Below are 55921 nucleotides of genomic sequence, written 5' to 3'. Positions count from 1 at the left end.
GCAGCGTTTGCAGATCAGCAACAAGCTGATCATCCGCCTGCAACCGGACGAAGGGATTTCCTTGCGGGTGATGACCAAGGAGCAGGGCCTGGACAAGGGCATGCAATTGCGCAGCGGTCCGCTGCAACTCAACTTCTCCGACACTTATCGCAGCGCACGGATTCCCGATGCCTACGAGCGGTTGTTGCTGGAAGTCATGAACGGCAATCAGAACCTGTTTGTCCGTAAAGATGAAATCGAAGCCGCGTGGACGTGGTGTGACCAGTTGATTGCCGGGTGGAAAAAATCCGGCGATGCGCCCAAGCCGTATGCGGCGGGGTCCTGGGGGCCGATGAGCTCCATTGCACTGATCACGCGGGATGGGAGGTCATGGTATGGCGATATCTGAAGTGAAACTGCCGCAGGGCGTCAGCGCCCATGAATTCAAGAACCCGGTGCTGCTGGCCGAAGGCCTGGCGCTGAACGTGGCCGAGCAGTTGCGCAATGCGATCGATGCGCGCGGCACGGCGACCCTGGTGGTGTCCGGTGGCCGCAGCCCGGTGGCGTTTTTCCAGCACTTGGCCAAGCAGGCGCTGGACTGGTCCAAGGTGGTGGTCAGCCTCGCCGATGAGCGCTGGGTGCCGGTTGAACACGCCGACAGCAACGCTGGCTTGCTCAAGCGCTACCTGTTGCAAGGTGCGGCGGCCAAGGCCCAGTTCCTGAGCCTCTACAGCGCCAGCGCTCACCTGGAAGCGGCTGCCGAGCAGGCCGATCGTTTGCTGGCCGAGCTGCCGCCCATCGACGTGCTGGTATTGGGCATGGGCGATGACGGGCATACCGCTTCGCTGTTCCCCGGTAGCCCGAACCTGGCCCAAGCCCTGGACGCCAATGGCGCACGCCGCTGCTGGCCGATGCTGGCACCGACCGTGCCGCACCAGCGCTTGACCATGAGCCGCGCCTTGCTGGCTTCGGCGCAACACAAAGTGCTGTCGATTTCCGGTCAGTCGAAATTGACCACCCTGAACGCTGCGGTGGCAGGTGACGATGTCGCCGAAATGCCGATCCGTGCGTTTTTGCAACCTACGTTAGAGATTTACTGGTGCCCATGAACCAAGGATCAGCCGCTATGACAAACCCATCCCCGACCGTTTCCATGGCGGACAAAGTTGCCCTGATCGACAGCCTCTGCGCCAAGGCGCGGATCCTGCCGGTGATCACCATCGCCCGTGAACAGGACATCCTGCCGCTGGCCGATGCCCTGGCCGCCGGTGGCCTGACGGCGCTGGAAGTGACGTTGCGTTCCCAACACGGTCTCAAGGCTATCCAGGTGCTGCGCGAGCAGCGTCCGGAACTGGTGACCGGCGCCGGCACGGTGCTCGATCGCCATATGCTGGACGCCGCCGAGGCGGCCGGCTCGCAGTTCATCGTTACTCCGGGCATCACCCGTGACCTGCTCGAAGCCAGCGTCTACAGCTCTATCCCCTTGTTGCCGGGCATCAGCAATGCCTCGGGCATCATGGAAGGCTACAGCCTGGGCTATCGCCGCTTCAAACTGTTCCCGGCCGAAGTCAGCGGTGGCGTCGCGGCCATCAAGGCCTTGGGCGGCCCGTTCGGCGAAGTGAAATTCTGCCCGACCGGCGGCGTGAGCCCAGCCAACATCAAGAGCTACATGGCGTTGAAAAACGTGATGTGCGTGGGCGGAAGCTGGATGCTTGATCCGGAGTGGATCAAGAACGGCGACTGGGCCCGCATTCAGGAATGCACCGCCGAAGCCTTGGCGCTGCTGGACTGATTGTTTTACCGAACCTCGTTGGGTGTTCTACGGTTTTACGGTGCGCTTGGTCGGCGCGCCGTTTTTTTTTGCCTGGGTTTTTATGCTGGCACAGATTTCCTGTGGCCAGGGATCTAGGTGCGGCTCAGCTGGATCAGCGCCTCGGTCAACCGCTCGATATCACTCGCCAAGGTAATCAACCCTGGGGTAATGCGGATGCATGGCCCGACGCTGGTATGGCGTACCACGGTGAAAATTCCATGCTCATCGAGCAGTCGAGCGGCCATCGCCTGTTGATCGGCCTGGTTGGTGAAGCGCATCGCCGTGATACCGCAATAGAGCCGCCGGTCATCCGGGGTCATCACCTCGATGCCCGGCACATCGCGCACGGCATTCACCCACAGGTCGCGCAGGTAGCAGAGGCGCGGGCCTTTGGCCAAGGCGCCGCCCAGGCTCCGGTGTTCTTCGAAGACCAGGGGCAGGGTGAGCAAGGCCGGGATATTGGGCGTGCTGTGGGGTGTGCGCGAGCGGATGTCGGTGGCGGGGTAGTTGTCTTCGTCCATGTCCGGGTCGATGTCGGCCAACCGCTGCGGGGCGATGTACAGGAAACCCTGGGAGAGGGGGCCGCCGATCCACTTCTGCAGGTTGAACCCGGCAAATTCGATCCCGAGCTTCTTCAGGTCGAAATCGATCTGGCCCAGGGCGTGGGCACCGTCGAGGATGATATCGACGGCAAACTCCCGAGCGTTCTCGGCAATGGCCTGGACCGGCATCACCAGCCCGGTCAGGTGGTTGACGTAGGTCAGCGCCATCAGCTTGAGGCGAGGGTAGCGAATGAACGCTTCGCGGTAAGTGCTCACCAGGCTGTCGAAACTGGCGGGGTGCTGGTGGACGATTTCGATCACCTCCACGCCACGTTGGCGGGCCAGCCAGCGCATGGCGCTTTTGACCGAGGCATATTCCACGTCACAGATCAGCACTTGATCGCCCGGCTTGAGGCCGTTGTAGTTGCGAATCAAGGTTTGCAGGGCATCCACCGCGCTGTTGGCCAGCGTCACGCTCTGGGGAGAGGCGTGGATCAGCCGGGCCACCTGTCGCCGAATGGCTTCGCCGTGTTCCCGGTCGAACTGCTGGCGCACATACACCGAGTTGCCGCGGTTGATGAATTCGATGTTGCGCTGGTATTCCTCCACCACGGTGCGGGACATGCGTCCGAAGTAGCCGTTTTCCAGGTTGAGTGGCCCGGTGGGATCGATGTCGTAGCGGTCGACAAAGGTTCGCCAAAAGCCTTCATCGTGGGCGCGCAGCGTGTTCTCGGGCATGGCAGGTCTCAGTCAGTCAATGGCGAGGTTTGGGCAGGCCATGTTTGGCGCGCAGCGGATCCAGCAGGTCGGACAAACCGTTATGATCGATTTCCTGCATCAATGCCAGCAAACCGCCGAGTTCACCGTGGGGGAAACCCTCGCGCGCGAACCAGTTCAGGTATTGACCCGGCAGGTCGGCAAGGATTCGGCCCTTGTACTTACCAAAGGGCATTTGACGCGTAACGAGCAACTCGAGCTTTTCCGGATTCATGGCATTCGTCTTGATTCAAACCTGCCTTGAAAATACAGGCATTCTGCATGCAGGCCAAATGACAGATCATGCAAATAGCGCGGATACAGTTTTTAGGGAGTTAATTAACTAATTGATTTTTAAAGTATTTTATTTGAATTGATGGCTGGCATGGCTGATGCAATATCCCTTGCAGGTTTTTTATTCACCAGCAAAGGAACTGAAAAATGACTGACATCAACAAAGAATCCATCTCCGTCTTGAACGACCTGATCGAGACCAGCAAGGATGGCCAGGAAGGGTTCAAGACCTGCGCTGAAGACATCAAGCATCCAGAACTCAAGACGTTGTTCGTCCAGCGTTCCGCCGATTGCGCCACCGCGGCAGCGGAGTTGCAAGCCGCCGTTCGTTCGCTGGGCGGTGATCCGGAAACGTCCACCAGCGTCGCCGGTGACCTGCACCGTCGGTGGGTAGACGTGAAATCCATGTTCACCGGCAAGGACGAAGAAGCGGTGCTCAACGAAGCCGAGCGCGGTGAAGATCACGCCCTCAAGGCCTACAAAGAGGCCATCGAGAAAATCAACAAGCACAACCTGGTGGGCATTCGTGACCTGGTCGAGCGTCAGTACCATGGCGTGCAACGCAACCACGACCAGGTCAAGGCTCTGCGTAACCAGGCGCGTGCCCAGAGTTAAACACGCAGCCAACACAAAAAAACGCCAGCCTGCCTGGCGTTTTTTTTGGGCGAAAATTTACCCGTGGCGAGGGAGCTTGCTCCCGCCGGGCTGCGCAGCAGCCCCAAAACGCGGGTCGCTGCGCAACCCAGCGGGAGCAAGCTCCCTCGCCACAAGGCGTTTTTGTTTTATTTCCTGCCAAACAGCTCTGGACTCGAATAGTTAGCTAGCTAATAATTGCGCCGCCCCTCACCCTCTATTGCATCTATCGTTATTGCGTCCCCAGAAGAGTTTTTTCGCGTGCCCATTACCTTCCAGGCCTTGTTCGCCCCCGACCGCCTCGCTGTGCAGTTCGCCATCAAGACCGTGCTTGGCGCCGGGCTGGCGTTATGGCTGGCGTTGCGCTGGGGGTTGGAGCAGCCATCGTGGGCGCTGATGACGGCGATCATCGTCGCCCAGCCACTGTCCGGGATGGTGGTGCAGAAAGGGTTGGCGCGATTGGTCGGCACGTTGGTGGGCACCGTCATGTCGGTGGTGTTCATGGGCCTGTTTGCCCAGGCGCCCTGGTTGTTCCTGCTGGCCTTGGCGCTCTGGCTGGGCCTGTGCACAGCCTGTTCGACGCTGCTGCGCAGTGCCTGGTCGTATTCATTCGTGTTGGCCGGCTACACGGTGGCGATCATTGCCCTGCCGGCCATTTCCCATCCGTTGGGGGTGTTCGACCAAGCGGTGGCGCGCTGCACCGAGATCAGCCTGGGCATCGTCTGTGCCACGGCGGCCAGTGCCTTGCTCTGGCCGTTGCGGGTCGAGCGGCAACTGGCCGGTCAGGCCCTGGCTGCCTGGCAGAGTGGCATGCAGGCAGCCCGTGCGACCCTGGCGGGCGATGCCCAGGCCCGTAAAGGGTTGCTGGAAATTCTGGGCAGGATCGTCGCGGTGGATGCCCAGCGCGAACATGCCTGGTTCGAAGGCAGTCGTGGTCGGCAGCGAGCCCGGGCCATCAGCGGCTTGAGCCAGAAACTGCTGATGCTGCTGCGCATCTCGCGCTCGGTGCGCCGGCAGTGGAAGCAGCTTGACCCTGAGGAAGCTGTGGCGCTCCAGCCGTGGATGAACGAGGTGCAGCAAGCCCTCGATGCCGACAGTGCGACCCTGCAAGCCTTGCGCCCTCGGGTATGGGATGCGTCCCACGACCCGCAGATCAGCGCGGCGCAGAGTTACTGCCTGGCGCGGTTCGCCTTGTTGCTCGATACCGCCCTGGCCGCCTGCGCCGCCTTGACGGCGGTGCAGGAGGGCAGGGAGGCGGCGGATCCACCCCGCACCTTGACGCCCCATCGCGACTTGTCCCTGGCCATGGTCTTCGGCGCGCGTAGCGCCCTGGCATTCCTGGCGGTGGCCTGTTTCTGGCTGGCGACCGCCTGGCCCGCCGCATCGGGTGCGCTGGTCCTGACGTGTGTGGTGTGCAGCCTGTTCGCCAGTCGCGAAAACGGCGCGCAGATCGGCATGAGTTTTCTGCGGGGCATCTTTTTGGCCGTGCCGACGGCGTTTGTGATCGGCGAACTCGTTCTACCGCAATGGAGCAGTTTCGCGATGCTGTGCCTGGCCATGGGCGTGCCGTTGTTTTTCGGGGCATTGGGCATGGCCAAGCCGCAGATCTTCGCCACGGCGACGTCGTTCTGCCTGCATTTCGTGGTGTTGATTTCACCGCTCAATGCCATGAAATATGACGTCGCGGCGTTCTTCAACAACGCCCAGGCCATGATGATCGGCGTGGGCGCGGCGGTGCTGGCCTTCAATCTGCTGATTTTGCGCAACCCGGCCTGGCACAGCCGCCGTCTGCTGGCCGCGACCCTTCACGATCTGGTGCGCCTGACCCATCGCCGCCTGCCGGGGGCCGAGAGTTGGTTCGGCGGGCGCATGGCCGACCGGCTGTTGCAGCTCGCCAGGCATTACCCGGAACTGCCGGCGCAGTCGCGCAGCCGTTGGGATGATGGTTTGCTTGGCCTGGACATCGGCGATGAGCTGTTGCATTTGCGCCTGAGCCTGGCCGTCGCCCAAGTGCCCGATACCCGGGCGCAGCGCCGTTATTTCGAAGCGCTGGAGCAGGTGCTCGAGCGTGGTCCGGCCGGTGACCAGGCCGATGGGCTGGCCCCGGCGAGCGCCGCATTCCTGAACGTGTTGTCGACCCAGCCGCCCAGCGATGCACTGAAGCTGGCCCAGGGTGCGGTGGTGCAATTGCAAAACAGCTGGCGCGCCTGGTGCAGCCAGCACGAACCTGAACGACGGGAGCACAGCCATGGGCTTGCGTGAGTGGTCGATTGGCGGGGTGTTGCTCAGCCCGTTCCTGATTTATGTGGTGCTGGCGTTGCTGGTGACCGGCGCGCTGCGCCTGTTGCTCAGTCTGCTGCCGGCCGGGCGCTGGATCTGGCATGAAGCCTTGTTCGACTGCGCCCTGTATGTCTGTGTCCTGACTGTCATTACCGTGGTCCTCGGGCCGCTATAGGAGTTGAACATGCGTACTTCCGTACGTGTCGCCGTCACGCTGTGCATGGTGGCCGTGGCGATCTTCGCCGGCTTTCACCTGTGGCAGTACTACATGCTCACGCCCTGGACTCGCGATGCGCGGATCCGCGCCGACGTGGTGGTGATCGCACCCGACGTGTCGGGCTGGGTGCGCGAACTCAAGGCTGTGGATAACCAGCAGGTCAAGGCCGGTGATCTATTGTTGAGCATCGACCGCGAGCGTTTCGAGGCAGCGGTGGAGAAGGCCCGGGCTGTGGTCCAGACACGCCAGCAGCAACTGAGCCTGCGCGAACACGAAGCCAGTCGTCGCGCCGCCCTGGGGCCCCAGGCCATCAGTGCCGAACTGCGGGAAAACGCCCAGATCAACGCCGGCATCGCCCGCGGCGAACTGCGCGAAGCCCAGGCCGAGGCCAAGGTCGCCGAGCTCAACCTGGCCCGCAGTCAGGTCCTGGCCCCCCGTAGCGGCCACATCACCAACCTGCGTCTGGCCGAAGGCAACTACGTGAATGCCGGGCAGCCGGTCATGGCGCTGATCGACGACTCGACGTTCTATGTGCAGGCCTATTTCGAAGAAACCAAATTGCCCAGGATTCGTGTGGGCGATCCGGTCAAGATCTGGCTGATGAGTGCCGGCCATGCGCTGGAGGGGCATGTCGAAAGCATCAGCCGCGGCATTACCGACCGCAACACCAACCCCGATGCGCAGTTGCTGGCGGAGGTGGAGCCAACCTTCAACTGGGTGCGCCTGGCCCAGCGGATCCCGGTGCGGATCAAGTTGGACAAGGTGCCGGAGGGCGTGAACCTGAGCGCCGGGATGACGGCGAGCGTGCAGGTGCGCGAAGACCAGCCATAGTCCGTCGCGCCACGAACCTTGTGGCGAGGGAGCTTGCTCCCGCTGGGGTGCGAAGCACCCCTAAAAAAAAGCGCCCGCGTTGGATCTGATCAAACGCGGGCGCTTTTTTACGACGGCTTCGCCGCCGAACGGGAGCAAGCTCCCTCGCCACAGAGGATGCGTTGCTTCATCCAATTCGCTGGGGCCGATCGCTTCAGTGAATTAACCGACAGTGATCGCCGGCAACGTCGGCAAGGTCACGGTCTGCTGCTTGCGTGGGGCGAGGATTTCGGCTTCGCCGTCCACCACCAGCTCGTCACGCTGGTTGAACACGCGGGTGGCGATGCGTACGCGAAACTTCGGCATCTTTTCCAGGATCTCCAGGCGCACGGTCAGGGTGTCGCCGATTTTCACCGGTTTCTGGAAGCTCATCTGCTGGCCGATATAGATCGTGCCCGGCCCAGGCAGCTCGCACGCCACTGCCGCGCTGATCAGCGCACCGCTGAACATGCCGTGGGCGATGCGCTCCTTGAACATGCTCGCCGCGGCGAATTCGGCGTCCAGGTGCACGGGGTTGTGATCGCCCGACATCGCTGCGAACAACTGGATATCGCGTTCCTCGACGGTCTTGCTGTAGCTGGCGGTCTGGCCTATTTCGAGGGCTTCGTAAGGGGTGTTGGTAACCTGGGTCATCTGTTTCAGATCCTGTGGAATAAAGGAAAACGCTGCAAGCCTACTCGCTGCGTGGCGGCCGCTTGTGGTCCAAGGCCTGGGCAATCCAGGCCAGCACGTCGGCGGTCACTTCATCGCGGTTGGTTTCATTGAACAATTCGTGTCGGGCCTGCGGGTAAATAGTCAGTTGCAGGTGCTGGCTGCCGGCGTCGCGCAGGGCGTCGGCCAGATCCTTCAGACGCTTGCCTTCGCTCACCGGATCACATTCGCCACCGATCACCAGCAAGGGCAGGCCCGGATCGATCTGGGCGAGATTGGACGCTTTGCTGATTTGCTGCAAGCCGCCGAGCAGGTCGACCCACAGTTGATTGCTGCAGCGAAAGCCGCACAGCGGGTCGTGGACGTACTTGTCGACTTCGGCCGGATCGCGACTGAGCCAGTCGAAGGGGGTACGGGTCGGTTTGAATTTCTTGTTGAAACTGCCGAACGACAGCCACTCGATCAATGCACTGCGTCCCGTCGCACCCTGGCGCCGGCGTTCGAAGCGGGCGATCAGGCGAGCGCTGCGGTAGAGCGCCACCGGCTGGAAATTCGAACCACTGAGAATCGCCCCGTGCAGGCTGGCGCTGTGATGCAGCAGGTAACCCTGGGCGATGTAGCTGCCCATGCTGTGGCCCAGCAGCAGGATGGGCGTATCCGGGTGCTGCTGGCCGATGTGATGGTTGAGGCTGGCCAAATCACCCACGACCTTGGCCCAGCCATCTTCGTCGGCAAAGTGGCCGAGGGTCGCTCCCTCGCCGGTCTTGCCATGGCCGCGCAGGTCCATCCCATAGACACCGTAGCCTTCGTCGCACAGCGCCTGGGCCAGGCGGGCGTAGCGGCCGCTGTGTTCGGCCATGCCGTGGGCCAGCATGATCACCGCCAACGGGGCGGTTTCGGGCAGCCACTGGTTGACGAACAGGCGGCTATGGTCGGTCGCGGTCAGCCAGAACGTTTGGTGGATCATGGCGATTCCTTTGCACAAAGTCAGACGCAGCGTCGCTGCATTGTATAGCGCATCCGTTGCGTCTCGCCTGATCAGGCCACACCATGGCAAGAAGATTCACACAATCTATGACGCAGGTTGCCATATTTGCCTGATTGGCCATAGCTGCTAGTGTCCCAAGAGCTCCGCCTCTGCAAGCGATACAGACGCGGCCCGGACATGCTCAGGTAAAGAGGACAAAAACAATGCAGCCTGATTTCTGGAATGACAAACGCCCGGCCGGCGTGCCCCTGGACGTCGACCTGGGGACCTACAAGTCGGTGATCGAGGTGTTCGAGCGTTCCTGCAAGAAATTTGCCGACCGTCCGGCGTTCAGCAACATGGGAGTGACCCTCACCTATGCCGAGCTCGAGCGCTACAGCGCGGCCTTTGCCGGCTACCTGCAAACCCATACCGACCTGGCGCCTGGCGATCGTATCGCGGTGCAGATGCCTAACATCCTGCAGTACCCGATCGCCGTGTTCGGTGCCTTGCGCGCCGGGCTGATCGTGGTCAACACCAACCCGCTGTATACCGCGCGGGAAATGCGTCATCAGTTCAAGGACTCCGGGGCCCGGGCGCTGGTGTACCTGAACATGTTCGGGCAGAAAGTCCAGGAGGTGTTGCCCGATACGGACCTGCAGTACCTGATCGAAGCGAAGATGGGCGACCTGATGCCCACCGCCAAGGGCTGGCTGGTCAACACGATGGTGAGCAAGGTCAAGAAAATGGTCCCGGCCTATTCGCTGCCCCAGGCCATTTCCTTCAAGAGCGCCTTGCGCCTGGGACGCGGCCAGGGCATCAAGCCGCTGAACGTCAGCCTCGACGATATTGCGGTATTGCAATACACCGGTGGCACCACCGGGTTGGCGAAGGGCGCGATGCTGACCCACGGCAACCTGGTGGCCAACATGCAACAGGCCCGGGCCTGCCTGGGACAGCTCGGCGATGACGGCCAGCCGCTGCTGCGCGAAGGCCAGGAGGTCATGATCGCGCCACTGCCGCTGTACCATATCTATGCGTTCACGGCGAACTGCATGTGCATGATGGTGACCGGCAACCACAACGTGCTGATCACCAATCCACGGGACATCGGCGGCTTCATCAAGGAACTGAAGAACTGGCGTTTCTCGTTGTTGCTGGGGCTCAACACGCTGTTCGTGGCGTTGATGGACCATCCGGATTTCAAGACCCTGGATTTTTCCCACCTCAAGGTCACCAACTCCGGCGGCACCGCGTTGATCAAGGCCACCGCCGAGCGCTGGCAGCAGCTCACCGGTTGCGGCATTACCGAGGGCTATGGCCTGACCGAAACCTCACCGGTGGCGAGTGCCAATCCTTATGGTGGCAAGTCTCGACTGGGCACGGTGGGGATGCCGGTGCCGGGTACGCTGATGAAAGTGATCAACGACGATGGCGTTGAGCAGCCCCTGGGCGAGCGCGGCGAGCTGTGCATCAAGGGGCCGCAGATCATGAAGGGTTATTGGAACAAGCCCGAGGCCACGGCCGAAGTGCTGGACAGCGAGGGCTGGTTCAAGTCTGGCGATATCGCGGTGATCGACCCGGACGGTTTCGTGCGCATTGTCGACCGCAAGAAGGACATGATCATCGTCTCGGGTTTCAATGTGTACCCCAACGAGATCGAAGACGTGGTGATGGCCCATCCCAAGGTGGCCAACTGCGCGGTGATCGGCGTGCCGGACGAGCGTTCGGGGGAGGCGGTGAAGTTGTTCGTGGTGGCGCGTGAGGCCGGGGTCAGCCTCGAAGAACTCAAGGCCTACTGCAAGGAAAACTTCACCGGCTACAAGATTCCCAAGCACATCGTGTTGCGGGATTCATTGCCGATGACGCCAGTGGGCAAGATCCTGCGGCGGGAGTTGCGGGATATCGCCTGAGGCGCCTGCCTCATGGAAACCCTGTGGGAGCGAGCTTGCTCGCGATAGCGGTAGGTCAGTGACAGAAATGTTGGCTGATACACCGTCATCGCGAGCAAGCTCGCTCCCACCGTTTTTTATGTATTCGGGGTAATTATCCGGAGCTTAGAATTTTTACTCTAAAAATGACCATAAAATATTCATGAGTCATGTTTATGACTGTGGGGGTTGTTTTTGGCTCTAGGCGACCCTTGGCAAAGCTGCTACTCTCGGCGCGCTTTTGTGACTTCTCGGCCTTGATTCAAGCCAGATTCACCAATAAACACACACCAATAATAATCGCATCAAATGCGGTGAGAATTCGCGTTGCTGAGGAGTGGGCTTCCATGATCGAAGACTTTTGGAAGGATAAGTACCCAGCTGGGATTGCTGCCGACATCAATCCAGACGAGTATCCGAATATTCAGGCGGTGTTGAAGCAGTCCTGCCAACGCTTTGCCAACAAGCCGGCATTCAGCAACCTCGGCAAGACGATCACCTACGGTGAGCTCTACGAGTTGTCCGGGGCGTTTGCCGCGTACCTGCAACAGCATACCGATTTACAGCCGGGCGATCGAATCGCCGTGCAGCTGCCCAACGTTCTCCAGTACCCGGTGGCCGTGTTCGGTGCGATCCGTGCCGGGCTGATCGTGGTCAACACCAACCCGTTGTACACCGCGCGGGAAATGGAACACCAGTTCAACGACTCCGGTGCCAAGGCCCTGGTGTGCCTGGCGAACATGGCGCACCTGGCGGAAACCGTGGTACCGAAGACGGGCGTCAAGCACGTCATCGTCACCGAAGTCGCCGACCTGCTGCCGCCGCTCAAGCGCCTGTTGATCAACAGCGTGATCAAGTACGTCAAGAAGATGGTTCCGGCTTATCACTTGCCCAAGGCCGTCAAGTTCAACGACGTGCTGAGCAAAGGCCACGGCCAGCCGGTGAACGAAGCCAACCCCACCAGCGACGACGTGGCTGTGCTGCAATACACCGGCGGCACCACCGGCGTGGCCAAGGGCGCGATGCTCAGCCACCGCAACCTGGTGGCGAACATGCTGCAGTGCAAGGCGCTGATGGGCTCCAACCTCAATGAGGGTTGCGAGGTGCTGATCACGCCACTGCCGCTGTACCACATCTATGCCTTCACCTTTCATTGCATGGCGATGATGCTGATCGGCAACCACAATATCCTGATCAGCAACCCGCGCGACCTTTCGGCGATGGTCAAGGAACTGTCGAAGTGGAAGTTCAGCGGTTTCGTCGGTCTCAATACGCTGTTCGTGGCCCTGTGCAACAACGAAGCCTTCCGCAAGCTGGACTTCTCGGCACTGAAAGTCACCCTGTCCGGTGGCATGGCCCTGCAACTGGCCGCGGCCGAGCGCTGGAAAGCGGTGACCGGTTGCCCGATCTGCGAAGGTTATGGCATGACCGAAACCAGCCCGGTGGCCACCGTCAACCCGATCCAGAACATCCAGATCGGTACCATCGGCATTCCCGTGCCGTCGACGCTGTGCAAGGTGATCAATGACGCGGGCGTCGAGCAGCCATTGGGCGAAATCGGCGAGTTGTGCGTGAAAGGTCCGCAGGTGATGAAGGGCTACTGGCAGCGTCAGGAAGCCACCGACGAGATCCTCGATAGCGAAGGCTGGCTCAAGACCGGTGACATTGCGCTGATCCAGCCGGACGGCTACATGCGCATCGTCGATCGCAAGAAGGACATGATCCTGATCTCCGGTTTCAACGTGTACCCCAACGAACTGGAAGATGTGCTGGCAACCCTGCCGGGCGTGCTGCAATGCGCGGCCATCGGCGTACCGGACGAAAAATCCGGCGAGGCGATCAAGATCTTCATCGTCGTACGGCCCGGTGTCACGTTGACCAAGGAACAGGTGATGGAACACATGCGTGCCAACGTCACCGGCTACAAGGTGCCCAAGGCCGTGGAGTTCCGCGATGCCTTGCCGACCACCAACGTGGGCAAGATCCTGCGCCGCGAGTTGCGGGATGAAGAACTCAGGAAGCTGGGGTTGAAGAAGTAAGACCGTTGCCAACAAAAAGCCCCGCTGATGCGGGGCTTTTTGTTGGGCGATGACCTGAAGCGAGAGCGCTTGTGTGGCGAGGGAGCTTGCTCCCGCTGGGCTGCGCAGCAGCCCCCTGCGATTCTACTGACACACCGCAAGGGCCGCTGCGCGTCCAGCGGGAGCAAGCTCCCTCGCCACAGGGAACCGGTGCTTCTCGGGTCCGGTTACAACCGGAACTGCGCAAAATCCAGGTTGGTGCCACCCGGCCGCATGTCCTGCAGGTAGGCGTCCTTGTCGGCGCTCAGCTCCAGGCTCAGGGCGGCCTTGCGTTTGCCCTGGTTGCGCACTTCCAGGCCTTCCATTTTTTCCCGCAGGAACACGGTCGGCACCTTCAAGTGCAGCAGCTCATCGGTGGCCGGCGTGTGCAGCAGCAGGTGGATCCATTCGTACTGACCGATGGCCAGGCGCGCCACCGGGATATCGAACCAGAAGATGTTGCGGTTGCGGTTCAATTCGCTGAAATGGCAGTTGTTGACGCCCAGTACGGCGCCGCCCAGTTCCTGGTTCCTGCGGGCGATGGCCTGCTTTTTATCGAGTTTCATAACGTTCCTACGGGGTTGGAGCTTCAAGCCACAGCCTGAATACGTGGGGCATTCTCGGGGGTTGATCGACAAACATAAAGTGCAACCTGCATTCGGCAATGAAATGTGCCGCTGAAAAAAATGAAACTCCCGGCAAACGGCCCCGGTCAACCCTTATGTAATGACTTTTCGTACCGTTGTTCACAGGAGAGACATCATGGGTAGCACGAGCGATAAAGTGAAGGGCGTTGCCAACGAAGCCGTTGGCAACATCAAGCAAGGCGTCGGCAAGGCCACCGACAATGACCGCATGCGCGCCGAGGGCGTGGTCCAGGAGAAAAAAGGCGAGGCCCAACAAGCCGTGGGCAAGGCCAAGGATGCGCTCAAGAAAGGCATCGACAAGGCTTAACCCGCCTGTAGTAAAGCGAATGGAACGGTCATCTGCGGGTGGCCGTTTTCATGTCGGCTCGAACTTGCACCGGGGAAATTGTTCCAAAGTCGCCAAACAGGTTACTTTGTCTTGGATAACAACCCCATGAGTCGCCAGGCGACCTTCCTTTTTTGCGGCGAAAGGAGACGCACATGATGTTTCCGGCCTTGAAAGGCTTACCTTTGCATCGTGTGATGATGCGTACCGTGACCGAGTTTCTCGACGACGAGATGTCGACCTACGCCTCGGCACTGGCCTACCAGATGCTGTTTTCGCTGTTCCCCTTCATTCTCTTCCTGATCGCCCTGATCGGTTTCCTGCACCTGCCGGACTTCTTCTCCTGGCTGCGCCTGCAATCGGAGCTGGTGCTGCCGCCCCAGGCCTTGGAGCAGGTCAACCCGGTGATCGACCAGCTTCAGCAATCCAAGGGTGGCTTGTTGTCAGTGGGTATCGTCATTGCCTTGTGGACCGCTTCGGCGGGCGTGCGGCTGATGATGAGCGCGATGAACGCCGCCTACGACGTGGTGGAAGGCCGTCCGGCCTGGAAGCGCTTCCCCCTGTCGATTTTCTACACGGTCGGCATCGCCGGCATGCTGCTGGCCGCTGCGGCGCTGATGGTGCTCGGGCCGCAGGTGATGGGCTGGATCGCGGCCCAAGTCGGCCTGGAAGAGTTCATCGTCACGCTCTGGACGATCGTGCGCTGGCCGGTGATCGTGTTCTTGCTGATGGTGGCCGTGGCGCTGATCTATTACGTGATGCCCGACGTCAAGCAGGAGTTTCGCTTCATCACGCCGGGGTCGGTGCTGGCGGTGGTGGTGTGGATCATCGCTTCCCTGGGCTTCGCGTTTTACGTCAAGACCTTTGCCAACTACAACGCCATGTATGGCAGCATCGGCGCGATCATTGTGTTGTTGCTGTATTTCTATATTTCTTCGGCGGTGCTGTTGCTCGGCGCGGAAATGAATGCGGTGATCGAGCACATGTCCAGCGAGGGCAAGAACCCGGGTGAAAAGAGCGCGGGCGAGCACGAAAAACAGCATGTGTCGGGCCTGGGGCGCGACCATTCCATCCCTCAAACCCACCCTGACGAAGCCCGACCATGATCCGTGAAATCCTGAAAATGGGCGACGAACGCCTGCTGCGCATCGCCCCGCCGGTGCCCGCCGAAATGTTCGACAGCCCGGAATTGTGGCAATTGATCGACGACATGTTCCAGACCATGGAAAGTGTCGGCGGCGTCGGCCTGGCGGCGCCGCAGATCGGCATCGACCTGCAACTGGTGATCTTCGGCTTCGAGCACAGCGAGCGTTACCCCGACGCCGAGGCGGTGCCCCAGACCATCCTGATCAACCCACTTATCACCCCCCTGGGCCCGCAGATGGAAGAGGGCTTCGAAGGTTGCCTGTCGGTGCCGGGCTTGCGCGGTGCGGTCGAGCGCTACCAACACATCCGCTATGAAGGCTTCGATCCCAAGGGCGAGCCGATCGTGCGTTACGCGTCGGGCTTCCATGCGCGGGTGGTGCAGCATGAATGCGATCACCTGATCGGGCGCTTGTACCCGTCGCGCATCACTGATTTCAGCAAGTTCGGCTTTACCGAAGTGATGTTCCCGGACCTGGACCCCACCGCCGACGATTGATACCCACCCCTGAACCCTGTGGGAGCGAGCTTGCTCGCGATGGCGGTGTGTCAGCCGCCATTGATGCAGCTGACCTGACGCAATCGCGAGCAAGCTCGCTCCCACAATGGACTGCGTTGATTCAGGGTTTTGCAGGCTCCCACCCCATCGCAATCATCGGCTTGCTGCGGGCATACCGGCTCAGGCGTTCGGCCATCGCATAGGGCAGTTCAGGGTCGAAACTGAAACCACGCCGCTCATAAAAGCCGCGCAAGTCCGGGTGACAGAACAGCCACACCGGCTTGTCCACCCCGTTCACCGCTTCAGCGATCAATCGCGCGGCTATGCCCTGGACGCGGTACGCCGGGTCGACGAACAACCCCGTCAACCAATGCCCGCCCGACACTGGCCGCAAGCACAGGGCGGCGACGATCTCATCGCGCCGTGCCACCCACAGCTGCGCGTCACGCACTGCTTTCATCGAGGATTGGTGGGTGCGGTAAAACTTGTTCATCAGCGGCCAAAGCGATGCTTCGAGCGCTGCGTAATGGATTTCGGACATGGCGGGGTCGTGGCGCAGAAGGAGGAGGCGATTATAAAAGAACGCGAGTGCGGCGATAGGTGTATACCTGACTTCACATCCCGTATGACTGGAGTACGTATCATGGCCAAAGGCATGGATTCAAAAAAAGCGGCAAAGAAAAAACCGGCGAAGACTGCCGATGAAAAGCGCGCCGACAAGAAAACCAAGAAGGTGAACCTGTTCGGTCATTGAACCGGTACCGCCTTGGCGGGCCTCAGGTTGAGCTGGGGCGGTCACCCCAGCTCAAATGCTCTGCCCTGTGCCGAGGCTCAAAGCGAGGCGAGAAACATGTCCGTGGCCGCGGCTTTGTCGCCCGTGCGGCTCTCCTGGGCCTTTTCCACTTGGGCTATCGCTGACTTGTCCTGCATGCGCTGGGCAATCTCCTGGCTGACCGCCATCTGCTTCTCGGGCGGCATCGCCTCGAACTCTTCCTCGGTAATGCCCATTTCTTCGAGAATGCTGTCGCGCAGGCGCTCTTCGGGCGTCTTGCTCATGTAGTCCTTGAACTCTGCAGTGGCAGAGCCGCCGAGTGTCGTGGAAGCCACGGTCTGCAATTGCACGCGCGTCTTGGCGAACGCCTCATCCACCTTGTCGCTGATGGCGGTGGCGGCATTGACCTGTTGCGTGGCTCGCTGGGTGAAGGAATCCTGGACCTGGGCACTGCCCTGGCTGGCCTGGGCCTGGACGTTATCGCGCAACGCCTGCAACGCGGCGCTTTGCAGGCCGCTGGCGGCTTCGGCGGTGGGATCCTCGCCCGGGCGTTTGAGTGGCAAGACCATCGCTTGCTGTTTGGCACTGACCAACATGATGAACACCTGTAGGTAATGGCTGAGCGATGGGCAGGAGCAATTCCCATGCCGCCTTCGCAAGGCCCGTATTCCAAGGGGTGTGGACAAGCGCTCGGCGAGCGGGGCGGCCAACCCTTGCCGTCGGACGGCATGGATCGACCGCTTGAGCGTGGCGCCTCAGGTGCTTTCGCGAACCTTGAGCTCGAAACCCAGGTCCACCACCGGCTGCGCGATGCGGTTGCCGGCCATCAGTGTCAGCATCTGTTCGGCGGCGCGGCGACCGATGGCTTCCCGTGGGGTGCTGATGCTGCTCAGGCGCGGCACCATATGGGCCGAGGCGGGCAGGTCGTTGAAGCCCAGCACCGAGACCTGCTCGGGGATCTTGATGCCGCAGCGCAATGCTTCGAACAGGGCGCCGTGGGCCAGGTCGTCGTTGCCGAAGAAGATCGCATCGACGTCCGGGTGGCTGCCGAGCAATTGCAGGAACAATTCCCCGCCCAGGCCCACCGAGGATGGACGCGGGGTCAGCAGTTCCAGGTCCGGGTCATACAAACCGGCTTGTTGCAGGGCGCGGCGAAAGCCTTCACCGCGCAGCAGGGTGCGCTGGTCCAGTTGCGCGCCGATGTAGGCCAGGCGCTTGCGGCCCTTGGAAATCAAGTGCTCGGCCGCCGTTTCGCCAGCCTTGAGCTGGGAAAAACCGACGCAATTGAGCCCGGCGCCGGGGTCCAGTTCCATCATGTACACGCATGGGATATTGCTGGCCTCGATCATGCGGCGGGCGCTTTCGGTGCGGTCGAAACCGGTCAGCAGCAACCCCCGAGGCTGATAGGCCATGTAGTTGCGCAACAGGTCTTCTTCCTCGTCCCGGGAGTAGTGGTAGTTGCCGATCACCACTTCAAAGCCCTTGGGCCGCAGCACCCGATGGATGGCTTCCAGGGTGTCGATGAACAACAGGTTGGACAACGACGGCACCAGCACCACCACCGAATGGCTCTGGGCCGAAGCCAGGGCGCGGGCGGCGGGATTGACGACGTAGTTGAGTTCCACGGCGGCCTGGCGGACTTTTTCCACCAGTTCCGAGGCGACGGTGCTGACGCCACGCAGGGCACGGGAGGCGGTGATAGGGCTGACACCGGCCAGGCGTGCGACTTCGTTGAGCGTGGGGCGACCGGTGGTGCGAGTATTCTTATCGTTTTTAGGGACGGTCATCAGGGCGGCTTGCCAAACAAAAATCAAGGTACTAAGGTAGCGCTGTCTCGACGCCGCTGCAAATGCGTGAGCGGGGGTTGCCTGATCCCTCGTCCGTGGGTGTCGTGAACGAACATGCTGCAACCACAAAAATGACAAGAAGGCGTCGGCAACTTCTGCTTTTGCTGCGGTGTCATAACTGGCAAAGGTAGCGCTGTCTGCGCGCTGAGGTGTTACATGAACAATCCCATCTCCGCCCTGGTCATCATGGGCGTTGCCGGTTGCGGCAAAACGTGCGTCAGCCAGGCCCTGTGCCAGTTGAGCGGCGCCACCGCCATCGAAGGCGACACGTTCCACCCCGCGGCCAACATCCAGAAGATGAGTGCCGGTATCCCTTTGAACGACGACGACCGTGCCGGCTGGCTCGACAGCCTGTGCGACGAGTTGCGCCGTGTCGACGCCACGGGCGAGCGTCCGGTGCTGACCTGCTCGGCCCTCAAGCACAGTTATCGTGAGCGTCTGCGCAGCGCCTTGCCCGGCCTGGGCTTCGTATTCCTTGAATTGACCCCTGAAGTGGCCGCTGACCGCGTTTCCCATCGTCCCGGCCATTTCATGCCGTCGACCCTGATCGACAGCCAGTTCGCCACCCTTGAATCCCCTGTCGGCGAGCCCCTGACCCTGGCTCTGGACGCGTCCAGCCACAGCGTTGACGAACTGGCACAGCAGGCTTACGTCTGGTGGTTGGCCCACGGTTTGAAGCTGGCCAGCTGAGTTTCAAAAATTTGCGTCAGAAAGATAGCGCTGTCCCGACGACTCATAAATAACTGCTTCAATAACAACAACAAATCAGGAGACACCTCCCATGTTCGGCATGTCCCACGAGACGTTCCTACTGCTTGATGCAGTGGTCACGGTGATCGGACTCATCGTCCTCATCACCAAGTTCAAATTCCACCCGTTCATTGCGCTGACCATCGCCGCCGCGTTCCTCGGCCTGACGTCGGGTATGCCGACCGGCACCATCATCAAGGCGTTCCAGGACGGCTTCGGTGGCGTGCTGGGCTTTGTCGGCATCATCCTGGCGCTGGGCACGATGCTCGGCAAAATGATGGCCGAGTCGGGCGGGGCCGATCAGATCGCCCAGACCCTGATCCGCGCCTTCGGCAAGGACAAGGTGCAGTGGGCGATGATGTTCGCCGCCTTCCTGGTGGGCATCCCGCTGTTCTTCGAAATCGGCTTCGTGCTGCTGATCCCGCTGGTGTTCATCGTCGCGCGCCGCACCGGCGTGTCGATCATCAAGATCGGTATCCCACTGCTGGCCGGTCTTTCCGCGGTCCACGGCCTGGTGCCGCCGCACCCGGGGCCGTTGCTGGCGATTGGCATATTTGGCGCTGACATCGGCAAGACCATTCTCTATGGCCTGATCGTCGCGCTGCCGACCGCCATCATTGCCGGCCCGATCTTCGGTACGTTCATTGCCAAGCACATCCCCGGCCATCCGAACCAGGAGCTGGTGGACCAACTGGCCCGCGAGACGAGCGCCGCCGAGCTGCCAAGCTTCAGCATCACCCTGATCACCGTGCTGTCGCCGGTGTTCCTGATGCTGCTCAAGACCTTCGCTGACGTGGCGCTGCCGGACGGCAACCTCTTCCGTGCCTGGATGGACATGATCGGCCACCCGATCTCGGCTTTGCTGCTGGCGTTGTTGCTGTCGCTGTACACCTTCGGCTACAAGCAGGGCATCGGTTCCAGCCAGATGCTCAAATGGCTGGACGCCAGCCTTGCGCCGACCGCCGCGATCATCCTGATCATCGGTGCCGGTGGTGGCTTCAAGCAGATGCTGGTCACCAGCGGCGTGGGCGATGTGATCGGTCACATGGCGGTGAGTGCGCAGATCTCGCCGATCCTGCTGGCTTGGCTGGTGGCCGCCGTGATCCGTATCGCCACAGGTTCGGCGACGGTGGCGACCATTACCGGTGCCGGTATCGTGGTGCCGGTGGTGGGGATGATGCCGGGTGTGAACCGTGAGCTGCTGGTGCTGGCGACCGGTGCCGGTTCGTTGATCCTGTCCCACGTCAACGATGCGGGTTTCTGGCTGGTCAAGCAGTACTTCAACATGACCGTGGCCGAGACCTTCAAGACCTGGACCGCGATGGAAACCATCCTGTCGGTGGTGGGGTTGATCTTTATCCTGCTGCTGTCGCTGGTGGTCTAACCGACAACACTGTAGTCAATGTGGGAGCGGGCTTGCTCGCGAAGGCGGACTGACAGTCAACAAATAGGTTGAATGTTATATCGCCTTCGCGAGCAAGCCCGCTCCCACACTGGTTTCTGGTGATCAACAAATCCAGGGAAATACCCACATTGGGTTTTTGTCTCAGCCGTTGGTTTTGTGAACCAACCCATCCGCCCTGAACATCCCACGGATCCCACGCACCGCCTGGCGAATCCGGTCCTGGTTCTCGATCAGCGCAAAGCGCACGTGATCATCCCCATACTCCCCGAATCCCACCCCCGGCGAGACGCAGACCTTGGCTTCGGCCAGCAGCTTCTTGGCAAACTCCAACGAACCCAGGTGCGCATAGGCCTCGGGAATCTTGGCCCAGACGTACATCGACGCCTTGGGGTTTTCCACCTTCCAGCCCAGCTCATGCAGGCCCTTGACCAGCACGTTGCGGCGCTGGCGGTACTGCTCGGCGATGTCGCGCACGCATTGCTGGTCGCCTTCGAGGGCGGCGATGGCGGCCACTTGCAGCGGCGTGAAGGTGCCGTAGTCGTGGTAGCTCTTGATCCGCGCCAGGGCGTTGACCAGTTCCGGGTTGCCCACCATGAACCCGATGCGCCAGCCGGCCATGTTGTAGCTCTTGGACAGGGTGAAGAACTCCACCGCGATGTCTTTCGCCCCCGGCACTTGCATGATCGACGGGGCTTTCCAGCCGTCGTACACGATGTCGGCGTAGGCGAGGTCGTGGATCACCAGCACGTCGTACTGCTTGGCCAGGGCGATGACCCGCTCGAAGAAGTCCAGCTCCACGCACTGGGCGGTGGGGTTGGATGGGAAGCCGAGGATCATCATCTTCGGCTTGGGGATCGAGCCGCGAATGGCCCGTTCCAGTTCGTCGAAGAAATCCACCCCTGGCACCAACGGCACCGAGCGCACCTGGGCGCCGGCGATCACCGCACCGTAGATGTGGATCGGATAGCTGGGGTTGGGCACCAGCACCGTGTCGCCCTGGTCCAGGGTGGCCAGCATCAGGTGGGCCAGGCCTTCCTTGGAACCGATGGTGACAATGGCTTCGGTTTCCGGGTCGATGTCCACCTCATAGCGGTCCTTGTACCAGCGCGAAATGGCGCGGCGCAGGCGCGGGATGCCTTTGGAGGTGGAATAACCGTGGGTGTCTTCACGCTGGGCGACGGTGACCAGTTTTTCCACGATGTGTGGAGGCGTGGCGCCGTCGGGATTACCCATGCTCAAGTCGATGATGTCTTCGCCGCGCCGACGCGCAGCCATCTTCAGCTCGGCAGTGATATTGAATACATACGGGGGGAGTCGATCGATGCGCGCAAAGCGGCGCGGCGAACCTTGTTCGGCCATTGTTGCCTCGAGATACGTGAGCGCCCGGAACCGTCCGAGCGACGTTGGCCACTGCGGTGGCCTGCGGCGCAAGATAATCGGGCGGATGTCGGATTGTCCAGTAGCCGCGGCGAACTATTTTCGACGACACTGTCGCCCTGGCCGCGGCGCCATCGATGGTCGCAGCGGCTTGTTGAACCTGTCTCACCCAATCCTGATGGAACGAATGATGGAATTTTCCAGCGGCTTCCTGCTGAGCCTTTCGCTGTGCCTGGACATTGGCGTGGCCAATATCGCGATGATCACCCTGGCGATGCAGCGCGGCTATTTCCAGGGGTTCGCCCTGGGCCTGGGCACCTGCGTGGGCGATCTGATCTACGCCGTCCTGGCCTTGGCCGGCATGACCGTGCTGCTGCAATACGAAGCGGTGCGCTGGGTGCTGTGGGTCGGCGGCTCGGTGCTGTTGCTGTACTTCGCGGCCAAGATGATCCACTCGGCGATCTATCACAGCGCTGTATTGGCCGAGGCCGGTGAAGTGCAGGGCAACTCTTCGCGCCAGGAGTTCTTGCGCGGGATTTTCCTGGCCATGTCATCGCCCAGTGCCATTCTCTGGTTCGCGGCGGTGGGCGGTACGCTGATTGCCCGTTCGGGCGGCGGAACCTTGCTCAGCTCGGCGCTGTTTCTCAGTGGTTTTCTCTGCGCCGGGCTGCTGTGGTGCGCAGCCTTGTGCCTGGCGGCGACCCAGGGTGGCAAACTGTTGGGGGATAAATTGTTGCGTTATTCCTATTGGGCATCCGCCGCGATCTTCTGTTATTTCGCGGTGTACGTGATTGTTTCTGGCTACAACGAGTTTGTAGGAAGCGCCGTCACCGCGGCCCTGCCTGGCATCTGACAAGCGAAACGGCCCTGGCAATCACGGTTTGGCTTCTATACTGCCAAGCCCGACTTCACGTTTTGCTGGAGTGTTGCCGCATGGAAAAGCCCGAACGCGATTACACAGCCGTGCCACGCTTTGAACAGGGACGTTTTCAGCTTATCGCCGGCTTTGGTGCTCGGTTTACCCAGGACACCGCCCAAGACATCCCTTTGCTCTGGGAAAAGTTCCTGCCCTGGCTCGGTAAGGTGCCAGGGCAGAAAGATGAAGTGACCTACGGTGTGTGTTGCAACCCGGACGGGAAGGGTGGGTTCGAATACATCGCCGGCGTGGAAATCAGCCGGCTCGACGATTTGCCGGAGCAATATCGCTGGATCGAAATCCAGCCAGGCCATTACGCGGTCTTCGAACACAAAGGGCCATTGAAAAAACTGCCGGATACGTTCCAATACATCTGGAAAGAGTGGCTGCCCCATTCCGGTTACGAAGCGGCGGATCAGCCTGAATTCGAGCGCTACAGTGAAGACTTCAACCCCAGAACCGGCCAAGGCACCCTGGAGATCTGGATCCCGCTCAAGCCAAGCTGATCGGGCAGTCCCCTGTGGGAGCGAGCTTGCTCGCGATAGCGTCAGGTCAGCTACTTTGATGTTGACTGAAACACCGCTATCGCGAGCAAGCTCGCTCCCACATTCGGCGCCTATCGATCGTTGATTCTGTTTGTCAGAACACCAACCCCATCCGCCGCTCATAACCGATGCGGCCCTTGTAGGCTTCGCCACTGTCGACCCAGCCCAGGCGGGCGTACAGGCCAATGGCCGAAACGTTATCGGGATCGACCGAGAGCTCCAATCCGTGGATGTCCGGCCAAGCGGCTCGTGCCACGGCGGGCAGCGCCTGCAGGCAGGCCTTGCCATACCCTTTGCCCTGGGCCCGGTGGTCGACTTGCAAGGCATGCAGGGTGGCGCTGTGTTCGTTGGCCCAGGCCGGCAGTACCGGCGGGCGCTTGAGCAGCAGAAAAGCCACTGGCACGTCCCCAGCCAATAGCGCAAAGCCTTTGACCCCCGGGCCGGGCCGGGACAGCAGCATGTGCAGGGCGCCATGGATATCGCCGGCGAACTTGATCTGTTCGGGGTGGAGTTCGATGGCGCTGATCTGTTCGCGTTGCAGCGCAGTCAGGTCTTCGTAGGGGACGAGTCGAGCGGTCACAGAAACGTCCAACGTTTGCCGGCAGGATAGGACTTGGATTCTAGCGAATTTTCTCTTTGAATTATTTTTGTTGGATTGTCGATTCGCTGTTTCTCCAAACGACAAAGGGTGTCTTCAACAAAAAACTGCGGAGAATCACCATGAATACCCAAGCCACTGAAACCCAGATCCAGGCCTTGATCGACACCTACCGCCAGGCCGTCATGGCCAAGGACGTCGAAAAAGTCATGGCGCTCTATGACGAGAGCATTGTCTCGTTCGATGCCATCCAGGCCCTGCAATTCAAGGGCAAGACCGCTTACCGGGCCCATTGGCAAGCGTGTATGGAAATGTGCCCCGGTCCGCACAAGTTCGACTTTCATCAGGTCAAGATTACCCCGGCCGACAACATCGCCTTCGCCCACTGGCTGGCCTATTGCGGCGGCACCAACGAGAAAGGCGAGGAACAGGCCTGCTGGATGCGTGTGACGGCCTGTTACCAGCGTGTAGCCGGACAATGGCGGATCGTCCATGAACATTGGTCCGCTCCGTTCGACCCGATGGCCGGGACGGCGCTGTTCGACCTGCAACCCTGATCGTCGGTTTTTTCGCCGAGCGTCATTCTGCCGTCCATAGTTGATCTGTCCGAACACGGAGCCTTCCATGAAGTACCTATGCCTGGTGTATAGCAACGAACAGACGCTGCACAACTCGCCCGACAGCCCGGAGGACGCCGAATGCATGGCCTATGCCGAATCGATCCAGGGCAGTGGGCGCATGCTGGCCGCCGAAGCCCTGGAGTCGGTACAAACCGCCACCACGGTGCGCATGCGTGGCGGCAAGCTGTCGATCACCGACGGCCCGTTCGCCGAAACCAAGGAGCAACTGGCGGGCTTTTACCTGATCGACGCCAAGGACCTCAACGAAGCCATCCAGATCGCCGGCAATATCCCGGCGGCCCGGGTCGGCTGCGTTGAAGTGCGACCGGTACGCCAACTGAACCCCTGAACAACAATCACAAACAGGATTTCATTCATGAACCTCACAGCTGCCCCTTACGCGTTATCCATCAGCCGGGTAATCGATCGCCAGGCACAGGACGCCATGGGTTTCCCTGAGGGTTGGGGCCAGAGCCTGGGCCGGCTTGAGACACTGGTTACCCAAGGCATGCCCGACTGATGTCGGTCGAAACGGTCAAGGCGCGGGTCGAGCAGGTTTATCGGCAAGACTCGCGGCGGATCCTGGCGACGCTGATTCGCCTGCTGGGTGACTTCGATCTGGCGGAAGAGGCTTTGCACGAGGCCTTTTTCATTGCGGTCGAGCGCTGGCAGCGCGACGGTGTGCCGGACAACCCACGGGCCTGGCTGGTGTCTGCCGGGCGCTTCAAGGCCATCGACAGTTTGCGCCGGCGCGCGCGTTTCGCCGCGTCCCAACCGTTGTTGATCGCTCAACTCGAAGCGCTGGAGCAGGATCCGTGGAGTGACGAAGACGTGGAAGACGATCGCCTGCGGCTGATTTTTACCTGTTGCCACCCGGCCCTGGCGGCGGATGCCCAGGTGCCCCTGACGCTACGGGAAGTCTGCGACCTGACCACCGAGCAAATCGCCCGGGCGTTCCTCGCCGCCCCGGCGGCCATTGCCCAGCGCATCGTGCGGGCCAAGGCGAAAATCCGCGATGCCAGGATCCCCTATCAGGTGCCGTCCCGCTCGGAACTGCCGGAGCGGCTGGACAGCGTTCTGCGGGTGATCTACCTGGTGTTCAACGAAGGGTATTCGGCCTCGATGGGCGCCGAGCTGACTCGCGAAGACCTGACGCGCGAAGCCATCCGTCTCGGGCGTCTGCTGATGGAGTTGCTGCCCGAGGCCGAGGTCATGGGGTTGCTGGCGTTGATGCTGCTGCACGAATCCCGGCGCCCGGCGCGAACGTCGTCGACCGGTGAACTGATTCTGCTGGATGAGCAGGTGCGATCCTTATGGGATGCCGAGCTGATCGCCGAGGGCTGTGCGTGGGTGGAAGCCGCGTTGAAAACCCGACGGTTCGGGCCGTACTGCCTGCAAGCGGCGATTGCGGCGGTGCATGCCGAAGCGCCGACGGCTGAGCAGACCGATTGGCCGCAGATCGTCGGGCTTTATGATGTGCTGCTGCGGGCCGTGCCGTCGCCGGTGATCGAACTCAACCGCGCCGCTGCCCTGGCCAAGCGTGACGGACCGGAAGTCGGCTTGCGCCTGGTCGAGGCGATCCTGGAGCGTGGGGAATTACTCGACTATCACCTGGCCTATTCGGCGCAGGCGGAATTCTGTCGTCAACTGGGACGAGTGGACGAGGCGAGGGCGGCGTACCGCCGCGCGCTCGAACTGACGCAGCAGTTGCCGGAACGGCGGTTTATCGAAGGACGGCTTGCCGGGTTGCAGCCATGAACCACAGTGACGCCCCTTGTGGGAGCGAGCTCGCGATAGCGGAAGGATTAGACACATCAAATGTCGACTGATATGCCCCCATCGCGAGCAAGCTCGCTCCCACAAGGGCAGTGATGACTGATCTCGCATTTTTGAAACACCAGAAACCACTGTGGGAGCGAGCTTGCTCGCGATGGCGGTAGACCAGCCAACATCAATATCGACTGATAGACCCCTATCGCGAGCAAGCTCGCTCCCACAGGTTTTGTGGCTTGGCTGGCTGCGTTGACCCGCAGCCAGCCGGCGTTGATCAGAACTCGTGATCAGCGTTATCCGGGTTCAGGTCGCTGATGCCCAGTTTGCCCGCAGCCTGTTCGATCGAGCCGGTCTGCTTGACCAGCGCGGCGATGGCGTCGCGCACGATCTGGTTACCGGCAGTGTTGCCGGCGGCGATCAACTGGTCGTAGTGCTCACCCTTGTTGGCGTGATCGACCATGACCTTGATCTTGGCCTCGGTGTCGGCCAGGTCGGCCTTGAGCGCGGTGTCCGCGGCCGGGTCGGCCTTGGCGACCAGGGACGACAGGCTGGCGCCGGTCATCTTGGTGCCGTCGACCCGGGTGTATTCGCCCAGGTACACGTTACGCACGCCCTTGGCATCGTAGAAATGCGAGTTGTGGGTGTTGTCGCTGAAGCAATCCTGTTCGTCTTCCGGCGAGTTGGCTTCCAGGGACACCTTCATACGCTCGCCCGCCAGTTCACCCAGGGACAGGCTGCCCATGCCGAACAACATCTTGCGCAGGCCGCTTTCGGCCGGCTCGGCTTCCAGGGTGGCGCGGTAGTTGTCGGTCACGTTCGGCTTCCAGTTACCGACCATTTCCTGCAGGTCATTGACCAGCAGTTGGGTCACGGACTTGAGGTAGGCACGACGACGGTCGTTGTGGCCGCCAGTGGCACCGGCGCCTTCCAGGTAATCCGAAGCGGGGCGATTGCCGGCGCCCGGGCCGGTGCCGTTGAGGTCCTGGCCCCACAGCAGGAATTCGATGGCGTGGTAGCCGGTGGCGACGTTGGCCTCGGAACCGCCCAACTCGTTCAGGCTGGCGAGTTTTTCCGGGGTGATGTCCTTGACGTCGACCTTGTCTTCGCCAACCTGGACTTCGGTATTGGCGATGATGTTGGCGGTGGCGCCCGGGTTACCCAAGGCGTGCTCGTAGGATTTGTCGACGTAGTCGATCAGGCCTTCGTCCAGGGGCCAGGCGTTCACCTGGCCTTCCCAGTCGTCGATGATGGTGTTGCCGAAGCGGAACACTTCGCTTTGCAGGTACGGTACGCGTGCGGCGACCCAGGCAGCCTTGGCGGCTTTCAAGGTATCGGCGTTCGGCTTGGCCAGGAACGCGTCGACGGCGGTTTGCAGGGTCTTCGCAGTGGATTCGGCATCGCTGTAGACGGCATAGACGATGTCGGCATAGTGCGCGACAACGGCCTTGGCGGCGGCTTCGTCGACTTTGCCGGCAGCAGCAGGGGCGACCGGTGCCGAGGTGCTGGCGGCCGGCGTTGGCGCTTGCGGCGCGGCGGCCTTGTCTTTGCCTTCGCCGCAACCGGCGAGGGAAATAGCGATGGCCAGCAGACTGGCGGTAGCCAGGGGCATACGAATCATGGCGAACATCCTGCTTCGGTGATGGATGGGACAGGCGCGAGGGTGCGCAAAACTGCGACATAATGCGAAAGATTTGCATTATGTGTAAAGGGTTATGCTTGTAAATATTTCTTATTTAATGAAGGGATCGGCAGCGTCTGTAGGAGCTGCCAAGCGAAGCGAGGCTGCGATCTTTCCACGGCCAATTGAGTCTGGAGCGAAAGATCAAAAGATCGCAGGCTTCGCCAGCTCCTACAGGACGTGGCAGAAGAGAGGAGTCAGAGGATGGACACCTTGCTGCGCTCGGCCTGCTTCAGGTAAAGGCCCAATTCCCGTGCCGGCAGTGGTTTGCTGTAGTAGTAGCCCTGACCTTCGTGGCAGCCCTCGGCGATGATGTAGGCTTCCTGCTCGACCGTCTCGACGCCCTCGGCAATGACCTGCATCCCCAGGCTCTTGCCCAATTGGATGATGGCCCGGACGATGGTTGCGTCGTCTTCATCGTCGAGCAGGTCCTGGACGAAGCTCTTGTCGATCTTGATCTTGTCCAGCGGCAGGCTCTTGAGGTAGCTCAGGGACGAATAGCCGGTGCCGAAGTCATCGATGGCAATCAGCGCCCCGGAGCGACGCAGGCTCAGCAAGTGCTGGGCCGCGGTGGTGATGTCTTCCATCAGGCCGGTCTCGGTGACCTCCAGCTCCAGGCTGCGCGGCGGCAGCCGGTACATCTGCAGGAGATTGTTCACCACCCGTGGCAGTTCGGCGTGGTGCAATTGCACTGTCGACAGGTTGACCGCCATGCGCAGGTCGAGGAAACCCTGGTCGTGCCATTCGCGCAATTGCCTGCACGCCTGGTCCAGCACCCATTCACCAATGGCGATGATGGTGCCGTTCTGCTCGGCCAGGGGAATGAACAGGTCCGGCGGCACCAGGCCGTGCTCGGGATGGTGCCAGCGGATCAGGGCTTCAGTGCCCACCACCCGCAGGTCGCGGTAGCTGATCTGTGGCTGGTACACCAGGGTGAACTGCTCGCGGGCCAGGGCCTCGCGCAGGTCTTTTTCCAGTTCACGACGGCGGCGCATCTCGCTGTCGACGCTGGCAATGTAGAACTGATAGCGATTGCGCGAGCGGCTCTTGGCCAGGGTCATGGTCTGCTCGGCTTTCTGCAACAGTTTCTCGGTGCTGTCGCCGTCTTCGGGGAAGAGGGTGATGCCGATGGTGGCCCGTAGGCGGATTTGCTGATCGTCGATGGCGAACGGCGCTTCCAGGTCATCGAGGATGCTCTGGGCCAGTTCGGCGGCCTCGTAAGGCTGTTCGATGTCGGCCTGGACCAGGGCGAACTGGTCGCCCCCCAGCCGCGCCAGTGCGCCGAGCCGCCCACTGTGGGCCCGCAGGCGATCGGCCAGGGCCAGCAGCAACTGATCGCCGGTCTGATAGCTGAACTGTTCGTTGATGCCCTTGAAATCATCCAGCCCTACACACAACACCGCCACCCGACGTTGCAGGCGTCCGGCGTCCACCAGGATCTTGTCCAGTTGCTGTTGAAGTTGCTGGCGGTTGGGCAGCCCGGTGAGGAAGTCGTACTGGGCCATTCGCAGCAGGCTGTTTTCCGCTTCGTGGCGCAGGTGCGTGTTGCGCTCGATGGATTCGAGCAGTTGGTTGGCCGTGTTGATCCACAGGCCCAGTTCGTTTTGCTCGTGGCCGCGCAACTGCGGGATCTTGTGCGCACTGGGGCGATCGGGGTTGATTTCGGTCAGGTGTTCGATGATCCGCGACAACGGCTTGGTCAGTAGCCAGTGATAGACCAGGTACAGCACCAGGCCCATGGCCAGGGCCCGCAGCATTCCGGAGATGAAGATGATCACCGAGCTGACGATGAAACCTTCGCCGTAGGTGGCCGTGTCGAGGGTAATGCTCAGGTCGCCGTAATATTCGCTGTAGGGGCCACGTCCCACCAGCTGCGTGGTGAAGGTGCGCTCCTTGCCCAGGATCAGGTCGGTCAGCCAGCGGCTTTCGGAGTGCTGCAAGGGGCGGGTTTTTTCGGCGAGCATGGTTTCGCGGGGATGGCCGATGGAGGCCATGCGCACGGCTTCGTCCTGGAACAGGCCTTCGATCACTTGCATGCCCATTTCCCGGTCCAGGCTGTAGACGGCCTGGGTCGATGGATCGCGGAACATGTCGAGGATACGCTGGGCGTCACTGGCGACGGCCTGGTTGGTTTTGTAGGCATCGAACACGATCTGGGCGCAGCTCAAGACCATGCCAACGATCAATGCCGAAAGGAGCACGACCCGGAGCAACTTCACAGACAAGCTGTTCTTGAGTTCCAGCTTCAAAGAGTGGTTCCTTGTTCCGTGCGGGTAGCGTCAAGTTGCCATGAGTATTGGCAATCCTGTGATGTCAGTCAAAGGGACAATCAAACACAAGGGTTTTCGCTTGAAACCTGACCGATATACGTTCTTTCCAGAGTGATTGCTCTACGACCATTGTGTCGGTTGAAAGGCACCGCAACTTGAGGCCCGTCGGGATTTTTTCTTGGATTCCAGACACGAGGTATTTGCCTGGCGATCAATTTTGTCGCGCAAAAAAAACCCGGCACGGCGCCGGGTTTCCTTTGTCTGGCATCGAGCTTAGGCAGTAAAGGCTTTGCCTTCGAACTGCTCGGCGACGAATTTCCAGTTGACCAGGTTCCAGAACGCTTCGACGTATTTCGGACGAACGTTGCGGTAGTCAATGTAGTAGGCGTGTTCCCACACGTCGCAGGTCAGCAGCGGGGTGTCGCCGCTGGTCAGCGGGTTGCCGGCGCCGATGGTGCTGGCCAGGGCCAGGGAGCCGTCAGCCTTTTTCACCAGCCAGCCCCAGCCGGAACCGAAGGTGCCGATGGATGTCTTGCTGAATTCTTCCTTGAACTTGTCGAACGAACCGAATGCCTTGTTGATGGCTTCAGCCAGGGCGCCGGTTGGTTGACCGCCGGCGTTTGGCGCCAGGCAGTTCCAGTAGAAGGTGTGGTTCCAGACCTGAGCGGCGTTGTTGAAGATACCGCCCGAGGAAGTCTTGACGATTTCTTCCAGGGTCTTGCCTTCGAACTCGGTGCCAGGCACCAGGTTGTTCAGGTTCACGACGTAGGTGTTGTGGTGCTTGTCGTGGTGGTATTCCAGTGTTTCTTTGGAAATGTGTGGCGCCAGTGCGTCGTGTGGATAGGGCAGCGGCGGCAATTCGAAAGCCATGGTGATTCTCCTAATCAGGTCAGTTGCGGTGAGCGCAAGGCCGATCACGGGCGGCCAGACTAGCGCCGGGGAGTTTGTACTCTTTGCGGCGCAGGAGTCGGATCATAGCACCGGGGGTGCGGCATAACCACGCAACAACTGTGTGGAATAGAGGTTCCAGAGCGGTTTGGAATAATCAGCCGGCGACAATCAATTGCATCGCCACGGTAAACATCATCACCGCCACCAACAGGTCCAGGATCCGCCAGGTGCTTGGACGGGCCAGCCAGGGAGCCAGCCATGCGGCGCCGATGGCCAGGGTGAGGAACCACAGCAGCGAGGCACTGGCCGCGCCCACCACATAGGCGCCGGGCACGCTCTGCTGGGCTCCGAGGGAACCGATCAGCAGCACGGTGTCGAGGTAGACGTGGGGGTTGAGCAGCGTCACCGCCAGCGCGCTGAGCAAGACTGCCCGCAGCGAGCGCACAGCCTGGTTCTCGCCCTGTTGCAGACTCTGCTTCGAACAGGCCCGGCGCAAGGCCAGGCTGCCGTACCAGAGCAGGAACGCCGCGCCGCCCCAACGGGCAATCGACAGCAGTAACGGACTCTGGGCGAGCAAGGTCGCCAAGCCGAACACCCCGGCGGCGACCAACAGGGCGTCGCAGACGATGCACAGCGCCGCGACCGGCAAGTGGTGCTCGCGGCGCAGGCTCTGGGCCAGCACGAATGCGTTCTGGGCGCCGATGGCCATGATCAGCCCGAGGGCCACCAAGAGCCCGTTCACATAGCTTTGCCACATCGTTTTATCCCCGGTCAGTTGATGAATTGCTGGCCATTCTCCTGTGGCGAGTTGTATAAGAAAAACCAATATTGCTGATTGCTCATTAGGAAAACTGATGTTCGATTACAAATTGCTCTCTGCCCTGGCCGCCGTGGTCGAGCAGGCCGGTTTCGAGCGCGCGGCCCAAGTGCTGGGTTTGTCGCAATCGGCCATTTCCCAACGGATCAAGCTGCTGGAGGCGCGTGTCGGGCAGCCCGTTCTGGTGCGTGCCACACCGCCAGCGCCCACGGAAATCGGCCGTCGGTTGCTCAACCACGTGCAACAGGTGCGGTTGCTCGAGCGCGACCTGCAGAGCCTGGTGCCGGCGCTGGATGAAGAGGGGCTGCCGGAGCGTCTGCGCATCGCCTTGAACGCCGACAGCCTGGCAACCTGGTGGGCTGCTGCCGTGGGAGATTTCTGCGCCGACCATCACCTGTTGCTCGACCTGGTGGTAGAAGACCAGACCGTGGGCCTCAAACGCATGCGCGCCGGTGAAGTGGCGGCCTGTGTCTGCGCCAGCGAACGCCCGGTGGCGGGGGCTCGCAGCGTGTTGCTGGGGGCGATGCGCTACCGGGCGTTGGCCAGCCCGGCCTTCATCGCCCGGCACTTTCCCGACGGCGTGCGGGCCGATCAACTGGCTCGCACGCCGGCATTGGTGTTTGGCCCGGATGATTTCCTGCAGCATCGCTACCTTGCGTCCGTGGGCGTGGAGGGCGGTTTCGAGCATCATTTATGCCCCTCCTCCGAGGGCTTCATCCGTCTTGCCGAGGTGGGGTTGGGCTGGGGGCTGGTGCCAGAGCTGCAAGTGCGCGAACAGCTGGAACGAGGCGTGCTGGTGGAATTGTTGGCAGATAAACCGATCGATGTGCCGCTGTACTGGCATCATTGGCGCAATGGTGGGCAGTTGCTCGGCTTATTGACTGAGCGATTGATCGCAGCGGCAAGCAGCACGCTGCAAGCGGTAAGTGAAAAGCGCTTGGCTTGAAGCTTGTGGCTTGTAGCTCGAATCTGATTTTTTAGGAGCATGCATGAAGATTTTGGTCACCGGCGCAAGCGGCTTCATTGGCGGGCGCTTTGCGCGTTTCGCCCTGGAGCAGGGCCTGGATGTACGGGTCAACGGTCGCCGGGCCGAGAGCGTGGAACATCTGGTGCGTCGCGGTGCGCAGTTCGTCCAAGGCGACCTGAACGACCCTCTGCTGGCCCGCGACCTGTGCCTGGATGTCGAGGCCGTGGTGCATTGCGCCGGCTCCGTGGGGCTGTGGGGCCGCTACCAGGACTTCCACCAGGGCAATGTCCAAGTCACGGAAAATGTCGTCGAAGCCTGTCTCAAGCAGAAGGTGCGCCGCCTGGTTCATCTGTCCTCGCCGTCCATTTACTTCGACGGCCGTGACCACCTCGGGCTGACCGAAGAACAGGTGCCCAAGCGCTTCAAGCACCCTTACGCCGCGACCAAGTACCTGGCCGAGCAGAAAGTCTTCGGCGCCCAGGAGTTCGGCCTCGAAGTGCTGGCCCTGCGCCCGCGTTTCGTGACCGGTGCCGGTGACATGAGCATTTTCCCGCGCCTGCTGAAAATGCAGCGCAAGGGACGACTGGCCATTGTCGGCAACGGGTTGAACAAGGTGGACTTCACCAGTGTGCAGAACCTCAACGAAGCGTTGCTCAGCAGTCTGCTGGCCACCGATTCAGCCCTGGGCAAGGCCTACAACATCAGCAACGGTGCACCGGTCCCGCTGTGGGACGTGGTCAACTATGTGATGCGCCAGATGGAAGTCCCACAGGTCCGACGTTATCGCTCCTACGGCTTGGCTTACAGCGTCGCGGCCCTGAATGAAGGATTCTGCAAGTTGTGGCCAGGCCGCCCCGAACCGACGCTGTCGCGCCTGGGCATGCAGGTCATGAACAAAAATTTCACCTTGGATATCAGTCGCGCCCGGCATTATCTCGATTACGATCCGCAGGTCAGCCTGTGGACCGCCCTCGATGAATTTTGCGCCTGGTGGGGTGTCCAAACAGCCCGCTGATCGGCCCATCATGAACCGAGTGCCAGGTTCGGGGTCAATCGGTGCGGCGGGCGAGAGGGTTATACTCGCCGCATCAAGCCATTATCGGTTTCCCAAAGGTCGAACCATGCCCATGCGTAACGATGCCAACGACGACTTCGATGATGTACCGAGCCTGCGGATGCGGGCCGACATTCCCGATGACGATGATTTCATGCCCAGCCGCCAGCCCCACGTGCAAGCGCGCCCGGCGCCCGTTGCCGCGGCCAAGGTCAAGGGGGCCAGCACCGGGCCACTGTGGGCGTTGGTCGGCGCGCTGCTGTGTGCATTCGGTTTTCTGGCCTGGTGGAGCTTCCAGCAGATTTCCCTGATGGAGCAGCAACTGGTGGCGACCCAGGAAAGCTTCGCCCGGATCAGTGAGGATGCGGCGGGGCGCTTGCAGGACATTTCCGGCAAGGTGGTCGCCGGGCAGTCCAACGTCATGAGCGACAGTGAGGCTTTGAAGCTGCAGATCAAACAGTTGGACACCAAGCTGCAGGAACAGGGGCGGCAGTTCGACGGCAAGCTGCAGGAGCAGTACAAACTACAGCAGGCCACGTTCGGCCCCTCTGCCGACCTGGACAAGGAACTGGCCCAGCTCATCGCCCAGGCCTCGGAACAGCAGAACACCAACACGCAGTTGCAAGCGTCCAACAAGGAACTCCAAGCCCAGGTCAAGGCGCTGGCGGCAGAAGTGACCGCCCTGAAGAGCCAGGGCGAGGGTGGTGCCTTGGATGCCCAGCTCAAGAGCATCGGTGCTGACATCACCGCCCTGAAAAGAGCCACCTCCAACTCTGCCATCGACCGCCTGGAGCAGGACGTGATCGTGCTCAAGAGCCAGCAGGACAAGGGCGGCAACACAGCCGAGTTCGACGCCTTCCGCGGCCAGGTCACCCGTAACATCAACACGTTGCAGGCGCAGATCCAGAACTTGCAGCAGCAACTCCGCGCTGGGGCTCAATAAGCCGTTTGTGCGCGTCAGTGCGCATCATTTCTGAATGTGCCGCCGCTATCGCGAGCAAGCTCGCTCCCACAGGGTCAGCACCCTACAGTGTGGGAGCGAGCTTGCTCGCGATGACGTCCTGTCAGTCAATATCAATACCCACTGACTTGCCAGGCTCCCCAGCAATCCCCTGAATACTCCAACATCACCCCGCGCCGTCTACGCTCTTGAAACACCAACAAGAACGAGGGGCGCGCGCATGGTTTTTTTTCACAGGATGGCCTGGCTGGGTGCAATGCTCATGCTGGGGCTGGCTCAGGCCCAGGCGGCCACGGCGGACGATGGCCAGGCGGCCCGGGCGCTGCTGGAGAGGGCCTTGGCCTATTACCACGACAACGGCGACAAAGCCTTTGCCGCGTTCAGTCGCCAAGGGGAATTCGTCGACAAGGATCGCTACGTGTTCGTGGTGGATACCCAGGGTGTGATGCTCGCCAGCGGCGGGCCTTCCCAGGCGTTGATCGGGCGGGACGTGTCCGACGTGCTGGGGGCGGATTTGCGCAAAGCCTTCAAGGACGCCTTGAAAACCTCCGAGGCCAGTGGCATCCAGCAAGCCGAGTACCGCTGGCAGAACTGGACGGACGGCAAGGTCGAGCGCAAGCATGTGTATTTCCAGCGTGTCGGCGAGCGAATCCTTGCCGTCGGCTACTACCTGCCCCGGGCTTCCGCCGAACAGGCCAGGGCGTTGCTGGATAAGGCCTCGAATGACCTGCTGAAAAACGAGAAGGCCACGCTGACGGCGGTCAACTCCCTCAAGGGCGGTTACCTGCAGGATGACTTATATGTCTTTGTCGTCGACCTCGATACCCGGCGCTATGTCGGCCATGGCACCAATTTGCGCTTGATCAATACCGACTTCGCCAAGGTCAAGGACCCGGATGGCAAACCGGTGGGCGAGCCGATCCTGGCGTTGATCGGGAAGCAGGGCGAGGGAGAGTACGAGTACCGCTGGAAGAATCCGGTGACCGGCAAGGTCGAGGATAAACACGCGTACCTGAAGAAGGTCGGGCATTTCCTGGTGGCGGTGGGGTATTACAGCCCTTGATGCGAGGCGCTGGACATTGTGGCGAGGGAGCTTGCTCCCGCTGGAGTGCGCAGCGCTCCCCAAAAAGGGGGCTGCTACGCAACCCAGCGGGAGCAAGCTCCCTCGCCACAGGTGAATCCCAACAGCCTTCAGACGGTGGCAATCAGCCCGCCACCAGCACCCGAATCGCCTCCAGGCGCAGCGCCGCCTTCTCAAGCATCGCCAAGCCTTGCTCGCGCTGTTGGCGCAGGGCCACCAGCTCGCTGTCGCGCACGGTCGGGTTGACCGCTTGCAGGGCGGTCAGGCGGGCCAGTTCCTCGTCGGTATCGGCGGCCAGGCGGCGCTGGGCCTCGGCCACGCGTTCAGCGTGACGCGGGGCGATCTTCTCTTCGCCAGCGTTGATCCGTGGCGTGAGCTGGTCGCGCTGGGCCTGGATGAACTTGTTGGCGCTGGCGCGGGGCACGCTTTCGAGTTGGTCGTTCAGGGTTTCGAACGAGACCCGGGCGGCCAGGTCGTTGCCGTTGGCGTCCAGCAGGCAGCGCAGGGCGGCCGGCGGCAGGTAGCGGCCCAGTTGCAGCGAGCGCGGGGCGACCACTTCACTGACGTAGAGCAGCTCCAGCAACACGGTGCCGGGCTTGAGGGCCTTGTTCTTGATCAGCGCCACCGCGGTGTTGCCCATGGAGCCGGACAGCACCAGGTCCATGCCGCCTTGCACCATCGGGTGCTCCCAGGTGATGAACTGCATGTCTTCGCGCGACAGCGCCTGGTTGCGGTCGTAGGTGATGGTCACGCCTTCGTCGTCGCCCAGGGGGAAGCTGGCGTCGAGCATTTTTTCGCTCGGCTTGAGGATCAGCGCGTTTTCCGAATGGTCCTCGCTGTCGATACCAAAGGCGTCGAACAGGGTTTCCATATAGATCGGCAGGGCAAACTGGTCGTCCTGCTCGAGAATGGCCTCCACCAGCGCATCGCCTTCACCGGCACCGCCGGAGTTGAGCTCCAGCAAACGGTCGCGACCGGTGTGCAGCTCGGCTTCCAGGCGCTCGCGTTCGGCGCGGGCCTCGTCGATCAACGCTTGCCACTGGCCATCGTCGGCTTCTTCCAGCAAGGGCAGCAGGCGCGGGCCGAACTGGTGCTGCAAGGCGTTGCCGGTCGGGCAGGTGTTGAGGAAGGCATTCAGGGCTTCGTGATACCACTGGAACAGCCGCGCTTGCGGGCTGGTTTCCAGATAAGGCACATGCAGTTCGATGGTGTGCTTCTGGCCGATCCGGTCCAGGCGCCCGATACGCTGCTCCAGCAGGTCCGGGTGCGCCGGCAGATCGAACAGCACCAAGTGATGGGCGAACTGGAAGTTGCGGCCTTCACTGCCGATTTCCGAGCAGATCAGCACTTGGGCGCCAAACTCTTCGTCGGCGAAATAGGCCGCCGCACGGTCACGCTCCAGGATGTTCATGCCTTCGTGGAACACCGTGGCCGGGATGCCGGAGCGCACGCGCAGGGCGTCTTCCAGGTCCATGGCGGTTTCGGCGTGGGCACAGATCACCAGCACCTTGGTGCGCTTGAGCATCTTCAGGGTGTCGATCAGCCACTCGACCCGCGGGTCGAAACGCCACCAGCGTTCTTCTTCGCTGGCGTCCGGCTGGGCCTGGAAGCTGACTTCCGGGTACAACTCGGCGTGATCGCCCAACGGCAATTCGAGGTATTCGTCCGGGCAAGGCAACGGGTAGGCGTGCAGCTTGCGCTCGGGGAAGCCCTGCACAGCGGCTCGGGTATTGCGGAACAGCACGCGGCCGGTGCCGTGACGGTCCAGCAGTTCGCGCACCAGGCGGGCGCTGGCTTCGACATCGCCATCATTGACGGCGGTCAGCAAGGCTTCGCCTTCGTTCCCCAGGAAACCCTGGATGGTCTTGTGGGCTGCGGGCGAGAGGCGGCCTTTGTCCAGCAGCTCCTGCACGGCTTCGGCCACCGGGCGATAGTTTTCGCTCTCGGCGCGGAAGGCCTTGAGGTCATGGAAGCGGTTCGGGTCCAGCAGGCGCAGGCGGGCGAAGTGGCTGTCCTGGCCCAGCTGTTCCGGGGTCGCGGTGAGCAGCAGCACGCCTGGAATGGTTTCGGCAAGCTGCTCGACCAGGGCGTATTGCGGGCTGACCTGGTCTTCGTGCCACACCAGGTGATGGGCCTCGTCGACCACCATCAGGTCCCAGCCAGCGGCGAACAGCGCGTCCTGGGCCTTCTCATCGTCCACCAGCCACTCCAACGCCACCAAGGCCAGTTGAGTGTCTTCGAACGGGTTGCTGGCATCGCTTTCGATAAAGCGTTCTTCGTCGAACAGCGCGACCTGCAGGTTGAAGCGCCGACGCATTTCCACCAGCCACTGGTGCTGGAGGTTTTCCGGCACCAGGATCAGGATGCGGTTGGCGCGGCCGGACAGCAACTGACGGTGGATGACCAGGCCGGCCTCGATGGTCTTGCCCAGGCCCACTTCGTCGGCCAGCAATACCCGCGGCGCAATGCGGTCGGCCACTTCACGGGCAATGTGCAGTTGGTGGGCAATGGGCTGGGCACGTACGCCGCCCAGGCCCCAAAGCGAAGACTGCAGCTGGCGACTGGTGTGTTCCAGGGTGTGGTAGCGCAGGGAGAACCAGGCCAGTGGGTCGATCTGGCCGGCGAACAGACGGTCGCTGGCCAGGCGGAACTGGATGAAGTTCGACAGTTGAGTCTCGGGCAGGGTGACGACTTCGTTCTGCCCGTTGAGGCCGTGGTAGACCAGCAGGCCATCGACGTCATCGACCTCGCGCACGGTCATTTTCCAGCCTTCGAAGTGAGTGATCACATCGCCCGGCGAAAACCGTACACGGGTGAGGGGCGCATTCCGTAGCGCGTACTGGCGAGTGTCGCCAGTGGCCGGATAGAGCACGGTCAACAAGCGGCCGTCCTGTGCCAGAACGGTGCCTAAACCCAGCTCGGCTTCGCTGTCACTGATCCAGCGTTGCCCCGGTTGATACTGCTGCGCCATGCTGCCTGACTCCCGCCTTGAAAAAGCCGGTTATCTTAACGGAAGGATCCTTCAGACCAAAGGATTTACGTACGCTGATTCATTACCAACGGCACGGAACTTACGCTTGCCCAGCGATCAAACAAGCTCGACCCTGGTGATCGGTGCAATTGCCAACTGGGTCACAAGTTTCGGACCGGCGGTTCAAGCTGCCACTTTAACCGCCGACAACCTGAAGACAGGAGAACTTTATGTTGCCACCCATGCTCCCTTTGAGCGCCGTACCCATCACCGCTCAACAGGATCCGGTTCGCCAGCGACCGGACATACCGCCCGTGGTCCCGGTGCAGCAAAGCTCCAATGAAAGCACCATTGACCTGCAAAAACGCGACCCGGAAGAGACCGCGCTGCTGCTGCGCGAGGAGCAGCGACGCCAGCAGGAACGCAACCGTCGTCGCCGCGAGGCCGATGAAGACCCAGAAGAACACCTCGCCGTACCGGGTACCGAGCTCAACGCCGACAACACCGTACCAGTGGTGCCGTTGATAGACGAAGAGACGCGCCAGGGCCTGTGGGTCGATATCCAGATCTGATCCAGGCGCCTGCGCACGTACAGGCTGGTCAACGCCGCCAGCAGCCCGCATCATGGGCGCATCCGCAATTCACTGCACGATGCCCACACGCCATGAGCCAAGACGACAAGCTGATCGACCTCAGTGCCGAGCGCGCCAAGCGCGTTCACGACCTCAACGAAAAGCGCCTCAATGAAGTCCGCCAGGCTTTCGAGCAGGCCATGCCGTTGGGTAAGCCCAAGAAAAAGCCGAAAAACAAACCGAAAAAGCGCTGAACCCCCTCGATCCATTGATGCAGATCAGTTATTTCCCCACCTTTGCGCCCCGTTGCGGGCGTTATTGACCCCGGTCAATTTTCATCCAGGCCTGATTGGTTACCTTGAACCCATCGCAACAGGGGCAAGACCAGGAGGCCAGTCATGTTTTTCGATAATGTGGTGTTTGCCGGGGTGTTGACGGTCGGCCTCATGTTCGTGTTTTTCGCAGGTTTCGGATTATTCATCTGGAAAGACGCACACAAGCGGAAAAAACCGTAGGTCTTTCCGGCTACAACGAGCACGCAAGGCATTTTGGGCGACTTCGGTCGCCCTTTTTTTTTTGGCCAATTCTTGCTGTTTCAACGCAAAACAACTGTGGGAGCGAGCTTGCTCGCGATGAGGGCCTGTCAGTCGACATCGACGTTGGCTGATACACCGCTATCGCGAGCAAGCTCGCTCCCACTTGGGCTGGGTGTTTTGGGGCATAAAAAAAGGTGCGAACCGCAAGGGTCGCACCTTTTTTGTCCGCCGCTGGAATCAGCTGCCCAGGGCCTTGGATGCCAGCCAGAACAGCCCGGCCGACAGGGCCACCGTCGCCGGCAGGGTCAGCACCCAGGCCAGCAGAATGTTGCGCACGGTGCCACCTTGCAGGCCGCTCTTGTTGGCGACCATGGTGCCGGCCACGCCCGAGGACAGGACGTGGGTGGTGGAAACCGGCAGGCTGAAGATGTTCGCCGCGCCGATCATGCACGCGGTGGTGATCTGGGCCGACATGCCCTGGGCGTAGGTCATGCCTTGCTTGCCGATCTTCTCGCCGATGGTCAGCACTACACGCTTCCAGCCGATCATGGTGCCCAGGCCCAGCGCCAGTGCGACGGCCAGGATCACCCAGAACGGGGCGTATTCGGTGGTGGCGGTCAGGTCCTTGCGCAGCTTGTTCAGGTCGTCTTTCTCACGAGCGGCCAGGCCCGGCAACTTGCCTACTTTCTTCGCCGTGTCGTCCAGGCAAAGCAGGTAGCGACGAACCTCGATGCGTCGTTCCGACGGCAGCGAATGGTAGTCCGCCACGCCTTTGAGCGTGTCGAGCAGGGCATTGATGGTCGGTTCGGTCTGCTGCGGGTTGCAGCGGAATTTCTCCGGCAGATCGCCTTCCACGCTTTTGCCCAGCGCCAGGAATTCACCCAGGGACTCGTTGTTGCGTTGGTAGAACTGGCTCAAGTGCAGGGTCGCGTCTCGGGTCCGCTCGATCTGGTAGGTGGTGCTGCCCAGGTCGAGTACGAACTGCGCTGGCACGATACCGATCAGCACCAGCATGATCAGGCCGATACCTTTCTGGCCATCGTTGGAGCCGTGGACAAAGCTGACGGCCATGGCCGAGATCACCAGGACCAGGCGATTCCAGAACGGTGGGTGCTTCTTGTCGTCGATCTGGCGGCGCTGTTCCGGTGTCTTGTGCATCTTCGACAGCGGGCGCCACCATTTCAGGCCGATCAGCACCAGGGCGGCGATCAGGAAACCGGCCATGGGCGAGAACACCAGGGAGGCGCCGATATCGATCGCCTTCTGCCAGTTCACCCCATCGGCCAACGGGATATCGTTGATCAGCGCATTGGCCAGGCCTACGCCGAGGATCGAACCGATCAACGTGTGGGAACTGGACGCCGGGATACCGAAGTACCAGGTGCCCAGGTTCCAGGTAATGGCCGCTGCGAGCAGCGAAAACACCATGGCCAGCCCGTGTCCGGTGTTCACATTGATCAGCAGCTCCACGGGCAGCAGGTGAACGATGGCGTACGCCACCCCCACGCCGCCCAGCAGCACACCGAGGAAATTGAACACACCGGAAAAGAACACCGCCAGGTGAGGCGGCATGGCTTTGGTGTAGATAACAGTGGCAACCGCGTTAGCGGTGTCATGAAAGCCGTTGATGAACTCGAAGGCGAGGACAAAAGCCAGGGCGAGCAAGAGGCTCACAAGCACCCAAGCATCCAGTCCGCTGAATAAATCGATCATGAAGGTTTTCTGACCCGGTCGTAAGGGGGCGCGATTATGCCAGAAAACCTCGGTAATCGATGCACTGCCTGCTCATCGGTAACATTCTTCAACGAAATAATTTGTAGGAAAGCCTCAAGCGCGAGGTTTTCCGAGGGGTAGGTAACCCCTTGATTCAGGGGCGCAAAGCGCATCCGACCAGGATCGCCGTCAACTGTAGGACGCCTCGAGAAATTGTATGAAATATCTGAAAAGGAGGTCGGCCATGACCCTTCCCGATTGTCGGACGAAGAGCGGATGGCGGCCCGCTCATGGCGGGCGTGCGCTATGGCTTCCGGCCAGGGTGGCGGCCGGAGACCTCTTCACAAGAACATCGGGCCCGGAGCGTCACTGCTCTTCGGCTTTGAGTTCTTTTTCCATTTTCTGAAGTTCCTGGGTGAAGGCCTGGTCCTGAACGGTGGCGCGCTTACGCCAGGGTTTGCGTTCCGGTTCAGGTTGCGCGGCGTAGGTGGTGACCTCCCCGCCGTAAACTTCCTTGTAACGTTGTTCCTGGCGCTCAAGTTCCGCGCGCAGTTCGTCTTTCGTCACAGTTCTACCTAAATTAAATGAAGTTGAATCTGGTGATACGCACTGCATGTGGACATGCAGACGGCCACGGCACCAGAGCTGACAGCTGACGTAGCATCAGGGCTTCGCGTTGTTGCCAAGCAGGGGAAGCGACCATGAAGGTGCTTCGGGCACCAGGGTCGCGACCACGATGCCTGCGTACGGGAACGGTCGATTGGCCGTACCGTCGCTGTTTTGCATTATAGCGGCCCAGCCGAATAACACTATCGGGAAAAAGTAAAAGGCGTTGTTGTTGTGTGAACTCATGTTTGTCTGTGCAACTTGTACTGCCGCTCGCAGAAGATACCGGCTAGTGCCGCTAGCCAGATGCCATTCCCGCCGACAAGTTCAATATGGCTAACGTTGTCATGTCAAACCGTGTGTCACTGTTTCCCGCAAACTTACTATCAATCGCGTTCGCGGCAGGCCGCTATTCGCCCCCTGGCCTGATTGCGATTATCGGTCGACGGTTCGATAATCGAACGATCTTGGCCGGCGGCCCTTGCTTGCCCATCGGGCAGCCGCTTGAATAGCCGTCACTCCCGGGGAAGGATCAGACATGAACGACCAATTGCGCAATGCCTTCACTTCCGTAGCGCCACCGATCGTCGCCTCGCCGGCCAAGCGGATCCAGGCCCTGACCGGTGATCCCGATTTCATGACGTCCCTGGCCCGCGGGTTGGCGGTGGTCCAGGCCTTCCAGGAGCGCAAGCGACACCTGACCATCGCCCAGATCAGCCACCGCACGGAAATCCCCCGCGCCGCCGTCAGACGTTGCCTGCATACCTTGATCAAGCTTGGCTACGCCACCACGGACGGGCGCACCTATTCGCTGCTGCCCAAGGTGCTGACCCTCGGTCACGCCTATCTGTCCTCCACGCCCCTGGCCGTTTCTGCCCAGCCGTACCTGGACCGCATGAGCGAGCAACTGCACGAAGCCTGCAACATGGCCACGCTCGAAGGCGACGACATTCTCTACATCGCCCGCTCTGCCACTACCCAGCGCCTGATTTCGGTTGACCTGTCGGTGGGCGGGCGCCTGCCAGCCTATTGCACCTCGATGGGCAGGATTCTCCTGGCGGCCCTGGATGATGCGTCGCTGCGCGACTACCTCGACCACGCCGACCTGCAAGCCAAGACCAGCCGCACTTTGCATACACCCGAAGCGTTGCTCGAGTGCCTGCAACAGGTGCGGCAGCAGGGCTGGTGCATCGTCGACCAGGAACTGGAACAGGGCCTGCGTTCGATTGCCGTGCCGGTGTACGACGCTTCCGGTCAAGTGGTGGCCGCGCTCAACGTCAGTACCCATGCCGGGCGGGTCAGTCGCAATGAGCTGGAACAGCGCTTCCTGCCAGGCCTGCTGGGGGCCAGTCGCGACCTGAGCGCGCAACTGTTCACTTAAGCTGTTCGATAAACGCACACAGTCGGCGGCGATGAATTGACGGTATTTGCCTGGCCTCATTAATGTCGCGCAGCGTCATCCGGCGTGTTTCGCCGGTCTCTGATTCGTTCGCCTGCGTTTCTTGCGTGGAATAAAAATAAAATGAACCAGCCCCAGACCTCCGTAGGCCACTGCCTCGATGTGCAGTCCTTCATCAATGCCCAACCCATTTCGCGCTATCAGTGGCGGGTGGTAATTCTCTGCTTCCTGATTGTGTTCCTCGACGGCCTCGATACTGCCGCCATGGGGTTCATCGCCCCGGCCTTGTCCCAAGACTGGGGCATCGATCGCGCCAGCCTCGGCCCGGTGATGAGCGCCGCGCTGATCGGCATGGTGTTCGGCGCGCTGGGTTCTGGACCGCTGGCCGACCGCTTCGGGCGAAAAGTCGTACTGGTGGGCGCGGTCCTGCTGTTTGGCGCGTTCAGCCTGGCGTCGGCCTACAGCACCAACGTCGATCAATTGCTGGTATTGCGTTTCCTGACCGGCCTGGGCTTGGGCGCCGGGATGCCGAACGCCACCACCTTGCTCTCGGAATACACCCCGGAACGCAAGAAGTCCCTGCTGGTGACCAGCATGTTCTGCGGTTTCAACCTGGGCATGGCTGGCGGCGGGTTCATCTCCGCCAAGCTGATACCGGCGTTTGGTTGGCACAGCCTGTTGCTGATTGGTGGGGTCCTGCCGTTGATCCTGGCAGTGGTGTTGCTGTTCTGGCTGCCGGAATCGGCGCGTTACCTGGTGGTGCGCAATCGCGGTACCGACAAAGTGCGCAAGACCCTGGCACCGATCGAGCCACACACGGTTGCCCAAGCGACGAGCTTCAGCGTACCGGAACAGAAAACCGTGAAAGCCCGCAACGTGTTGGCGGTAATTTTCTCCGGCACCTACAGCGCCGGCACCTTGCTGCTGTGGCTGACCTATTTCATGGGACTGGTGATCGTCTACCTGCTGACTAGTTGGCTGCCGACCTTGATGCGCGACAGCGGCGCGAGCATGGAACAGGCCGCGTTTATCGGCGCGTTGTTTCAATTCGGTGGTGTGTTGAGTGCCGTCTTCGTCGGTTGGGCGATGGACCGGTTCAATCCGCACAAGGTCATCGGCCTTTTCTATCTGATGGCCGGGTTGTTTGCCTACGCGGTGGGGCAGAGCCTGGGCAACATCACCTTGCTCGCCACCCTGGTGTTGGTGGCCGGCATGTGTGTCAACGGCGCGCAATCGGCGATGCCTTCCCTGGCGGCGCGTTTCTACCCGACCCAGGGCCGGGCCACCGGCGTCTCGTGGATGCTGGGCATCGGTCGCTTCGGGGCGATCCTCGGGGCCTGGATGGGCGCGACCCTGCTGGGCCTGGGGTGGAACTTCGAGCAGGTCCTGACGGCCCTGGTCATTCCGGCGGCCCTGGCGACCGCGGCGGTGGTGATCAAAGGCATGGTCAGTCATGCGGATGCGACCTGAAAACCCCGAACCTACACACCTGTGGCGAGGGAGCAAGCTCCCTCGCCACGGTTCGCGTTTTCGCTGTGTGGATAAATCGATAGCCAAACAACAATCTGTTCGATAAACGAACACTCAGTCGATTATCGGATTGTTTGGCCTTTTCCCGCAGCTTAATCTTCAGTCACTCCGGCGCTTAACCTCGCGCCTTTTTTCTTCATGTCGGTCTACTGGAAAACGGGAGCCTGCCCCATGGCTGAAATCCTTTCGCTGCACGACGCGGTGAAGCAATTCGTCAACGACGGCGATACCGTCGCGCTCGAAGGCTTCACTCACCTGATTCCTACGGCGGCGGGTCATGAAATCATTCGCCAGGGCAAGAAAGACCTGACCCTGGTGCGCATGACACCTGACCTGATCTATGACCAGTTGATCGGCGCCGGTTGTGCTCGCAAATTGATTTTCTCCTGGGGCGGCAACCCTGGCGTCGGGTCGTTGCACCGCTTGCGTGATGCCGTGGAGAAACAATGGCCGCACCCGCTGGAGATCGAGGAACACAGCCACGCCGACCTGGCCAACGCCTACGTCGCCGGCGCCTCCGGCCTGCCATTCGCGGTGTTGCGGGCCTACGCCGGCTCCGACCTGCCGAAGGTCAACCCGCTGATCAAAAGTGTGACCTGTCCCTTCACCGGTGAAGTTCTTGCCGCGGTGCCTTCGGTACGCCCGGACATCACGGTGATCCACGCCCAGAAAGCCGACCGCAAGGGCAACGTGCTGCTGTGGGGCATTCTCGGTGTGCAGAAAGAAGCCGCCCTGGCCGCCAAGCGTTGCATCGTCACCGTGGAAGAAATCGTCGACGACCTGAATGCGCCGATGAACGCCTGCGTCCTGCCGACCTGGGCGTTGAGCGCGGTGTGCCACGTACCGGGCGGTGCTCATCCGTCCTACGCCCACGGCTACACCGAGCGTGACAATCGCTTTTATCAGGCGTGGGATCCGATCGCTCGGGACCGTGAGACGTTTACCGCATGGATCAACGAATACATCCACGGCACTCGGGATTTCAGTGAATTCCAGGCCAGACTGGCAGCCGCTTCGCAGGTGAAACCATGACCTACTCCACCAACGAAATGATGACCGTCGCCGCGGCGCGTCGCTTGAAAAACAATGCCGTGTGCTTCGTTGGCATCGGCCTGCCGTCGAAAGCGGCGAACCTGGCGCGGTTGACCTCGTCGCCGGACGTCGTGCTGATCTACGAATCCGGCCCGATCGGTGCGAAGCCCAGCGTACTGCCGCTGTCCATTGGCGACGGTGAACTGGCGGAAACCGCCGATACCGTCGTACCGACCGGTGAGATTTTTCGCTACTGGCTGCAGGGCGGGCGTATCGACGTCGGTTTCCTTGGCGCGGCCCAGGTCGACCGTTTCGGCAACATCAACACCACGGTGGTGGGCGACTACCATCAGCCGAAAGTCCGCCTGCCGGGTGCCGGTGGCGCACCGGAAATCGCTGGCTCGGCCAAGAGCGTGTTGATCATCCTCAAGCAGTCGGCGCGTTCGTTTGTCGACAAGCTGGATTTCATCACCTCGGTCGGCCATGGTGAAGGTGGCGATTCGCGCAAGCGTCTCGGTCTGCCGGGCGCAGGGCCCGTGGGCATCATCACCGACTTGTGCATCATGGAGCCGGAAGCCGGCAGCCATGAATTCGTGGTCACCGCGCTGCACCCCGGCGTGACCCGCGAGCAAGTCATTGCGGCCACCGGGTGGGCGATCCGTTTCGCCGACCAGGTGCAAACCACCGCCGAGCCGACCGAGGTGGAGCTGCGTGCACTGCGCGACCTTGAAGCTCGCACCGCGGCGGCCCACGGCCAGGCACCGGGAGAAGCCTGATGCGCGACGTTTATATCTGTGATGCGATTCGAACCCCCATCGGTCGGTTCGGCGGCGGTTTGTCCGCGGTCCGCGCCGATGACCTGGCGGCTGTGCCGATCAAGGCGCTGATGGAACGCAACCCATCGGTGGACTGGAACGCGGTGGACGAGGTATTTCTCGGCTGCGCCAACCAGGCTGGCGAAGACAACCGCAACGTGGCGCGCATGGCGCTGCTGTTGGCGGGCCTGCCGCAGAGCATTCCCGGTGTGACCCTCAATCGTCTTTGCGCCTCGGGCATGGACGCCATCGGCACCGCGTTCCGCGCCATCGCCAGCGGCGAAATGGAACTGGCGATCGCGGGCGGTGTGGAGTCGATGTCCCGTGCGCCGTTCGTGATGGGCAAGGCTGACACCGCGTTTTCCCGCAACATGAAGCTGGAGGACACCACCATCGGCTGGCGCTTCATCAACCCGTTGATGAAAGCCCAGTACGGGGTGGACGCGATGCCGCAGACGGCGGACAACGTGGCCGACGATTACGCCGTGTCCCGCGCCGACCAGGACGCTTTCGCCTTGCGCAGCCAACAGCGCACGGCGGCGGCCCAGGCGGCAGGTTTTTTCGCCGAAGAAATCGTGCCGGTGCGCATCGCCCATAAGAAAGGCGAAACCGTGGTCGAGCAGGACGAGCATCCCCGCGCCGACACCACGCTGGAGACCTTGGGCAAACTCAAACCGGTCAACGGGCCGGACAAGACCGTCACCGCCGGCAACGCATCCGGCGTGAACGACGGCGCAGCGGCGCTGATCCTGGCCTCGGCCGAGGCGGTGAAAAAACATGGCCTGACGCCTCGCGGCAAAGTGCTGGGCATGGCCAGTGCCGGCGTCGCTCCACGGGTGATGGGCATCGGCCCGGTACCGGCGGTACGTAAGCTCACTGAGCGCCTGGGCCTGGCGGTCGCCGATTTCGATGTGATCGAACTCAATGAAGCGTTTGCCAGCCAGGGCCTGGCGGTGCTGCGTGATTTGGGGCTGGCGGACGATGCGCCGCAGGTCAACCCGAACGGCGGCGCCATCGCCCTCGGCCATCCGCTGGGTATGAGTGGGGCGCGTTTGGTGATGACGGCGTTGCACCATCTGGAAAAGACCGGCGGCAAGAAAGGCCTGGCGACCATGTGTGTCGGCGTCGGCCAGGGTCTGGCATTGGCCATCGAACGCGTCTGACGCGTCGCTCTACTAATAAGAAATCGAGGAATGCTTCATGACTGACAAGCCTGGTTATCGTCGCCCCCAAGCGGGCACCCAGCCGGAGTATCTGCACCCGCCGTACCAGTCCACCAACCTGCGCTCGCCGTCCAAGCCATTGGTGTTCCTGCCGCATTCGTTGTCGGAAATCACCGGTCCGACTGTCGGCGCCGACCGCGTGCAGGAAAAGGACTACGACCTGACCGCCCAGCATGCCGGCGAGCCGCTGGGTGAACGGATCATCATTCACGGGCGCGTGCTGGATGAGCACGGCCAGCCGGTGCCGGGCATCCTGGTGGAAATCTGGCAGGCCAACGCCGCCGGTCGCTACAACCATGACCGTGACAACCACGACGCGCCGCTGGACCCGAATTTCACCGGCACCGGTCGCACTGTCACCGATGCTGATGGTTGGTATCAGTTCCAGACCATCAAGCCTGGCGCTTATCCGTGGGGCAACCACCACAACGCCTGGCGCCCGGCGCATATCCATTTCTCCCTGTTCGGGCCGAGCATCCTGACGCGCCTGGTGACGCAGATGTACTTTCCTGGCGATCCGTTGCTGGAATACGACCCGATCTACAACTGCGTGCCGGACACGAGTGCCAAGGAACGCCTGATTTCCAGTTTCGACCTGGAAAAAACCATCCCTAACTACGCCCTCGGTTATCGCTGGGACATCGTCTTGCGCGGCCGCGATGCCACGCCGATGGAGAAATAAGATGACGCTCACCGCCACCACGTCCCATACCGTTGGCCCGTACTACCACATCGGCCTGACCTGGCTGAACCGCGAAGACCTGACCGTCGCCGAAACCCTCGGCCAACGCGTGGCGATCACCGGGCAGGTGGTCGACGGCAATGGTCAGTTCGTCAACGACGCGATGCTGGAAGTCTGGCAGGCCAACGCCGCCGGCAAATACGCCCACCCGGAAGACGACCAGGACAAACCCCTGGACCCGCATTTCGAAGGCTTCGGCCGAGTGCCGGTAGATGCCGAAGGGCGTTTTCGCTTCACCACCATCAAGCCGGGCACCGTGCCGGGGTTGGGTGGCACGACCCAAGCACCGCACCTGGTGGTGCTGGTGTTCGCTCGCGGGCTGGTCAAGCATTTGCTCACGCGCATCTATTTCGACGGCGAACAGACCAACGAAACCGACCCGCTGCTGGCCTGCGTCCCCGAAGAACGTCGCGGCACAATCGTGGCCAAGCCTGATGCGTCGGGCGTGTACCAGTGGAACGTGATCCTTCAGGGCACAGATGCCGAGACGGTGTTCTTCGATTACTGAGTCATGATTTTTCCTGTGGCGAGGGAGCTTGCTCCCGCTGGTTTTGTAGGAGCTGGCGAAGCCTGCGATCTTTTGATCTTTCATTTGGGACTCAAGCGCTTGTGGAAAGATCGCAGCCTCGCTTCGCTCGACAGCTCCTACGGGGCAAGCCAGCGGGAGCAAGCTCCCTCGCCACAGGGGATATGAACTCAGCCCAGAAGTGTATGAATCCACAGGACCACTGCAATGGCATGAACCCTGTGGGAGCGAGCTTGCTCGCGATGGCGGCGCTACAGGCGCTGCCGTTTGAAAGACTGTTTGTGGAACGGGACTGTTACGAAGTGTGTCTAGACTTTGTCCATTCCCCAACGAGTGAATAACCCATGGCCACCCCAATCATCAGCCACTACACCGGCGAAGAACGCAGCAAGCGCATCTTCGCCATCGTCGGTGCTTCATCCGGCAACCTGGTCGAATGGTTCGACTTCTACGTCTATGCGTTCTGCGCGATTTATTTCGCGCCGGCGTTCTTCCCCTCGGACAACCCGACGGTGCAACTGGTCAACACGGCCGGTGTGTTCGCCGCCGGGTTCCTGATGCGACCCATCGGTGGCTGGATTTTCGGCCGGGTGGCGGATCGTCACGGGCGCAAGAATTCGATGATGATCTCGGTGCTGATGATGTGTTTCGGCTCGTTGCTCATTGCCTGCCTGCCCACCTACAAGGACATCGGCGTCTGGGCGCCGGTGCTGCTGTTGTTCGCGCGTTTGCTGCAGGGCCTTTCGGTGGGCGGCGAATACGGCACCACCGCCACCTACATGAGCGAAGTCGCCCTCAAGGGCCAGCGCGGTTTCTTCGCCTCGTTCCAGTACGTGACGTTGATCGGTGGGCAACTGCTGGCGGTGTCGCTGGTGGTGATCCTGCAACAGTTTCTCAACGAAGATGAACTGCGTGCCTACGGCTGGCGGATCCCGTTCGTGGTCGGCGCTGTGGCCGCATTGATTTCGCTATTCCTGCGTCGGTCCCTGAAGGAAACCAGCAGCAAGGAAATGCGTGAGAACAAGGACGCTGGCAGCATCGCGGCGCTGTTTCGCGATCACAAGGCTGCGTTTATCACCGTGCTGGGCTACACCGCCGGCGGTTCGTTGATTTTCTACACCTTCACCACGTACATGCAGAAATACCTGGTGAACACCGCCGGCCTGCACGCCAAGACCGCCAGCTACATCATGACTGGCGCGCTGTTTCTCTATATGTGCATGCAGCCGCTGTTCGGCATGCTGGCGGACAAGATCGGCCGGCGTAATTCCATGCTTTGGTTCGGTGGCCTGGGGGCGTTGTGCACGGTGCCGATCCTGCTGACCCTGAAAAGCATCAGCAGTCCGTTCCTGGCGTTCGTCCTGATTACGCTGGCGCTGGCAATCGTCAGTTTCTACACCTCCATCAGTGGCCTGGTGAAAGCCGAGATGTTTCCACCTGAAGTGCGAGCGCTGGGAGTAGGGTTGGCCTATGCGGTGGCCAATGCGATTTTTGGCGGATCGGCCGAATACGTCGCCTTGAGCCTGAAGGCCCAGGGCATGGAGAACGCCTTTTATTGGTATGTCACGGTGATGATGGTCGTGGCGTTCCTGTTCAGCTTGCGCCTGCCCAAGCAACCGGCGTATTTGCACCACGATCTTTGAATCCACCTGATCATTTGAGGCTTGTTTGAGTCATTGTGGCCACAGCAATCTCTGGCCACAGGACATCTACCTTCCCAAGGACTGTTTATGAGCGAACGACCGGGCAATCAGCTGTTCGATGCCTACTTCACCGCCCGCGACATGCGCGAGGTGTTCTGCGATGCGGGGCGGGTCCAGGCCATGCTGGATGTCGAAGCCGCTTTGGCCCGGGCCGAGGCGCGGGTGGGGTTGATTCCGCCAAGTGCCGTGGCGTCGATCGAAAAGGCCTGCCGCGCCGAGTTTTATGATTTTTCGACGTTGAGCGAAGCAATCGCCAGCGCTGGCAATTCGGCGATCCCGTTGGTCAAGGCGTTGGGCAAGCGCATCGCCGCCGAGGATGCCGAAGCCGAGCGCTACGTGCACCTGGGCGCCACCAGCCAGGATGTGATGGACAGCGGGCTGGTGCTGCAACTGCGCCAGGCATTGGGGCTGATCGAAGGCGAGCTGGCGCAACTGGCCGCCATCCTGGCCCGACAAGCCGAACGCTACGCCGCCACACCGTTGGCCGGACGCACCTGGCTGCAACACGCCACGCCGGTGACACTGGGGATGAAAATAGCCGGTTGGCTGGGGGCGATCACCCGCAGTCGCCAGCGCTTGAAAGAACTCAAGCCGCGCTTGCTGGTGCTGCAATTCGGCGGCGCCTCCGGGACGCTCGCCGCCTTGGGTGACCAAGCGCTGCCGGTCGCCGAAGCCTTGGCCGCCGAACTGCAACTGACCCTGCCGGAGCAGCCGTGGCACACCCAGCGTGATCGTTTGGTGGAGTTTGGCACGGTGCTGGGGTTGATCGCCGGCAGCCTGGGCAAGTTGGGACGCGACATCAGCCTGTTGATGCAGACCGAGGCCGGCGAAGCGTTCGAACCCTCCGCCCCGGGCAAGGGCGGTTCGTCCACCATGCCCCACAAGCGCAACCCGGTGGGCGCGGCGGTGCTGATCGGTGCGGCGACGCGAGTCCCCGGTTTGTTGTCGACGCTGTTCAGCGCCATGCCCCAGGAACACGAGCGCAGCCTGGGTCTGTGGCACGCTGAATGGGAAACCTTGCCGGAAATCTGCTGCCTGGTCTCCGGTGCCTTGCAACAGGCGCGACTGCTGGCCGAAGGGCTGGAAGTGGATGCGGCGCGCATGGCCCGCAATCTGGAACTGACCCAAGGGTTGGTGCTGGCCGAAGCCGTCAGCATTGTCCTGGCCCAGCGTGTCGGGCGCGATACCGCCCATCATTTGCTGGAGCAATGTTGCAAGCGCGCCGTGGCCGAACAGCGGCATCTACGCGAGGTGCTGGGAGACGAACCCCAGGTCACCGCGCAGCTATCGGCAACCGAGATTGATCATCTGCTCGACCCGGCGCACTACCTCGGACAAGCCCAGACCTGGGTCGTCCGAGCCGTGGCCGAACACCTTGCTTTGAACGCCTGAAAGGAGATTGTTGTGGGATTCGTCAAACTCGCCGAGGGCGATCTGAACTATTGTTTTGATGAGCGGCGATTGGACGGGACGCAAGACGCCCCGGTGCTGGTGCTCTCCAACTCACTGGGCACTGATTTGCACATGTGGGACGAGCAGGTCGCGGCCTTCAGCGAACACTTTCGCGTGCTGCGTTTCGACACTCGCGGCCATGGTCAATCGCTGGTCACCGAAGGCCCCTACAGCATCGAGCAGCTAGGACGCGATGTGCTGGCGATGCTCGATCAGTTGAACATCGATAAGGTGCATTTCTGTGGCTTGTCCATGGGCGGGCTGATTGGCCAGTGGCTGGGGATCAATGCCGGCGAGCGCCTGCACAAACTGGTGGTGTGCAACACCGCTGCCAAGATCGGCGACCCGTCGGTGTGGAACCCGCGCATCGAAACCGTACTGCGCGACGGCAAGGATGCGATGGTGGCGTTGCGTGATGCTTCGATCGCCCGCTGGTTTACCGCGGATTTTTCCGAGGCTCATCCTGCGAAGGTGAAGAAAATCACCGACATGCTCGCTGCCACATCGCCCCAGGGCTACGCGGCCAACTGCGCGGCAGTACGCGATGCCGATTTCCGCGAGCAGTTGTCGTCGATTCGTGTGCCACTGCTGGTGGTCGCCGGCACCGAAGATGCCGTGACACCACCGTCGGGTGGGCACTTTATCCAGGAGCGGGTCAGTGGGGCCGAGTACGCCGAGTTCTACGCCGCGCACCTGTCCAACGTCCAGGCCGGCGCTGCGTTCAGCACCCGGGTGCTGGATTTCCTGCTTGATTCCAGCCGCGCCTGAGGAGTTCTTTGTGGACGAGAAACAACGTTACGATGAAGGCATGCAAGTACGCCGCGCGGTACTGGGCGATGCCCACGTCGACCGCAGCCTCGATGCCCTGACCGAGTTCAACAGCGAATTCCAGGAGATGATCACCCGCCATGCCTGGGGCGACATCTGGACCCGCCCAGGCCTGCCGCGCCATACCCGCAGCCTGATCACCATCGCCATGCTGATCGGCATGAACCGCGCCGAAGAACTCAAGCTGCACCTGCGCGCCGCCGCCAACAACGGCGTGAGCCGCAGCGAGATCAAGGAAGTGATCATGCAGAGCGCCATTTACTGCGGCATCCCGGCAGCCAACGCCACCTTCCACCTGGCTGAGTCGGTGTGGGACGAACTGGGCGTCGAGTCGCGGGCTTAAGTGGGCTTCATTCCCTGTGGGAGCGAGCTTGCTCGCGATCGCGGTGGTTCAGTTGATGGGGATGTTGAATGTGATGACGCCATCGCGAGCAAGCTCGCTCCCACATTGGATCTTCAGTGAGCACAAATTTTGTGCGCGGCACTGAGCCCCTGTGGGAGCGAGCTTGCTCGCGATGACGGTGGTACAACCTCCATCCATGTTTGGCTTCTACAGCAGGCTGATCGGATAGCTGACGATCAACCGGTTCTCATCGAACTCATTGGTGCTGTAATCCCGGCGCATTGTCGAGTTACGCCATTTCACGTTGAGGCTCTTCAACGCACCGCTCTGCACGGTGTAGGCCAGCTCACTTTCCCGACCCCACTCCTTGCCGTCGTCGACCGTGGCGGTGTGCACGTTGTCACCGCTGATGTAGCGGTTCATCAGGGTCAGGCCCGGCACGCCGACGGCGGCGAAGTTGAAGTCGTGGCGCAGTTGCCAGGATTTTTCCTTGGCGTTGTCATAGCTGGAGTTGTAGCTGTCGTTCGCCAGGGTGCCGCCACTGGTGCCGTTGACGCGCATCCAGGCATCATCGCCGCCGACTTTCTGCAGGCCGACGTAGAAGGTGTTGCCGCCGTATTTGGCCGAGAGCATGGCGAACGCGGTTTTGTTGTCCAGGTCGCCGGCCAGGGCGCTGCCGTCTTCCTTGCCGATGAAGTAGCCAAGGTTGGCGCCCAGGGTCCAGTCGCCGATGGGCTGGCTGTGGGTCAGGTTGAAATATTGCTGCTGGTAGATGTCGGACAGTTCCGCGTACCAGACGCCGACCTGGGTGCGTTTTTCGTTGAAGGCGTATTCGCCCCCGCCGAAGTTGAAGCGATCGGAGGTGAACGCACCGCGGCCGTTCATGGACATGTCTTCCATGCTCGCGTCGTTGCGCGGGCTGTTGCCACGGAACTGGCCGCCGTAGAGGCTCAGGCCGTTGATTTCGGTGGAGGTCACCTGGCCGCCACGGAAGGTCTGGGGCAGGGAGCGGCCGTCGTCGGAGCGCAGGATCGGCAGCACCGGCATCCACTCGCCGACCTTCAACTCGGTTTTCGACACTTTGGCCTTCAGGGCTACGCCCAAACGGCCGAAATCGTCGGCCGGGCGACCGTCGTCATGCACCGGCAGCAGTTGCGTACCCGCGGTGCCACGGCCGCCGTCGAGCTTGACCGAGTACATCCCCAGTATGTCCACGCCGAAACCGACCACGCCCTGGGTGAAGCCAGACTTGGCGTCGAGGATGAAACTCTGGGTCCACTCTTCGGCCTTGCCCTGGGCGTTGTTCGGGTTGGTGAAGTTGCGGTTGAAATAGAAGTTACGCAGGTTTAGCGTGGCCTTGGCATCTTCGACAAACCCCGATTCCGCCGCCAGGACGGGCAGGGCGGTACCGCTCAGGGCGACGGCAATGAGGCTGGGGAACAAGTGCTGTGTGGGCTTCATGGGCGTTGTCTCTATTTTTTGTGGACGAAGCGGGTCGTTGCCGCACGTTTTGAAGTGCGGGCGGTAAGGGTGGAGCCAGAGGTGTCAGGGCGATTGGGGATCAGCCGGGCGATGCGGGGCGTAGGGGCATGGCGTCGAACCTGTTGTTATTGGTTTTGTGCGAGGGATGGTGAAGGGCGGCCCGGGATCGGTTCAATTGCCGTTTGCGGGTTTTGGGCGATTATCGAACAGCAAAAAGGGTCGATTGGTTGGATGAAGAGCCTGTGGGAGCGAGCTTGCTCGCGATGGCGGCCTTACGCCCGGTCTCTCTCTTGCGGACCGAGTACATATCCATTCCTGCGGTAACGGCCACTTATGGTTTCGCCCTTACGGCGACTCACTTTTGAGAAGCGCAAAAGTAAGCAAAACGCTTTATGGGTATGACTCACCCACATGGGTTACAAATCAGTTCACGCACATAGGTAACAGTTTTTAACTGGCAGGGTCGATTTCGCGAGGATCTGACCATGCCCTGGAGAGAGCTGAAACCTATGGACCTCAAAG

Annotated in this window: 55 protein-coding genes and 1 pseudogene (1 of these 56 cut by a window edge); 38 read left to right on the top strand and 18 right to left on the bottom strand. The window is 61.4% G+C overall.

Annotated features, from left to right (window positions below):
- The 3 genes in view from zwf to IB266_RS20540 are tightly spaced (at most 17 nt apart) and all read left to right on the top strand, a layout consistent with a single transcriptional unit that may run on beyond the window.
- On the top strand, positions 1-388 hold the 3' portion of the coding sequence (gene zwf, locus IB266_RS20550; protein ID WP_192262247.1) for a glucose-6-phosphate dehydrogenase. It extends 1082 nt beyond the left edge of the window; 388 of the gene's 1470 nt are visible here — the last part of the coding sequence; its start codon lies off the left edge, out of view; its stop codon occupies positions 386-388.
- Entirely contained in the window at positions 375-1088 is a 714-nt protein-coding gene (gene pgl, locus IB266_RS20545; RefSeq protein ID WP_103310900.1) for a 6-phosphogluconolactonase, read from the top strand. Before zwf ends, pgl begins: the two co-directional genes overlap by 14 nt.
- A gap of 17 nt (positions 1089-1105) precedes the next feature.
- Positions 1106-1771, top strand: coding sequence for a bifunctional 4-hydroxy-2-oxoglutarate aldolase/2-dehydro-3-deoxy-phosphogluconate aldolase (locus IB266_RS20540; protein WP_060738863.1), 666 nt, complete (start codon positions 1106-1108; stop codon positions 1769-1771).
- A 113-nt stretch (positions 1772-1884) separates the two neighbouring features.
- Here the strand turns inward: IB266_RS20540 and IB266_RS20535 are convergent, their stop codons facing one another.
- Positions 1885-3072 (bottom strand): aminotransferase class V-fold PLP-dependent enzyme, encoded by a 1188-nt coding sequence (locus IB266_RS20535; protein WP_192262246.1) that lies wholly within the window; start codon positions 3070-3072, stop codon positions 1885-1887.
- Positions 3073-3088: 16 nt separating this feature from the next.
- Complete coding sequence (locus IB266_RS20530; RefSeq protein ID WP_060738861.1) at positions 3089-3325, bottom strand: DUF3820 family protein; 237 nt, start codon at positions 3323-3325, stop codon at positions 3089-3091.
- A gap of 206 nt (positions 3326-3531) precedes the next feature.
- Between IB266_RS20530 and IB266_RS20525 the strand changes: the two genes are divergently transcribed.
- From IB266_RS20525 to IB266_RS20510, 4 genes are all read left to right on the top strand, one after another.
- Positions 3532-3999, top strand: a complete 468-nt coding sequence (locus tag IB266_RS20525) for a ferritin-like domain-containing protein (RefSeq protein ID WP_060738860.1) — start codon at positions 3532-3534, stop codon at positions 3997-3999.
- 279 nt (positions 4000-4278) lie between these two features.
- Positions 4279-6279, top strand: coding sequence for an FUSC family protein (locus IB266_RS20520; RefSeq protein ID WP_192262245.1), 2001 nt, complete (start codon positions 4279-4281; stop codon positions 6277-6279).
- Entirely contained in the window at positions 6266-6472 is a 207-nt protein-coding gene (locus tag IB266_RS20515) for a DUF1656 domain-containing protein (protein WP_192262244.1), read from the top strand. Before IB266_RS20520 ends, IB266_RS20515 begins: the two co-directional genes overlap by 14 nt.
- Positions 6473-6481: 9 nt before the next feature.
- Positions 6482-7345, top strand: coding sequence for an HlyD family secretion protein (locus tag IB266_RS20510; RefSeq protein ID WP_092203894.1), 864 nt, complete (start codon positions 6482-6484; stop codon positions 7343-7345).
- Positions 7346-7546: 201 nt separating this feature from the next.
- Here IB266_RS20510 and IB266_RS20505 read toward each other — a convergent pair whose 3' ends face one another.
- On the bottom strand, positions 7547-8017 hold the full coding sequence (locus IB266_RS20505; RefSeq protein WP_092166033.1) for a MaoC family dehydratase: 471 nt from the start codon (positions 8015-8017) through the stop codon (positions 7547-7549).
- Between the two features lie 40 nt (positions 8018-8057).
- Complete coding sequence (locus tag IB266_RS20500; protein WP_192262243.1) at positions 8058-9002, bottom strand: alpha/beta hydrolase; 945 nt, start codon at positions 9000-9002, stop codon at positions 8058-8060.
- Between the two features lie 224 nt (positions 9003-9226).
- Here IB266_RS20500 and fadD2 point away from each other — a divergent pair, with 224 nt between their 5' ends.
- Together fadD2 and fadD1 are read left to right on the top strand one after the other, a co-directional pair.
- Positions 9227-10915, top strand: a complete 1689-nt coding sequence (fadD2, locus tag IB266_RS20495) for a long-chain-fatty-acid--CoA ligase FadD2 (RefSeq protein WP_192262242.1) — start codon at positions 9227-9229, stop codon at positions 10913-10915.
- Between the two features lie 365 nt (positions 10916-11280).
- Entirely contained in the window at positions 11281-12972 is a 1692-nt protein-coding gene (gene fadD1 / locus IB266_RS20490) for a long-chain-fatty-acid--CoA ligase FadD1 (protein WP_192262241.1), read from the top strand.
- Positions 12973-13178: 206 nt separating this feature from the next.
- On the opposite strand, the gene IB266_RS20485 is transcribed toward fadD1, so the two are convergent.
- Positions 13179-13556, bottom strand: coding sequence for a hypothetical protein (locus IB266_RS20485; protein WP_060738853.1), 378 nt, complete (start codon positions 13554-13556; stop codon positions 13179-13181).
- A gap of 196 nt (positions 13557-13752) precedes the next feature.
- Here IB266_RS20485 and IB266_RS20480 point away from each other — a divergent pair, with 196 nt between their 5' ends.
- The 3 genes from IB266_RS20480 (at position 13753) to def (ending at position 15604) form a co-directional block, all read left to right on the top strand.
- On the top strand, positions 13753-13944 hold the full coding sequence (locus IB266_RS20480; protein ID WP_192262240.1) for a CsbD family protein: 192 nt from the start codon (positions 13753-13755) through the stop codon (positions 13942-13944).
- A 173-nt stretch (positions 13945-14117) separates the two neighbouring features.
- Positions 14118-15068 carry a YihY/virulence factor BrkB family protein gene (locus tag IB266_RS20475; protein WP_192262239.1) on the top strand — a complete coding sequence of 317 codons (951 nt, stop codon included), beginning with the start codon at positions 14118-14120 and terminating at the stop codon, positions 15066-15068.
- Complete coding sequence (def, locus tag IB266_RS20470) at positions 15065-15604, top strand: peptide deformylase (protein WP_060738850.1); 540 nt, start codon at positions 15065-15067, stop codon at positions 15602-15604. Before IB266_RS20475 ends, def begins: the two co-directional genes overlap by 4 nt.
- A gap of 121 nt (positions 15605-15725) precedes the next feature.
- Here def and IB266_RS20465 read toward each other — a convergent pair whose 3' ends face one another.
- The 3 genes from IB266_RS20465 to IB266_RS20455 all read right to left on the bottom strand — a co-directional run bounded on the left by IB266_RS20465 (position 15726) and on the right by IB266_RS20455 (position 18163).
- Complete coding sequence (locus IB266_RS20465) at positions 15726-16145, bottom strand: GNAT family N-acetyltransferase (RefSeq protein WP_192262238.1); 420 nt, start codon at positions 16143-16145, stop codon at positions 15726-15728.
- A gap of 290 nt (positions 16146-16435) precedes the next feature.
- Positions 16436-16972, bottom strand: a complete 537-nt coding sequence (locus IB266_RS20460) for a hypothetical protein (protein ID WP_192262237.1) — start codon at positions 16970-16972, stop codon at positions 16436-16438.
- A gap of 159 nt (positions 16973-17131) precedes the next feature.
- Entirely contained in the window at positions 17132-18163 is a 1032-nt protein-coding gene (locus IB266_RS20455; protein WP_060738847.1) for a LacI family DNA-binding transcriptional regulator, read from the bottom strand.
- Positions 18164-18379: 216 nt separating this feature from the next.
- Between IB266_RS20455 and IB266_RS20450 the strand changes: the two genes are divergently transcribed.
- Together IB266_RS20450 and IB266_RS20445 are read left to right on the top strand one after the other, a co-directional pair.
- Positions 18380-18913: a gluconokinase gene (locus IB266_RS20450; RefSeq protein ID WP_092203878.1), complete on the top strand. Its 534-nt coding sequence runs from the start codon at positions 18380-18382 to the stop codon at positions 18911-18913.
- Positions 18914-19004: 91 nt separating this feature from the next.
- Positions 19005-20357 (top strand): GntP family permease, encoded by a 1353-nt coding sequence (locus IB266_RS20445; protein WP_060738845.1) that lies wholly within the window; start codon positions 19005-19007, stop codon positions 20355-20357.
- Positions 20358-20519: 162 nt separating this feature from the next.
- Here IB266_RS20445 and alaC read toward each other — a convergent pair whose 3' ends face one another.
- Positions 20520-21737: an alanine transaminase gene (alaC, locus tag IB266_RS20440; protein WP_192262236.1), complete on the bottom strand. Its 1218-nt coding sequence runs from the start codon at positions 21735-21737 to the stop codon at positions 20520-20522.
- 208 nt (positions 21738-21945) lie between these two features.
- Between alaC and IB266_RS20435 the strand changes: the two genes are divergently transcribed.
- Entirely contained in the window at positions 21946-22608 is a 663-nt protein-coding gene (locus IB266_RS20435) for a LysE family translocator (protein ID WP_060738843.1), read from the top strand.
- Positions 22609-22688: 80 nt separating this feature from the next.
- A complete protein-coding gene (locus tag IB266_RS20430) occupies positions 22689-23177 on the top strand; it encodes a GyrI-like domain-containing protein (protein ID WP_192262235.1) in 489 nt (162 codons plus the stop codon).
- A 133-nt stretch (positions 23178-23310) separates the two neighbouring features.
- Here IB266_RS20430 and IB266_RS20425 read toward each other — a convergent pair whose 3' ends face one another.
- On the bottom strand, positions 23311-23796 hold the full coding sequence (locus IB266_RS20425; RefSeq protein WP_192262234.1) for a GNAT family N-acetyltransferase: 486 nt from the start codon (positions 23794-23796) through the stop codon (positions 23311-23313).
- Positions 23797-23936: 140 nt separating this feature from the next.
- Here IB266_RS20425 and IB266_RS20420 point away from each other — a divergent pair, with 140 nt between their 5' ends.
- The 4 genes and pseudogenes from IB266_RS20420 to IB266_RS20405 all read left to right on the top strand — a co-directional run bounded on the left by IB266_RS20420 (position 23937) and on the right by IB266_RS20405 (position 26192).
- On the top strand, positions 23937-24371 hold the full coding sequence (locus IB266_RS20420; protein ID WP_060738840.1) for a YybH family protein: 435 nt from the start codon (positions 23937-23939) through the stop codon (positions 24369-24371).
- Positions 24372-24438: 67 nt separating this feature from the next.
- A complete protein-coding gene (locus IB266_RS20415; protein ID WP_192262233.1) occupies positions 24439-24783 on the top strand; it encodes a YciI family protein in 345 nt (114 codons plus the stop codon).
- A gap of 75 nt (positions 24784-24858) precedes the next feature.
- A pseudogene (locus IB266_RS20410) lies at positions 24859-24954 on the top strand (polyketide cyclase); the annotation flags it as partial.
- Positions 24954-26192, top strand: coding sequence for an RNA polymerase sigma factor (locus IB266_RS20405; protein ID WP_192262232.1), 1239 nt, complete (start codon positions 24954-24956; stop codon positions 26190-26192). The pseudogene IB266_RS20410 and the gene IB266_RS20405, both read left to right, overlap by 1 nt.
- Before the next feature lie 289 nt (positions 26193-26481).
- Here the strand turns inward: IB266_RS20405 and IB266_RS20400 are convergent, their stop codons facing one another.
- The 4 genes from IB266_RS20400 to IB266_RS20385 form a co-directional block, all read right to left on the bottom strand.
- Positions 26482-27825 carry an imelysin family protein gene (locus tag IB266_RS20400; protein ID WP_192262231.1) on the bottom strand — a complete coding sequence of 448 codons (1344 nt, stop codon included), beginning with the start codon at positions 27823-27825 and terminating at the stop codon, positions 26482-26484.
- A 257-nt stretch (positions 27826-28082) separates the two neighbouring features.
- The gene (locus IB266_RS20395; RefSeq protein WP_060738836.1) at positions 28083-30134 is read right to left on the bottom strand and encodes a putative bifunctional diguanylate cyclase/phosphodiesterase; all 2052 of its coding nucleotides are present in this window, start codon (positions 30132-30134) and stop codon (positions 28083-28085) included.
- A gap of 294 nt (positions 30135-30428) precedes the next feature.
- The gene (locus tag IB266_RS20390; protein ID WP_060738835.1) at positions 30429-31025 is read right to left on the bottom strand and encodes a superoxide dismutase; all 597 of its coding nucleotides are present in this window, start codon (positions 31023-31025) and stop codon (positions 30429-30431) included.
- 175 nt (positions 31026-31200) lie between these two features.
- Entirely contained in the window at positions 31201-31803 is a 603-nt protein-coding gene (locus IB266_RS20385) for a LysE/ArgO family amino acid transporter (protein ID WP_192262230.1), read from the bottom strand.
- A gap of 97 nt (positions 31804-31900) precedes the next feature.
- Between IB266_RS20385 and IB266_RS20380 the strand changes: the two genes are divergently transcribed.
- The 4 genes from IB266_RS20380 to IB266_RS20365 all read left to right on the top strand — a co-directional run bounded on the left by IB266_RS20380 (position 31901) and on the right by IB266_RS20365 (position 35908).
- Entirely contained in the window at positions 31901-32809 is a 909-nt protein-coding gene (locus IB266_RS20380; protein WP_060738833.1) for a LysR family transcriptional regulator ArgP, read from the top strand.
- 43 nt (positions 32810-32852) lie between these two features.
- Positions 32853-33845 (top strand): NAD-dependent epimerase/dehydratase family protein, encoded by a 993-nt coding sequence (locus tag IB266_RS20375; protein WP_192262229.1) that lies wholly within the window; start codon positions 32853-32855, stop codon positions 33843-33845.
- Between the two features lie 106 nt (positions 33846-33951).
- Positions 33952-34827, top strand: coding sequence for a hypothetical protein (locus IB266_RS20370; protein WP_060738831.1), 876 nt, complete (start codon positions 33952-33954; stop codon positions 34825-34827).
- A gap of 238 nt (positions 34828-35065) precedes the next feature.
- Positions 35066-35908 (top strand): cache domain-containing protein, encoded by an 843-nt coding sequence (locus IB266_RS20365; protein WP_192262228.1) that lies wholly within the window; start codon positions 35066-35068, stop codon positions 35906-35908.
- A gap of 142 nt (positions 35909-36050) precedes the next feature.
- Here the strand turns inward: IB266_RS20365 and rapA are convergent, their stop codons facing one another.
- Positions 36051-38897: an RNA polymerase-associated protein RapA gene (rapA, locus tag IB266_RS20360; protein WP_192262227.1), complete on the bottom strand. Its 2847-nt coding sequence runs from the start codon at positions 38895-38897 to the stop codon at positions 36051-36053.
- 230 nt (positions 38898-39127) lie between these two features.
- Here rapA and IB266_RS20355 point away from each other — a divergent pair, with 230 nt between their 5' ends.
- The 3 genes from IB266_RS20355 to ccoM all read left to right on the top strand — a co-directional run bounded on the left by IB266_RS20355 (position 39128) and on the right by ccoM (position 39984).
- A complete protein-coding gene (locus IB266_RS20355; RefSeq protein ID WP_192262226.1) occupies positions 39128-39469 on the top strand; it encodes an aspartate-semialdehyde dehydrogenase in 342 nt (113 codons plus the stop codon).
- A 92-nt stretch (positions 39470-39561) separates the two neighbouring features.
- The gene (locus IB266_RS20350; protein ID WP_003184513.1) at positions 39562-39723 is read left to right on the top strand and encodes a hypothetical protein; all 162 of its coding nucleotides are present in this window, start codon (positions 39562-39564) and stop codon (positions 39721-39723) included.
- A gap of 144 nt (positions 39724-39867) precedes the next feature.
- Entirely contained in the window at positions 39868-39984 is a 117-nt protein-coding gene (ccoM, locus tag IB266_RS30980; protein ID WP_025212288.1) for a cytochrome c oxidase subunit CcoM, read from the top strand.
- Between the two features lie 258 nt (positions 39985-40242).
- Here the strand turns inward: ccoM and IB266_RS20345 are convergent, their stop codons facing one another.
- Together IB266_RS20345 and IB266_RS20340 are read right to left on the bottom strand one after the other, a co-directional pair.
- A complete protein-coding gene (locus IB266_RS20345) occupies positions 40243-41718 on the bottom strand; it encodes an inorganic phosphate transporter (protein WP_060738827.1) in 1476 nt (491 codons plus the stop codon).
- Between the two features lie 366 nt (positions 41719-42084).
- Positions 42085-42285, bottom strand: coding sequence for a hypothetical protein (locus tag IB266_RS20340; protein ID WP_003184509.1), 201 nt, complete (start codon positions 42283-42285; stop codon positions 42085-42087).
- Positions 42286-42862: 577 nt separating this feature from the next.
- Between IB266_RS20340 and pcaR the strand changes: the two genes are divergently transcribed.
- The 11 genes from pcaR (at position 42863) to pcaC (ending at position 53917) form a co-directional block, all read left to right on the top strand.
- Positions 42863-43705, top strand: coding sequence for a pca regulon transcriptional regulator PcaR (gene pcaR, locus IB266_RS20335; protein ID WP_003184507.1), 843 nt, complete (start codon positions 42863-42865; stop codon positions 43703-43705).
- A 141-nt stretch (positions 43706-43846) separates the two neighbouring features.
- Positions 43847-45193 (top strand): MFS transporter, encoded by a 1347-nt coding sequence (locus tag IB266_RS20330; RefSeq protein WP_103310832.1) that lies wholly within the window; start codon positions 43847-43849, stop codon positions 45191-45193.
- 231 nt (positions 45194-45424) lie between these two features.
- Complete coding sequence (locus IB266_RS20325; RefSeq protein ID WP_072409760.1) at positions 45425-46285, top strand: CoA transferase subunit A; 861 nt, start codon at positions 45425-45427, stop codon at positions 46283-46285.
- Positions 46282-47061: a CoA-transferase subunit beta gene (locus IB266_RS20320; protein ID WP_053182625.1), complete on the top strand. Its 780-nt coding sequence runs from the start codon at positions 46282-46284 to the stop codon at positions 47059-47061. Before IB266_RS20325 ends, IB266_RS20320 begins: the two co-directional genes overlap by 4 nt.
- On the top strand, positions 47058-48263 hold the full coding sequence (pcaF, locus tag IB266_RS20315) for a 3-oxoadipyl-CoA thiolase (protein WP_192262331.1): 1206 nt from the start codon (positions 47058-47060) through the stop codon (positions 48261-48263). The genes IB266_RS20320 and pcaF overlap by 4 nt, the downstream gene beginning before the upstream one ends.
- Positions 48264-48300: 37 nt before the next feature.
- Positions 48301-49005 (top strand): protocatechuate 3,4-dioxygenase subunit beta, encoded by a 705-nt coding sequence (gene pcaH / locus IB266_RS20310; RefSeq protein ID WP_060738823.1) that lies wholly within the window; start codon positions 48301-48303, stop codon positions 49003-49005.
- 1 nt (position 49006) lies between these two features.
- Complete coding sequence (pcaG, locus tag IB266_RS20305) at positions 49007-49573, top strand: protocatechuate 3,4-dioxygenase subunit alpha (protein WP_192262225.1); 567 nt, start codon at positions 49007-49009, stop codon at positions 49571-49573.
- A 362-nt stretch (positions 49574-49935) separates the two neighbouring features.
- A complete protein-coding gene (locus tag IB266_RS20300) occupies positions 49936-51234 on the top strand; it encodes an MFS family transporter (protein ID WP_192262224.1) in 1299 nt (432 codons plus the stop codon).
- 87 nt (positions 51235-51321) lie between these two features.
- A complete protein-coding gene (locus tag IB266_RS20295; RefSeq protein WP_192262223.1) occupies positions 51322-52686 on the top strand; it encodes a 3-carboxy-cis,cis-muconate cycloisomerase in 1365 nt (454 codons plus the stop codon).
- A 12-nt stretch (positions 52687-52698) separates the two neighbouring features.
- Complete coding sequence (gene pcaD, locus IB266_RS20290) at positions 52699-53514, top strand: 3-oxoadipate enol-lactonase (RefSeq protein WP_192262222.1); 816 nt, start codon at positions 52699-52701, stop codon at positions 53512-53514.
- A 10-nt stretch (positions 53515-53524) separates the two neighbouring features.
- Positions 53525-53917 carry a 4-carboxymuconolactone decarboxylase gene (pcaC, locus tag IB266_RS20285; protein WP_060738818.1) on the top strand — a complete coding sequence of 131 codons (393 nt, stop codon included), beginning with the start codon at positions 53525-53527 and terminating at the stop codon, positions 53915-53917.
- 207 nt (positions 53918-54124) lie between these two features.
- Here pcaC and IB266_RS20280 read toward each other — a convergent pair whose 3' ends face one another.
- The gene (locus IB266_RS20280) at positions 54125-55378 is read right to left on the bottom strand and encodes an OprD family porin (RefSeq protein WP_192262221.1); all 1254 of its coding nucleotides are present in this window, start codon (positions 55376-55378) and stop codon (positions 54125-54127) included.
- Between the last annotated feature and the right edge of the window lie 543 nt (positions 55379-55921).

This window comes from Pseudomonas sp. Pdm06, from assembly GCF_014851795.1.
GTDB lineage: Bacteria > Pseudomonadota > Gammaproteobacteria > Pseudomonadales > Pseudomonadaceae > Aquipseudomonas > Aquipseudomonas fluorescens_AA.
Note: the sequence above shows the minus strand (reverse complement) of the source record. Positions and strands in the feature narration are given on the sequence as shown.

Coding starts and splice junctions, on each gene's coding strand:
- pgl (WP_103310900.1), top strand. CDS start 375: ATGGCGATATCTGAAGTGAAACTGCCGCAGGGCGTCAGCGCCCATGAA.
- IB266_RS20540 (WP_060738863.1), top strand. CDS start 1,106: ATGACAAACCCATCCCCGACCGTTTCCATGGCGGACAAAGTTGCCCTG.
- IB266_RS20535 (WP_192262246.1), bottom strand. CDS start 3,072: ATGCCCGAGAACACGCTGCGCGCCCACGATGAAGGCTTTTGGCGAACC.
- IB266_RS20530 (WP_060738861.1), bottom strand. CDS start 3,325: ATGAATCCGGAAAAGCTCGAGTTGCTCGTTACGCGTCAAATGCCCTTT.
- IB266_RS20525 (WP_060738860.1), top strand. CDS start 3,532: ATGACTGACATCAACAAAGAATCCATCTCCGTCTTGAACGACCTGATC.
- IB266_RS20515 (WP_192262244.1), top strand. CDS start 6,266: ATGGGCTTGCGTGAGTGGTCGATTGGCGGGGTGTTGCTCAGCCCGTTC.
- IB266_RS20510 (WP_092203894.1), top strand. CDS start 6,482: ATGCGTACTTCCGTACGTGTCGCCGTCACGCTGTGCATGGTGGCCGTG.
- IB266_RS20505 (WP_092166033.1), bottom strand. CDS start 8,017: ATGACCCAGGTTACCAACACCCCTTACGAAGCCCTCGAAATAGGCCAG.
- IB266_RS20500 (WP_192262243.1), bottom strand. CDS start 9,002: ATGATCCACCAAACGTTCTGGCTGACCGCGACCGACCATAGCCGCCTG.
- fadD2 (WP_192262242.1), top strand. CDS start 9,227: ATGCAGCCTGATTTCTGGAATGACAAACGCCCGGCCGGCGTGCCCCTG.
- fadD1 (WP_192262241.1), top strand. CDS start 11,281: ATGATCGAAGACTTTTGGAAGGATAAGTACCCAGCTGGGATTGCTGCC.
- IB266_RS20485 (WP_060738853.1), bottom strand. CDS start 13,556: ATGAAACTCGATAAAAAGCAGGCCATCGCCCGCAGGAACCAGGAACTG.
- IB266_RS20480 (WP_192262240.1), top strand. CDS start 13,753: ATGGGTAGCACGAGCGATAAAGTGAAGGGCGTTGCCAACGAAGCCGTT.
- IB266_RS20475 (WP_192262239.1), top strand. CDS start 14,118: ATGATGTTTCCGGCCTTGAAAGGCTTACCTTTGCATCGTGTGATGATG.
- def (WP_060738850.1), top strand. CDS start 15,065: ATGATCCGTGAAATCCTGAAAATGGGCGACGAACGCCTGCTGCGCATC.
- IB266_RS20465 (WP_192262238.1), bottom strand. CDS start 16,145: ATGTCCGAAATCCATTACGCAGCGCTCGAAGCATCGCTTTGGCCGCTG.
- IB266_RS20460 (WP_192262237.1), bottom strand. CDS start 16,972: ATGTTGGTCAGTGCCAAACAGCAAGCGATGGTCTTGCCACTCAAACGC.
- IB266_RS20455 (WP_060738847.1), bottom strand. CDS start 18,163: ATGACCGTCCCTAAAAACGATAAGAATACTCGCACCACCGGTCGCCCC.
- IB266_RS20450 (WP_092203878.1), top strand. CDS start 18,380: ATGAACAATCCCATCTCCGCCCTGGTCATCATGGGCGTTGCCGGTTGC.
- IB266_RS20445 (WP_060738845.1), top strand. CDS start 19,005: ATGTTCGGCATGTCCCACGAGACGTTCCTACTGCTTGATGCAGTGGTC.
- alaC (WP_192262236.1), bottom strand. CDS start 21,737: ATGGCCGAACAAGGTTCGCCGCGCCGCTTTGCGCGCATCGATCGACTC.
- IB266_RS20435 (WP_060738843.1), top strand. CDS start 21,946: ATGGAATTTTCCAGCGGCTTCCTGCTGAGCCTTTCGCTGTGCCTGGAC.
- IB266_RS20430 (WP_192262235.1), top strand. CDS start 22,689: ATGGAAAAGCCCGAACGCGATTACACAGCCGTGCCACGCTTTGAACAG.
- IB266_RS20420 (WP_060738840.1), top strand. CDS start 23,937: ATGAATACCCAAGCCACTGAAACCCAGATCCAGGCCTTGATCGACACC.
- IB266_RS20415 (WP_192262233.1), top strand. CDS start 24,439: ATGAAGTACCTATGCCTGGTGTATAGCAACGAACAGACGCTGCACAAC.
- IB266_RS20405 (WP_192262232.1), top strand. CDS start 24,954: ATGTCGGTCGAAACGGTCAAGGCGCGGGTCGAGCAGGTTTATCGGCAA.
- IB266_RS20400 (WP_192262231.1), bottom strand. CDS start 27,825: ATGATTCGTATGCCCCTGGCTACCGCCAGTCTGCTGGCCATCGCTATT.
- IB266_RS20390 (WP_060738835.1), bottom strand. CDS start 31,025: ATGGCTTTCGAATTGCCGCCGCTGCCCTATCCACACGACGCACTGGCG.
- IB266_RS20385 (WP_192262230.1), bottom strand. CDS start 31,803: ATGTGGCAAAGCTATGTGAACGGGCTCTTGGTGGCCCTCGGGCTGATC.
- IB266_RS20380 (WP_060738833.1), top strand. CDS start 31,901: ATGTTCGATTACAAATTGCTCTCTGCCCTGGCCGCCGTGGTCGAGCAG.
- IB266_RS20375 (WP_192262229.1), top strand. CDS start 32,853: ATGAAGATTTTGGTCACCGGCGCAAGCGGCTTCATTGGCGGGCGCTTT.
- IB266_RS20370 (WP_060738831.1), top strand. CDS start 33,952: ATGCCCATGCGTAACGATGCCAACGACGACTTCGATGATGTACCGAGC.
- IB266_RS20365 (WP_192262228.1), top strand. CDS start 35,066: ATGGTTTTTTTTCACAGGATGGCCTGGCTGGGTGCAATGCTCATGCTG.
- rapA (WP_192262227.1), bottom strand. CDS start 38,897: ATGGCGCAGCAGTATCAACCGGGGCAACGCTGGATCAGTGACAGCGAA.
- IB266_RS20355 (WP_192262226.1), top strand. CDS start 39,128: ATGTTGCCACCCATGCTCCCTTTGAGCGCCGTACCCATCACCGCTCAA.
- IB266_RS20350 (WP_003184513.1), top strand. CDS start 39,562: ATGAGCCAAGACGACAAGCTGATCGACCTCAGTGCCGAGCGCGCCAAG.
- ccoM (WP_025212288.1), top strand. CDS start 39,868: ATGTTTTTCGATAATGTGGTGTTTGCCGGGGTGTTGACGGTCGGCCTC.
- IB266_RS20345 (WP_060738827.1), bottom strand. CDS start 41,718: ATGATCGATTTATTCAGCGGACTGGATGCTTGGGTGCTTGTGAGCCTC.
- pcaR (WP_003184507.1), top strand. CDS start 42,863: ATGAACGACCAATTGCGCAATGCCTTCACTTCCGTAGCGCCACCGATC.
- IB266_RS20330 (WP_103310832.1), top strand. CDS start 43,847: ATGAACCAGCCCCAGACCTCCGTAGGCCACTGCCTCGATGTGCAGTCC.
- IB266_RS20325 (WP_072409760.1), top strand. CDS start 45,425: ATGGCTGAAATCCTTTCGCTGCACGACGCGGTGAAGCAATTCGTCAAC.
- IB266_RS20320 (WP_053182625.1), top strand. CDS start 46,282: ATGACCTACTCCACCAACGAAATGATGACCGTCGCCGCGGCGCGTCGC.
- pcaH (WP_060738823.1), top strand. CDS start 48,301: ATGACTGACAAGCCTGGTTATCGTCGCCCCCAAGCGGGCACCCAGCCG.
- pcaG (WP_192262225.1), top strand. CDS start 49,007: ATGACGCTCACCGCCACCACGTCCCATACCGTTGGCCCGTACTACCAC.
- IB266_RS20300 (WP_192262224.1), top strand. CDS start 49,936: ATGGCCACCCCAATCATCAGCCACTACACCGGCGAAGAACGCAGCAAG.
- IB266_RS20295 (WP_192262223.1), top strand. CDS start 51,322: ATGAGCGAACGACCGGGCAATCAGCTGTTCGATGCCTACTTCACCGCC.
- IB266_RS20280 (WP_192262221.1), bottom strand. CDS start 55,378: ATGAAGCCCACACAGCACTTGTTCCCCAGCCTCATTGCCGTCGCCCTG.